Origin of the sequence: Rickettsia endosymbiont of Rhinocyllus conicus, assembly GCF_964026465.1 — a bacterium.
GTDB lineage: Bacteria > Pseudomonadota > Alphaproteobacteria > Rickettsiales > Rickettsiaceae > Rickettsia.
The window spans coordinates 980,111-1,037,781 of sequence record NZ_OZ032155.1 but is presented as its reverse complement, the minus strand read 5'-3'; the positions used below and the strand labels follow the sequence as shown (position 1 = coordinate 1,037,781).

The window sequence follows — 57,671 nt, the reverse complement described above, 5'->3', positions numbered from 1 at the left end:
ATTACCAGCTTTGGATCACCATAAAATGCTCTAGCAAGCCCAATACGTTGCCTTTGTCCTCCTGATAAATTAGAGCCGGCAGGACCTATATCTGAATCATAACCGTCAGGAAACCTTAATATCATTTCATGAGCACCAGCTAGTTTGGCTGCTTCAATAACTTTTTGTGGATTAGCATTATCTTCCATTCTAGCAATATTTTGCTTGATGCTACCACTGAAAAGCTCTATTCCTTGAGGCAAATAACCGACATGTCTGCCAAAATCTTCTCTATTCCAACGATAAATTTCAGCCTCATCTAAACGTACCGAGCCTGAGGATTCTCGCCATACACCAACTATGATTTTAGCTAAAGTTGACTTTCCGGTTGCTGATGGTCCGATAATTGCTAAAATTTCACCTGGTTGTACCGCAAAACTAACACCTTTTAAAATATATTTTGGTGTGGGTGGTTGTGGCATATGTTTTGGAACAGGGTGGGCATAGTAAATATTTTCTACAGTTAAATGCCCCTCGACGTTTGGAATTGGCATTGCTTCGTCACGAGAAGCATAAATATTAAATAGGTTGTTGATATTTTTGAATGATTTAATAGCTCCACTCATGCTTTTCCATAACTCAATAGCGTTATCAAAAGGAGCAAGTGCTCTACCAACTATAATAGAGCTCATAATCATATTACCAGGTGTCATTGATGCCCCATGAGTTTCTACAACAAGATAAGCACCAACGCCAGTAACTGCCATTTGCATTATGTTACGGATAAACCTTGAAAAGTTAGAAATGACGCCATTACGATAGCTAGCGGTTGATTGTTTATCAAGTGCTGCTAAGTTAAATTTATGCCAATTTTTTGTAACATTTTTCATCATCCCCATTGCTTCGACTACTTCGGCATTTCTATTAGCAATATCGGCTTGCGTCATACCTTTAATCGAGAATTCTGTAGCTTCACCTAAGGTTTTGTTAGTAGCAGCTGCATTAAAGAAAGCTGTTGAAACAATGAGTATAGCACCGAAAATTGTAATAAAACCAATATATGGATGTATTGAGAAAATAACAGCAATATATATGATACTCCAAGGTGCATCAAATAAGGTATTAATTCCGGTACTTGTTAGGAATGTTTTAACGGATTGAAAATCACGTAATAGCTGGCTAGAACCCATATTTACACGTGTTGCTGCTGCTGAAATTGAGGAAGCAAAAATCACCGGTGCTACTGTTCTATCAAGCCATTCTCCCACTTTTATAAGAGTAAAAGAACGAGCAATTTGCAGTAAACCGTAAACAAAATAAATATAAGCAATTATTATCGATAAATATAACAATGTGTATAAATTACCACTACCAAGCACCCTATCTAAAACTTGTAGTGAATAAAGGGGGGTAATTAACATTAATAAATTAATTACAAAGGCAAACCAAAAAACTATCCAGAAAGCTGTTCGGCACTCTCCAAGTGCTATCATCAAAGGATTTTTTTTATTTAAGACAGTGTTTTTATTATCCATATTAATTATTTTATAAATAAGTTTTAATTAATTCTTCAGCAATTTGAACGCTATTTAAAGCAGCTCCTTTACGTAAATTATCGCATGTAATCCATAAATTTATGGCGTTCTCTTTACTTGCATCATCCCTAATGCGTGAGACATATACAGCGTCTTCGCCTACTACTTCAGTAGGTGAGATATATGCTAAATCTTTAGTTTGTGAAATCGTAACAACCCCGTCAGCATCTTCTAGTATTTCCTCAACTTCTTTAGCATCCACTTTACTACTAAATTCTATATTAACGGATATAGAATGACCAACAAATACAGGTACTCGTACAGAAGTTACGCTAACTTTAAGATGATCACCAATAATTTTCTGTAGCTCTAAAGCAATTTTTGACTCTTCGCTTGTATAACCATCTTTATTTAAATCACCTATGTGAGGAAATAAATTGAATGCAATTTGTTTTGGAAATATGTTGGGGCTTTTTTCTTCAAAGATATACTTAGATTTTGTTTGATCATAAAGTTCATCCATTCCTGCTTTACCTGCTCCGGATACTGATTGATAAGTAGATATTACAACTCTTTTTATACTTATTTCATTATCTAGCGGTTTAAGTACAACTGCAAGAGGAATCGCAATGCAGTTAGGATTCGATATAATATTTTTAGTGGCAAAGTTTTTAAGTGTTGATAAATTAGCCTCAGGTACAATTAAAGGTATATCTTCACTTAGTCTAAAAAAAGAAGATTTATCAATAACCACACAATTTTTAGCAATAGCATTTGGTATATACTTTTTTGATACTTCCGAACCTGCTGAAAAAAATGCAATATCTATTTCCTCAAAATCTAGATCGTCTAAGCTACTTATTTGTAATACTTGCTCGCCAAAGCTAACTTTTTTTCCAATAGAATTATTTGAAGCAATAGCATAAATTTTGTTAATAGGAAAATTGCATTCTGCTAGAATAGTTAAGGTTTCACGACCGACATTTCCGGTAGCACCGATAACAGCAATATTATATTTCTTGGTCATTTTTATTTAATTAATCCAATAAGTTTTTCACCACCAATAATATGAAAATGGAAATGAAAAATAGTTTGTCCGGACTTCTCGCCTTTATTGGTGATTAAGCGATATCCGTCTTTATCTAGTCCTGCTTTATTTGCTATATCAGAAACCTTAGTAAAAAAATGCTTTATTTCTTCTACTGAAGCTTTAGAAATAAAATCGGCGTAATCGATATATTCATTTTTAGGTATAACAATAATATGTACTGGTGCGACCGGTGCTATATCTTTAAATGCTAAAACCTGCTCGTCTTCATAAATTACTTCTGCCGGTAAATTTTTATTGATAATTTTTGCAAAAATATTTTCTTTATTGTACATAATTATTACGCTCTAAAAATTTTAATTCAGCTTCTACTTGCGAACCCGCAACTACTATATCTTTAAGCGTAAAATCATTTCTTTTTAAATGATTTTCTCTAATATCGGCAGCAAAAAAACCGAATATTAACATGACAATTAGCTTTAATGCAAGTGTTAACTCATATATATTAATTGCCATTGCTACTATATTAAGTGCTACAGCTATAATAACAGGTAAGCACATTTTATGGTATAATGCCCAGAATACACTTAAAAGTGCTGCTGTCCATGAAAAACTTTCTTTAATGACAATAAAATTATTATTTTTTTGTGCAGGGTTAATGTATATTGCGTATATATTCATTATTTAAACCTTGAAAATTCAAAAAAAGATAATTAACTATAACTGGATTACTCAAGTAATAATTAACATTATTTAATTATTATAAATAATTGAATATATTACTTAATCAGCAAATTAATATCAATAAATTTTACATTATGTCAGATAATTTAGCCTTACATGGCACTACAATACTTTGTTTAAAAAAGAACGAAGAAATAATTATAGCAGCAGATGGACAAGTTTCACACGGCAATACAGTATTAAAATCTACTGCTCGAAAATTACGAACTATAGCTAATAATAAAATTATTGCAGGTTTTGCTGGTTCTAGTGCTGACGGGCTCGCTTTATTTGAAAAGTTAGAAGTAAAAATAGAGCAACATAAGCATAATTTGCTTAGAAGTGCGGTTGAGCTTGCAAAAGATTGGCGTAGCGACAAATATTTACGTCGTTTAGAAGCAATGATGATTGTGGCTGATCGCAATCATATACTAATTTTAACTGGTAACGGTGATGTTGTTGAGCCAGAGAATAATGTTGCAGCAATAGGCTCAGGTGGTCTATTCGCCTTATCCGCAGCACGTGCTTTAATGTCTTACGATAATCCTCTAACTGCTGAAGAAATTGCTTTAAAATCTATGAATATAGCAGCAGATCTTTGTGTATTTTCTAATCATAATATTATAACGGAAAAAGTTGTATGAAATCTACTAAAACTACTAATACTAATAAAAAAGACCCTATGGGGCTTACACCTTCTCAAATAGTTAACGAGCTTAACAGATTTATCGTAGGTCAAGAAAAGGCTAAAAAAGCCGTTGCTATTGCCCTTAGAAATCGTGGTCGTCGTAAAAGAGTAGAGGGAAACTTACGTAACGAAATAGTACCAAAAAATATCTTAATGATAGGTTCAACGGGAGTCGGTAAAACTGAAATTGCAAGAAGGCTTGCTAAACTTACTAATTCTCCTTTTTATAAAATAGAAGCAACAAAGTTCACCGAGGTTGGCTATGTAGGGCGTGACGTAGAATCAATAATTCGTGATTTAGTAGAAATAGCTGTTAATACTCAAAAAACGATAGCTAAAACGGAAGTAGATATTAATGCACGTGAGAAAGCAATCGAGAGAGTATTAGATAGTTTAGTAGGTAAGACTTCAAGTAGTGAGACGAGAGAAAAGTTTCAAGAAAAAATCTTAAGTGGCGAGCTTGATGATACAGAAATTGAAATTAGTGTAGCTGATACAGCTCCTGTAGGCGGAGGTAGCTTTGAAATACCCGGCATGCCTGGGGCATCTATGGGAGTGCTTAATCTTGGTGATATGATAGGAAGAGCTTTTGGAACGACTAAAACTAAAACAAAAAAAATGTTAGTTAAAGAAGCGATGAGTATAATTTTATCAGAAGAGTCTGAAAAATTAATTGATCAAGAAAAAATAATCCAGCAGGCAATTAATTTAGTTGAAAATGATGGAATAGTCTTTATTGATGAAATTGATAAGATTGCCTCAGTAGCTAATTCTGGAGCAAAGAATTCAGAAATAAGTAGAGAGGGCGTGCAGAGGGATTTACTACCTTTGATTGAGGGGACAACAGTTAATACAAAATATGGTCCTGTTAAAACAGATCATATATTATTTATTGCTTCAGGAGCTTTCCATATAGCAAAACCCTCAGATTTATTACCTGAATTGCAAGGAAGATTACCTATTAGAGTAGAGTTGAATTCATTAACTAAAGAGGATATGATAAAGATACTACTTGAGCCTGAAACTAGTTTAATAAAGCAATATTCGGCTTTAATAGGTACTGAGAAAGTAGAACTTGAATTTACGAATTCCGCTATAGAGAAAATTGCAGATTACGCTACTACAGTTAATCTAGAAATCGAAGATATAGGAGCAAGAAGATTGCATACTATACTTGAGAATTTACTTGAAGATATAAGCTTTAGAGCTAGTGAAATGCAAGGTGAAAAAATATCTATAGATGATAAATTTGTAGAAAATCAATTATCAAAAATACTAACTAATCTTGACTTAGCAAAGTTTGTTCTGTAGTATGCTTTTCCAACCAAAAGTATTACTATTAAAAAATGATAATTCATATAGCAAGTCTTACATTCAACGGGATTGATATCACTGATGTTGATGTGCAGGTACAAATATCGCCTGGTATACCTGCCTTTACCATAGTAGGACTTGCTGACAAAACTATTGCTGAGTCAAAAGAGCGAGTTAAAGCAGCTTTATCTTCTATAGGGCTTGCATTACCCACCAAAAAAATTTTGATAAATTTAGCTCCAGCAGATTTAGTAAAAGAGGGTAGTCATTTCGACCTTGCAATTGCTTGTGCAATACTTACTGCTATGAATATTTTGCCAGAAACTGAAATAGCAGAATATCTAATAATAGGTGAGTTATCTTTAGATGGGTCGATATTGCCGGTAAATGGTGCATTGCCTGCGGCAATTGGTGCTACTGCTAGGAATAAGGGGCTGATTTGCTCAAATAAAAACTCATCTGAAGTTGCTTGGTCAGGTAATGATAATATACTTGTAGCAGGTAATTTAATTGAGCTAGTAAATCATTTCAAAGGATCGCAAGTTCTAAGTCCTCCAGAAGCTATCGTCCAAGACGAGCCGGTAAATTACCCTGATTTTAAAGATGTAAGAGGACAAAATATAGCTAAAAGAGCTTTAGAAATTGCTGCATCAGGTGGTCATAATTTATTAATGTTTGGTCCTCCTGGAACAGGAAAATCAAGGCTTGCAAGCTGCTTGCCTGGGATACTGCCTAAAATGTCGGTGAAAGAGATTTTAGAATGTAGCATGGTAACAAGTATTGCTGGGAAGTTTTTGGATGGTAAGCTTTTGGATGGTAAGCTTACTAGGATAAGACCATTTAGAACCCCTCATCATTCATGTTCACTTGCTGCTATGGTTGGTGGTGGTGTTGGAAAAAAGTAAGACCAGGGGAGATTACACTTGCTCATAACGGAGTATTATTTTTAGACGAACTGCCTGAATTTCCTCAGCATGTTATTGAATCTTTAAGGCAACCTATCGAAAATGGTGAGATACTAATTTCAAGATCAAATGCCCATATAAAATATCCAGCAAATTTTCAACTAATAGCAGCTATGAATCCTTGTAAATGTGGCTATTTGGGTGATTCTTACAAAGAATGTGTTAAAGCCCCAAAATGTGGTGATGATTATAAAATGAAAATTTCCGGTCCTATTATGGATAGATTTGATTTGCATATAGAAGTACCTAATATCAATATTTATAATTATGATTTAACAAATGAAAGTTCTGAAGAAAAATCAGAAGATATTGCTAAAAGGATAGAAAAGGTACGTATAATCCAAGAAAGAAGATATGAGGGTTATAATATTAAAACAAATAATAGATTGGATGGTCAATTGTTGATAGATTATGCAATGCCTGTAGATGAGGGTAAAGATTTACTAAATGAAGCTGCAAGTAAGTTTCGTTTATCGATGCAGGCTTACAACCGAATACTTAGGGTAGCACGTACTATAGCTGACCTTGAAGATGAAGATAAAGTTTTAAGAATGCATATTGCTGAAGCTTTAAGCTATCGTAAAATGGAGTATTGATAAATGCATAACTGGAATTTTATGCGGTTTATGGTATGATAATAAATAATATAGAAGGTAATAATTAATATGTCTGAAGTTAATCCTCGTGTAGATTTAGCATTTAAAAAAATCTTTGGAGTAGAAGAGAACAAGGATTTACTAATATCGCTTGTTAATTCGATAGTAGGCAAGGAAGATCAAATTGTAGAGGTGACACTGCTTAATCCGTATAATCCGAAAAATTTTAAAGCAGATAAACTTTCTGTACTTGATATTAAAGCACAAAGTGAAAGCGGTAAAATATTTAACGTTGAAATACAAGTAACGGATGAAGCGGATTATGATCAAAGAGCCTTATATTATTGGGCAAAAATGTATACGCAACAATTAAAAGAGGGAGATGATTACTCAAAGTTAAATAAAACGATAGATATTCATATTCTTAATTTTACAAGTATTACGGACACAGATAAATATCATAATATTTTTAATTTACATGAAAAAGACACCGGCTTAAAATATTTTTATGATATAGAATTACATACGATAGAGCTTAATAAGTTTGCCAAGGGTGCTAAAGAAGACATATCGGATATAGTAGAAAAAGTTAAAAATGCTTTAGATATGTGGCTAGCTTTTTTAACACGTCATGATTTGCTTAATAAGGACAACCTTCCTAAAGAGCTAGATAATAAAGATTTAAAAAAAGCGTTAACAGTACTTGAGATAATAAACTTTACTAAAGAAGAAAGAGAAGAATATGAAGACCGCTTAAAGTGGCTTAGAATTAAAACTAATACTCTTAAAAAACGCCAGTTTATAGGATAAGAGTGTAAGGAATAAAGATAATAAAGCAGGGTATTTACAAGAGAGGAGTGTTGAGTTACATAGATTTTGAATCAAAAAAATATGCACTCAACAATGAAAAGATGTATCATAACTCTATTTTGTATAATAGATAATTATTGTAAAGTTTACGAAGAATGGGAAGAAAGCAAATTAATACCCAGCGTTAGGAAGCGTAGGAGATCAGGGAGTTTAAGGCTTTCAGAACTATATAACTATAGTATTATATTTTTATATATCTCCATGCAAAGATTTTAAGAATTATTATTTATATCATCTATCATGTAAATATAGAGGATATTTTAGTCTTCCTAGTTACAGTCGGATAATCCAGTTGTGGCCAAGATTAGTATTACCTTTAACTATAATGTTACAATTATTTACAGGAGATGAGACTGGTATATATTTTGTTGATTCAACCAAATTATCGATATGTCATGCAAAACGTACAAATAATAATAAAGTGTTTAGTGGCATTGCTAAAATAGGTATGAGTAGTTACGGATGGTTTATGGGATTTAAATTACATATTGTAATTAATAATAAAGGTCAGATTATGGCAATTAAAATAACAAAGGGTAATGCTAGTGATTTATCTGCTGTAGACTCAATTACCAAAGGATTATGGGGTAAATTATTTGGAGACAAGGCTTATATTTCTAAGGAAATGTCCGCTAAATTATTTAGTCGTGGGCTACGGTTATTTACTGGGATTCGCAAGGATATGAAAAATCATTTATTAGATATAGAAGATAAAATACTCTTAAAAAGCAGATCAATAATTGAATCAGTATTTAATGTACTAAAAAACAGCATGAACCTTGAACATTCAAGACATCGCTCCCCTATTAATTTCTTAGTTCATATACTTTCTTGCGTAAATGCTTTTAATTTCAATAAATCTAAAAAATTTCTAACACTACTTGCTTATCATCAGACCTCCTTATCCTAAACTGGCGTTTAAAAAAGCTGAGGCTAGGGGTGAGGCACGAGGTGAAGCTAGAAGAAATGTTGAGATAGCAAAGAACTTACTACTTGATGGTATAAATATAAATACAATAATGAGAACTACAGGGTTAATTATAGAGGAAATTGAAAAACTAAAAATAGAAATTGAGGACCTTAAGAAATAATTTAGAACTTTTAAACAAAATGAAAAAAATTTACTTCATAGCAGGTGAGGCATCAGGGGATTTTGCTGGTGGTCGAATAATTCGGAATCTGAAAAAAGATAAAAAATTAAAGATTATCGGAATAGGAGGACGAAATATGGAAGAAGCTGGCAATTTTGAAAGCTTGTTTCCGATATCTGAAATAAATTTGATGGGCTTTTTTGAAGTAATACCTCATATTTTTAGGATAAAAAAATTAATCAATAAAACAGTTGAAGATATAATAAATAATAAACCCGATATATTAATTACCATTGATTCGCCAGGGTTTACTTATCGCGTGGCAGCTAAGGTAAGAGAGCGTTTGCCAGAACTTAAGATGATTCATATTGTTGCACCATCAGTTTGGGCTTATAAAGAGGGCAGGGCAGCAAAATATGCAAAAATCTATAATTGCTTGTTTGCCTTATTGCCTTTTGAGCCACCATATTTTACTAAAGTTGGGCTTGATTGTAGGTATATAGGTCACCCAATAATGGAGCAGGAATTTTATAGTGATAAGGCAGCTTTAAGACAAGAGCTTGAAATAGATGAGGATACAAAAGTTTTATGCGTTACTCTTGGAAGTAGAAAAGGGGAAATCTTAAGGCATCTACCAATTTTTATCCCCGCTATTGAAAAAGTTTATGATGACCATAAAAACCTTATGGTGATATTTCCGCTTGCAAATCCTGATCATGAAAGAATAATAAAGCCTTTTTTAGAAAAGGTTAGGTTTAATTATATATTCTCATATGAAAGATTGAAAAGCTATGCTGTATCTGACTTAGCATTAGCCAAATCGGGTACTAATACTTTAGAGATAGCAGCGTCCGGTACTCCTATGATTGTAGCGTACAAAGTTAATATTTTTAGTTTTATTATTATTAGGTTATTGATAAAAATCAAATATGTTACTTTGATTAATATAATAGGGAATAGAGAAATAATTCCGGAATTTATTCAATTTAATTGTGAAGCTAATCTTATTAGTGATAAATTAAAAGAATTATTGTTAAATCCTCAGGAAGTTGATAAGCAAATAACGGAAAGTCACAAGATTTTACAGGAGTTAGGTTTTAAATCAAATATATATCCGTCTTATTTAGCTACAAAAATTATTAGACAAGAATTCTTAAAATAAATTTGTTAAAAGAGAAAGGCTTTTGCTTGAACCGCTCCAAAGCATTTTTTGCGTCATGAAAAACATTAATACTAATATAACAATAAAATATATTTCTATACTTTTTTGCATAGTATTAATCTGTTTCATTAAAGCTTTTAAATCATGCGAAATTTTCTTTTGTTCTTCAATAGTGTCAGAACGCATTGTCATTAAGAAGCCTGAAATGCTTCCTAATTTATTATGCAAAGATTTTAGCTTATCGCTTTCGTTATTTTTTGGATCGTTGTCTTGATCTTGTGTCATACTATATAATGCCTATTATTAAGATCAGTATATATACCTTTTATACTTCAAGATTTGGTAAGCCAAATTTCGAGGTTCGCCTGTGCTTACGTACTTTTGTACTGCTTGTACAGGCTCACTACTTATTTGACTTCCATCTTTTTAAGTATCTACAGTATACCTTTGATATTTCAAAGGTTGGTAAGCTAAATTTGGGGGTTCATAATTTCTAAAATGGAGTGATATTTACTATATTCTTTTAATATAATCCAAATATTTCAGTGCTAAATTTTAAAACTCTTGATCTATTTTACAAGCAGTATATAATTATTAGCAAATATATGATCTTAACCAAACTTTAAGTTATTTCTACTACATGTTATTTTAAATGTCAAGAAAAAACCATATTTCATGGTAATATTATTATTTTCTAAGTTTTATAAAAAATGTTAAAAAATATACTAAAAATCAAGTTTTTTTTAGCCACATTATCTTTAATTATATTTATTACCATATTAAACTTCGGTGTATTTTATATTTTTGTACCGGGTAATTTAGCTCAAACTAAGACAATAATTATCGAACCTAAATTATCCATAAATCAAATAGTTACAAAACTTTATTCCAATAAAGTAATAAAATATCCAGAAGTTTTTAATATAATTGCTAAAATTTACTCTATAAAAAATCCTCTTAAAAGTGGTGAATATATTTTCACGCATAATATTTCGCCTCTGCAAACTTTAAGAGTTTTAGCAAGCGGCAAGTCTATAATACATAAAATAATAGTGCCTGAGGGTACTGTAGTTCAGGAAGTTGTAAAAAAAATTAACGAAGAAACACGTTTAGTAGGTGAGATAAAGGGAGTTATACCGGAAGGATTTCTAATGCCATCAACTTATTTTTTCTCATATGGTGATCAAAAAGAGCGAATAATCAATCAGATGAGAAATCTAATGTCTAATAACTTAGATAAAGTGATGATAGATCTCTCGCCTGATTCTCCATTAAAAACTAGACTTGATATATTAACGCTTGCTTCTATAGTAGAAAAAGAAGCGGGTTCTGATGCAGAGAAGCCTATTATTGCCGCAGTATTTCTTAATCGTTTAAAGAAGAATATGAAGCTGCAAGCTGATCCTACTACTATATATGCTTTAACGGAAGGGAAATTTAAGCTAGCAAGAGCTTTAACTAAAAAAGATTTATTGCAAGAATTGCCGTATAATACTTATTATATTAAAGGATTGCCGCCAGGACCAATTTCCTGTCCCTCATTAAAATCTCTAGAAGCAGTTGTAAAACCTGCTAAAACAGATGCATTATTTTTTGTAGTTGATGGAAAAGGTGGCATAATTTTTCTAATAACCTTAATGATCATAATAGATTTGTTGAGATGTATAGAAAAAGCATGATTAAAGTACCCGTAATAGATCCAGAGAAAACCAAAGAAAATTATGAATGATAGTGAATTTAGTAAAATAGCTGAAACAGTAATTGCACATATAGCAGACAGGATTGAAGAACAAGATCAGGACATAGATGTAGACCTACAAAGCGATATATTAAGTATTGATACAACTAACGGTATATATGTAATAAATAAACAAAGTGCAGTCAAGGAAATTTGGTTATCATCCCCAATTAGCGGACCTTATCATTTTTTCTATGAACAAGAAAAATGGAAAAATAGAGCAGGGCTAGAGCTAATGAGTATTTTAACTGACGAGCTTGGAATTGATTTTTAAAAAGTTATTAACCCACCAATTAAATACCTGACTTAAGAGGCATATTTAACATCATCGGCTTGGAACAATTTTTGTATATGTTTAGGATTGTTCTGTAAGCAACGTAAATAAGATTTAAGATTGTATTTTAACTCATCTTTTGTAAGAGGTATATGTTTTCTATTTACATTTCTTTTTAAGTCATTATTTAAGTATTCATCTGGATTATGTTGTGGAGTATAAGGAGGCAAAAAAAACAAAGAAATTTTATCTTTATGCTTATTTGTCCAGCTGTATACTTTTTTACTATGATGTACTTTTAAATTGTCTAATATTAAAAAGATCTTCCTTCTTGCAGATTTCACTAATCTTCTTAGAAATTCTATAAATATATCTGTTTTTAGTGTATCTTCATATAACATGAACCTTAGTTTACCATTGTTCGTAACAGTTGATATCATATTTATAGTAAATCGTTTTGATTTATGAATAACTACGGGTGTTTTGCCTTTTAAAGAATAGCTCTGTAACACCTGACATTCTGATTTTATACCCACTTCATCACACCAGTGTATTTCAGCTTGTTCCATTTGTGCTTGTTTTACTATTGCGGGATATTCTTCATCTAGCCATACTTGAACTTGTTTTGGCTGTTGCTCATAAGCTAATTTCTTTGGTTTTTGTGCAGTATATCCCCATCTTCTTAAATATTCTCCAATCGTACTTAATGGCAAAAAGAAACCACAGCATTTTTTAATCAGGGCATTAATAGCTTTTCTTGACCATAGTGCAGATTTGATATTGTGATCTTCTGGTCTAGAGTGATTTATATAATCTTGTATTTTTTTACCCAGCATTTCATTTATTATTCTTTTCTCTCCTGTCTTTCTTCCTCTAGACTTGCCAGTTATTGCATATTTATCACCTCTTCTTCTTTTGTTAACCCAGTTACTAATAGTCTGACGTGTTACTCCTATAAGATTTGATACATCTGATTGTTTTTCTCCTTTATCAATTGCTCTTAATGCAACTTTTCTTAAAGCTGCTTGTGCACTCGTTGATAATGTCCTAAAATCTTCTTTTTTTAGCATTATTTCATTCTAACATTATATTTTAGTATTTGCAACTATTATGTCAGGTATTTAATTGGTGGGTTAATATTTAGATATAATAAATGAGATTATAGATCTTACTAATAATGAAAATAATATTGATAACAGAGAAGAAAAGTTTCAAGATATCCAAATATCATTAGAGCAGATTAAAGAAAAATCAAAAGAAGATATTATAGAAGTTAAAGAAAAGTTAAGGGAACTATTAGAATATTTTGTTCAAGATTTATATACAACTAAGAACGATCTAACGAAAGCAGAAATATTTAAAATCATAGTTAATGATTATAGAATTTGTGGCGATGAAGAATATCGATTGGGTTTAGAATTTAAGGTAAGATTTGATATTGTAAACGCCAGTTTAGGATAAGAGTGTAAGGAATAAAGATAATAAAGCAGGGTATTTACAAGAGAGGAGTGTTGAGTTACATAGATTTTGAATCAAAAAAATATGCACTCAACAATGAAAAGATGTATCATAACTCTATTTTGTATAATAGATAATTATTGTAAAGTTTACGAAGAATGGGAAGAAAGCAAATTAATACCCAGCGTTAGGAAGCGTAGGAGATCAGGGAGTTTAAGGCTTTCAGAACTATATAACTATAGTATTATATTTTTATATATCTCCATGCAAAGATTTTAAGAATTATTATTTATATCATCTATCATGTAAATATAGAGGATATTTTAGTCTTCCTAGTTACAGTCGGATAATCCAGTTGTGGCCAAGATTAGTATTACCTTTAACTATAATGTTACAATTATTTACAGGAGATGAGACTGGTATATATTTTGTTGATTCAACCAAATTATCGATATGTCATGCAAAACGTACAAATAATAATAAAGTGTTTAGTGGCATTGCTAAAATAGGTATGAGTAGTTACGGATGGTTTATGGGATTTAAATTACATATTGTAATTAATAATAAAGGTCAGATTATGGCAATTAAAATAACAAAGGGTAATGCTAGTGATTTATCTGCTGTAGACTCAATTACCAAAGGATTATGGGGTAAATTATTTGGAGACAAGGCTTATATTTCTAAGGAAATGTCCGCTAAATTATTTAGTCGTGGGCTACGGTTATTTACTGGGATTCGCAAGGATATGAAAAATCATTTATTAGATATAGAAGATAAAATACTCTTAAAAAGCAGATCAATAATTGAATCAGTATTTAATGTACTAAAAAACAGCATGAACCTTGAACATTCAAGACATCGCTCCCCTATTAATTTCTTAGTTCATATACTTATCTTGCGTAAATGCTTTTAATTTCAATAAATCTAAAAAATTTCTAACACTACTTGCTTATCCTCAGACCTCCTTATCCTAAACTGGCGTTGTAAAACCTACCAAATCAGGTGAAGAGATATTTTATAAGCAGCCAGAATTAGCCTTAAGCAATAATACAAAAATACTAGAAGTCGAATTAATAAATCCATTTTCTGAATTAGAACAATTAGAGCAAGTATTAAAAACCTTAGGGGAAGTAGAAAGCAACACAGGCGTCAATAATCTAGAATAATTATTTAGTCTTTTGTAATATAACTTTTCTTGCTTAATTAGAAAAGTTATGTTACGTTAATTTATCCAAAAATAATAAAGTAATTTAGGGTAAATGTTTGTTAAGTTATTGATCTTCACAATTCCTTATATCTTCTTTTCATCAATAGCTATTGCTGATCCTGAAATAGCTGAGTCTTTAAAATGTTCTAAACTTTTCCCTTATTTTGAAAAAAAATTTAATATCCCGTCTAACACGCTTCATTCAATTGCTTTAAAAGAGTCAGGTAAAAAACATAAAACTCGCAATCTTAGAGTAGTATGGCCTTGGACTGTTAATGTTGAGGGTAAAGGTTATTACTTTAATACTAAAAGAGAGGCAGTAAATTTTGTAAGAAAAGAAATTATAAGAGGGCGTGAAAGTATTGATGTTGGATGTATGCAGATTAATTTAAGGCATCATTTAGGGGCTTTTAACTCTCTTGATCAGGCATTTGAGCCGAATAATAATATTCGTTATGGTGCAGAATTTCTACGTTCAAAGTATGATCAGCTTAAGAACTGGCATAAAGCTATAGCCCATTACCATTCAGCTACTCATTCTTTGGGTTTTAAATATAAACAGGATGTAGTAAAAATAGCAAGTAATATGGCACTTTATAAAGCATCGTTGCATGGTTACTTAAATAATAGTGAGGATATTTTAGTAAATAAGGCTGTAGTCAGTAATAATAAAGTTCAGAAAAAGCCATTTTTTACTAGTAATAAAAGATATAAAAGTAGTATTATGGTCCCGATCCCAGTTAAAATTAACTAAATTTATGAATATTAAATCAATAATATATTTTGTAATATTAGTAAGTGCAGTAAAAATTAATGCCGATTTTAACGATATTCAAGTTACAGAAACTACTCAAGATATAGTAATAGAGCAAGAAACTATAAAATTGCCATGGAGTGATTGCACCAAAATACATAATAAATTATTTGAAAGAAAATTTTCTTTTTCAGAAAAACAGGTTAAAAAAGAAAATAGAATTTATGAAGAATATAGAAAATTTTATTTAGATCATAATATTAACCCACCAATTAAATACCTGACATAATAGTTGCAAATACTAAAATATAATGTTAGAATGAAATAATGCTAAAAAAAGAAGATTTTAGGACATTATCAACGAGTGTACAAGCAGCTTTAAGAAAAGTTGCATTAAGAGCAATTGATAAAGGAGAAAAACAATCAGATGTATCAAATCTTATAGGAGTAACACGTCAGACTATTAGTAACTGGGTTAACAAAAGAAGAAGAGGTGATAAATATGCAATAACTGGCAAGTCTAGAGGAAGAAAGACAGGAGAGAAAAGAATAATAAATGAAATGCTGGGTAAAAAAATACAAGATTATATAAATCACTCTAGACCAGAAGATCACAATATCAAATCTGCACTATGGTCAAGAAAAGCTATTAATGCCCTGATTAAAAAATGCTGTGGTTTCTTTTTGCCATTAAGTACGATTGGAGAATATTTAAGAAGATGGGGATATACTGCACAAAAACCAAAGAAATTAGCTTATGAGCAACAGCCAAAACAAGTTCAAGTATGGCTAGATGAAGAATATCCCGCAATAGTAAAACAAGCACAAATGGAACAAGCTGAAATACACTGGTGTGATGAAGTGGGTATAAAATCAGAATGTCAGGTGTTACAGAGCTATTCTTTAAAAGGCAAAACACCCGTAGTTATTCATAAATCAAAACGATTTACTATAAATATGATATCAACTGTTACGAACAATGGTAAACTAAGGTTCATGTTATATGAAGATACACTAAAAACAGATATATTTATAGAATTTCTAAGAAGATTAGTGAAATCTGCAAGAAGGAAGATCTTTTTAATATTAGACAATTTAAAAGTACATCATAGTAAAAAAGTATACAGCTGGACAAATAAGCATAAAGATAAAATTTCTTTGTTTTTTTTGCCTCCTTATACTCCACAACATAATCCAGATGAATACTTAAATAATGACTTAAAAAGAAATGTAAATAGAAAACATATACCTCTTACAAAAGATGAGTTAAAATACAATCTTAAATCTTATTTACGTTGCTTACAGAACAATCCTAAACATATACAAAAATTGTTCCAAGCCGATGATGTTAAATATGCCTCTTAAGTCAGGTATTTAATTGGTGGGTTAATAATCCTAGCAATTTTTCTATGCAATTTAGTGAAAGAAAAACTGATGCTCAGAGAGTAGAGACGTTAATTTCAGGTTTTTTAAAATTTTGTGAAGACAATTTTCAAACCAGTAATATTAAGCCTAATTCCTTAAGCTATCAAATTAAAAAACAACAAGAACAGTTGTTTAATAATATAAGAAGTGAAAATTATAAAATATATTATAAACAAAGATATTATAATAATGCTGTGTTACCCTCACATAATAAATAATTAATTACTCATTAATACTTGCATTTTGTATTTATTAATTTATTTTAATAAACTCAATATAATAGGTAGGTATTATGTTTAGAAAATTTATATTGGTAGCATTATTATGTGTCAATAGTTATAAAACTTTAGCAGAAGATAAGAAATCAGAGAGCGTACCAACTAAAATTTTGATAAATATTTCTGAAAATTATAATTGTAGTGATAGCGATTTAGTAGAAAAACGAAAACAGCACATAAAAGAGAAAAAATTACAAATTTCATTACCTGATGATCAGATTAAAATTAAAGGTATTAGGGATAATTTTGAAATAGTAGAAAGAATTAGGGGTGATGATATTCATACTGCAAGAAAAAGAAAGCGTATTCAGGATCTCATAAATGGTGATCTACCACCTATCATTAATTGGATGGTAGAAGAGAAAGCAATTTTAGAAAAGAAAGTAAAAGAAAAATATAAGATAAATTGAGAGAGTTATATATTCAATAGAGTAAATATAAAAAATAACCGCAATAATGCAGTAGTTGGAATTAGTAACAGCTTGTTTATGAAGCAGGTAGCAGACGATCTAATTGATCGTTTGAAAATGATCGATAAAAATTTTTCTAATATTTTGGAAATATCAGCTAAGTGTGGTTATCTGACTAAATTATTAAAGGTTATCTACAAGGATGCTAAAATTACTGCAACTGATATGTCTAAGACGTTGCTTGATTCATTTGAGCATAATAATAAGTTATGTATTGATGAGGAGCATTTAGAACTTCCAGAAAATTCATTTGATTTAATAGTTTATTCCTTAGGCTTACACTCCATAAATGACGTACAGCGTTTTTTGCTTAATATAAGAAAGTTCCTAAAAAATGATGGTGTTTTTATCGGTAATTTTATTGGAGGTAGCAGTCTTCAAAATTTGCGTAAATCTTTAATAGAACTCGAGATAGAAAGCAGCTCTCAACATTCTCCTCATATCTCGCCTTTTATTCATTTCGATCACGTTCCAATCTTATTATCACAAGCAGGCTTCGATGAAGTAATTGTTGATTACGAAAATATAGAGCTGAAATTTGATAATCCATTAGAATTAATGAGAGAAATAAAAAATATAGGCGAGTCAAACTCGTTAATTCTACGTCAAAATTATGCTATTTCTAAAAAAATGTATTCTTTGCTACAAAACCATAAAAATAGCTTCGAAGATAACATTACCTTAATTAGTTTTATTGCTTCACCTAGTAAAAATAGTATAAGATTAAAGTTGTTATAAGATTAAAGTTGTTATAAGAACTAGAATGCTGTATTTTTAGGGTTTAATATGGGTTTGTTATTGTGAGTTGTGTATACGTCATTGCGAGGAAATGCGTAGCATTGACGCGGCAATCTTGTCATGCGTCCTGAGATTGCATCAAAGCTATGCTCCTCGCAATGACGTGTATGTTGGGATGACATAAAGGACATACAGTTATTGATAATATTTATAAGGTATATATATGCAAGAATTTGATTTAGTAGTAATAGGAAGCGGTCCTGCTGGTTATACTGGTAGTATAAGAGCCGCACAACTTGGTATGAAAGTAGCGTGCATTGAAAAAAATGATACGCTTGGTGGTACATGTCTAAATATAGGGTGTATACCTTCTAAAGCACTGCTTAATTCTTCTGAAAAATATGAAGAAGCTTTAAAGCATTTTGAGAATATTGGTATTAATGCGGAAGTAAAGCTAGATTTACAAAAAATGCTCGCTAATAAAGATAAAGTGGTTTCAGACCTTACAAAAGGTATAGAAAGTTTATTTGCTAAAAACAAAATTACCAGAATAAAAGGTGAAGCTAAAATTATATCTAATAATATTATTGAAGTAGGTGGCGAACAGATTTCGGCTAAAAATATCCTAATTGCTACCGGTTCTAGTGTAATAGAAATCCCAAATATTAAGATTGATGAAGAATTTATCGTCTCTTCGACCGGTGCTTTAAAGCTTTCAAAAGTGCCTGAAAATTTAATAGTAGTTGGCGGCGGTTATATCGGTTTAGAGCTTGGCTCTGTTTGGAGGCGTCTAGGTTCTAAGGTAACAGTGGTAGAATATGCTGAGAGTATTGTACCAATGCTTGATAAAGAAGTCGCTAGCCAATTTATGAAGCTTCAACTGAAACAGGGAATAGAATTTAAACTAAATACTAAAGTATTATCTGCGGAAGTAAAATCCGGTAAAGTTAACCTTACAATCGAGGAGGGTGGTAAAAGCTCTGTAATAACTTCGGATGTAGTACTTATGGCAGTCGGCAGAAAAGCTTACACGCAAAATTTAGGTCTTGAAGCTGTCGGCATTGCTACAGATAAACAAGGTAGAATCGAGATTAACGAACATTTCCAAACTGTTGTACCAAACATTTACGCAGTCGGTGATGCTGTAAAAGGTGCTATGCTTGCACACAAGGCTGAAGAAGAGGCGATAGCTGCCGCCGAAATTATGGCAGGGCAGGCGGGTCATGTAAATTATAACCTGATCCCAAGCGTAATATATACTTCCCCAGAAGTAGCAAGCGTTGGTGAAACTGAAGAGCAATTAAAGGAAAGAGGCGTTAGCTACAAAGTGGGTAAGTTCCCATTCTTAGCCAATAGTAGAGCAAGAGCAATAGGTAAAACTGAAGGAATGGTGAAGATTCTTGCCGATAGTAAAACAGATAAGGTTTTAGGAGCTCATATTATCGGGGCTGATGCAGGAACTCTAATAGCAGAGCTTACGGCTTATATGGAATTCGGTGCAGCTGCGGAAGATATAGCAAGAACTTGCCACGCCCATCCAACTTTAAGCGAGGCAATCAAAGAAGCAGCTCTTGGGGTAGATAAAAGAACTATAAATATTTAATTGTCATCTAGTTGCTTGTGGCTCCAATGTCATTCCCGCTTAAGGCTTGCCCTGCGTGGATCGAAAAACGCTCTCGGTGTCATCTAGTTGCTTGACCACGGCATCCAAAAAATAATAAAAAATACTAATTTTATTAGTATTTTTAACTGGCTCTAGTTCATAAATCACGGGATGACAGAGGAAAAACCGATCCACGCTGGCAATGCCTAATAAATCATGGGATGATAGAAAAACTTAATATATTTAAAAAATATGAAAATAATAAAAAAATTATCAATTATTATTTTGCTCTCATTAGCAGCAAGTTTTAAAGTATTTGCTGAGTCTGACAATAATATTGGGCAAGTTTTTTTATATGTAGATCAAAAAAATTGGTCGCAGGCAGAGCAGTTAGCTAGGGAATTAAATAACAAAGCTTTAACAAAAATTGTTGTTTCGCAAAGATTTTTAGATAGCGATTATCCGAATAATAGCTTTGAGCAAGTAATTAAGTTTTTGTGCGATAATCCAAATTGGCCTCAAAGTAAGCTATTAGAAGAAAAAGCAGAAAGATACTTAAATAGCAATACAAATAAAAAAACCATTTTTGAATGGTTTAGTAAGCATCCACCCCTTACTGGTAAAGGTTATAAATATTATGCATTGGCTGCAAGTAGCTTAGTTAATGATCAAAAAATATTATTGCCTATTATTAAAGATGCTTGGATATATGCAGATTTTAGCCCTGAAGAAGAAAGTGCATATTATAGCAGATGGAAGAAATATTTAACCACAAATGATCATTTAGAACGAATAGAAGAACATCTTTGGAAGTCTGATATTAGATCAGCTGAGCAATCACTAAAATATGTAGATCGTAATTATCAAAACTCCTTTAGAGCTCAAATTGCTATTATAAATAAATCGCCAAATGCTGAAAAGCTTTTCAGAAAAGCCCCTGAAAAATATTATACTTCTGGTCTGTTATATCGTTATTTAGATTCTAAGAAAAAGCAAAAACCAACTGGTGAAATTATTACTTTATTTAAGAAAGCAAAGAATAATCGTAAGCATTTTGCTAAATGGTGTCGCTTGCAGCTCTACTATGCTCGTGAATTTATCGATTATAAAGATTTTGCTAATAGCTATAAAATAGCATCATTGCCTTTTGCTACCTGTCCTGAAACGATAAGAGAGCAGGAGTGGATGGCTGGATGGTTGTCTCTAAGCTTTTTAAAGAAGCCTGATCAGGCATTAGCACATTTTAATAAATTTATCAAAATTGTTAAAACTCCAATTAGTTTAGCACGTGGATATTATTGGTTAGGACGAAGTTATGAAGCGAAAGGCAATAAACAAACTGCTAAACAATTTTATGAACAGGCTGCTAAATACTCTTTTACCTTTTATGGTCAGGTAGCAAATATTGAGTTAAATAAAACTAATTTAGTATTGCCTCCTGTACCTATAGTTAGTAATGAAGAAAGAAAAACTATTGAAAATAAAGATATTATTAAAGCAATAAGATTATTAGTTAAATATGATAAAAATAAATTAGCTGTTATATATTCTAAAGCTGCTATTAAAGAGACTAAAAACCCTGCTGAAATTTTAGTAATCACAAACATTATTAAGTCAACTAATAATGCTAACTATATGGTTGATGTTGCAAAAATTGCTGCTCAAAATAATATTTTCATTCCAAATTGTGCTTTCCCAACTCCTTATAATCTAGCAGGGCTTCCTATTGATCCCCATTTAGCTTATGGGATTATTAGGCAAGAATCTGTTTTCGATCATAAAGCGGTAAGTAGTGCAAATGCTAGGGGCTTAATGCAGCTTATTGATAAAACTGCTTGTGAAACCGCTAAATCTATAAGTCTTAAATGTAGTGTAGCAGATTTAACTAGAAATCCTGCATATAATATTAAACTTGGTACTCATCATTTTAAACAATTACTGGGTGATCATCGTGGATCTTACATTTTATCGATTGCTTCTTATAATGCTGGCAGTCACAATGTTGCAAAATGGATAGATAGATTTGGTGATCCAAGGAATATCAAGGATATGAGAAAAGTTATTGATTGGATGGAACTTATACCTTACCGAGAAACAAGAGATTATGTTCAAAGAGTTCTTGAAAATATTCAGATTTATCGTACAATTTTGAATAAAAATAATACATTCAAGTTTAAACAGGATTTACACGCTTGTGATATACCAAAAAGTTAATTTATGTTAATGTTTTGTTTGACATAATCATAAAATATGAGTATGGTGCGGGTATATAATTAGTAAGTTAAGGAGAAAGTTATGCCATTAGGAAAAGAACAAAAAAAATTTGGTAAAAAAGTAGAAAAAGAAGTCAAAAAATTCTCTAATGATAATGATAATAACGTACACAATATTAAGGAAATGCTTAGCAGTTTAGGTATTAATCATGAAAATAGAGAGACTTTTGACATTGGGATGCCCCACATCCTTTAAACCCTCTTAATGAACAAGAACCAGTTAAATATAGATGGATAGCAAGTACCTCTAATTCAGGAGAGGACAATCAAGAAAAGGGCGAACAAGCTAAGCTAGTATTAAAAGCTTTAATAGAAACAAAACGTAGCAATAATCTAAATGATGTAACGAATGAATTTAAAGATCATTTTTCAAAATTAAATCCTGGTAGTGTAGTAGCATATATGACTACAGCAAAAAAATTAGATATTAACCCCGACGGATGTGTTGGTACTGCTCTTAAAAATATGGGAAACTATGCTGCAAAATGGAATGGTATCTCAACAAAAGAATTATTTACAAAATACGATGTAACAAATCCATATTGTTCTTTTGACAATAAAATAGAACAGGACCGTCAAAATCAAGAGACTATACTAAATGTTGAGTTGAAAGCTCCAGAAAGTTTACCTGAACCAGAAGAACAAATTGTTAATACTAATTATACAGCTTCTTCATTAAAAATTTCGAAAGAATTACTTGGCGAGAAAGTAACGCTTATTAATGGTAAAGAAGTTGAAGTTAAGAAATTCTTAGAATTATTATATAATCAAAATACTAAAGAATTTGATTTTCTTTTAAAAATGTTACCATCTGACACTAGTGAAGTTATGAAAAAAGAAGTAACATTGAAACTAGCTTATGATTATTTTAAAGATTCTAAAAACTTTGATGAAACAAATGCAATATCCGAAAGAATAGGAACAAGTGATATATTTGAAGAGTATCTTGGTTTTAATATTGATCAATTTAAAAGTGAAGAAATGAATATTATGGGTGGTGATCAGCATTCTTATTTAGATTTTTCAGCTTAAAATTCTATCATAAGGCTTGCCTTACGTTCTCATTTTAAGGAAAAACTGGCGTTGTTGTATGGCTTGGAAAATGCCCTGTATGTCATTCTTAGCAATGGCGGTAATCCAGCATAAATCGAGCTTTTAACTTTAAAAACTTGCTTTATGTATACTTTTTTTCCTGGATTCCCGCCATTGCTAAGAATGACATAAGAGCCATGCAACGAAGCCACTCCTAGCTAGGTATGACATAATAGTAAAACTCTAATAATAAATATCATGAAACTTAAAAATTTAATTTCATTAATATTACTATTTTCTTCATTATCAGCTTTTTCGCAAGCTACAATACCTCAATTATTAAAAAATATTCCAATTAATGTCGTTGCACCGGCTTCAGGTGCTGATAGCAAAACTTTATCTGATTTAAAAAGTATCAAAACTCTTAACTTAAATATGCCGGCTAAATGTTTTAGCAAAGGTGATTTACCATTTTTAGCAAGTACTGATGAGATAAGATTTAATTGTTTGAAAGATGCCTTATATAATGAATCTAGCAATATAGTATGGAGTTTAAGAGGCGGTTATGGTTCTGCAAGATTAATTCCTGATTTATTAAAACTTCCAAAACCAAATAAGAAAAAATTTTTTATAGGATATAGTGATATAACGGCTTTGCATCTTTTCTTATCGCAAGAATGGGGATGGAAAACAATACATGGTACTAATGTAGCTGGTTTGCTAAAACCTGAACAAGATCAAGGTAACTTTATAAAACTTGCTGAAATATTGCAAGGTAAAGTAAAACAAGCGGTCATAAATGATTTAGCAGCTCTTAACAATGTAGCCAAACCAACCGAACTTGTTAGCGGCAAGCTAACCGGCGGTAACCTAACTATGGTATTAAGTAGTATAGGGACTAGATGGCAAATAAAAACCGCTGATAAAATTCTTTTTTTAGAAGATATAAATGTAGCTCCTTATCAGTTAGATCGTGCTTTAATACAATTAAAACAAGCTGGATTACTTGAAAATATTAAGGCTATAATATTTGGCACGTTTGATAAAGATTCTAAACTCACAATGTTAGTGCTGCGTAATTTTGCAAATAATTTAAAAGTACCGGTATTTAAAACTGATAGATTCGGTCATGAGAAAATTAATGATCCAATTATTTATAACACAGATAGTAAAATTATCGGTAATGGTGAAAAATTTAAGTTGATAATGGATTTGTGATAACTCCTATTGTTTTATACACACAAATATACTATAATAATTAAACCTGGTAAATTTATTCCTGATAATGAAATGTGGCTTTATAATAAAAATAACAATGAGATAATTGATAGAGCTATAAAATGGGCAGAAATAAATAAAAGGCATGAAAATTTTGATGAAATAGTAGATTTGGTACAAAATGACTAAAATATTACTAGATATGAATTATCCTGCTTTTCAAGAACAATTATTTGGCATAGAAAAGCAAGAGCAACGTGCTTTACTTACTACTTTAAAGAAAATCAAACAAACGTGTTTGTTGCATGGCTTCGGTGTCATTCTCGCTTTCGCACAGTAGTGTCCGGAGAAAATTGGAGTATTATTAAAATCGTCATTGCGAGCGGTCGTAGACCGCGTGGCAATCCAGAAAAATAGTAAAAAATAACTAATTTTAGCGTTTTTTACTGGATTGCTTCGTCGAATTACTTTGTAATTCTTCTCGCAATGACGAAAAAACCTAATAATAACAACGTTTATTTTTTTCCGGACACTAACTGCGCTTTCGCAGGAATGACAATTAATGTCCCCTCAAATGCAAATAATCATTATATTTTGACATATCCAAATCATAAACAAAGGACTTGTTTGTAACATAATATTCAAGCAGTCTTATTAATCCTTGTTTATGTTTGTCTAGGGTTTCCATGCTTAAACTTATTTCTGTTGTTTGCACATAAGGCTCGGTGCTAGTTATTTTTACATAGGCAATGGTAATGTCTTCAATTGAATTCCCGCTTTCATGGGAATGAGATAGTATATTAAAGCCGTTTTCGAGTATCATTAAACTTTCTATAATAAGCTGTGGTGAAAGTCCTAGCTCTATTTCTTTTTTAGTTGGGATAGTACCAGTTTTATAATCTAATATAGTTATGCGGTTTGATTTACTGATTTCAATTCGGTCAGCTATACCAATTATTTTTATATTCTGTCCTGCTATATTTAAGTTCAGCTCTCCCTTAATTTCAAAATAAATTTTTTGACAATTTTTTCTGCGTTCCATATCAAATAGAATAAAAGCTTTACTCAGTAGTGTTAGTTTTGTCTGCCAAGTTTTCTTTGTATATGTAGGGAGAATAGTGCTATGTAAAATATTATTGCCAATATTTAGCAAAGCTTGCTGTTTATCAAGCATATTCTGCTGGTCATAATTTTTAGAATATTCTTCTAAAACTTTATGAATAAAGTTCCCAAAATCTGATATTTTTGGCTCTTCCCATATCTTATCTTGAGTCCGTAGCTTCAGGATTTTCTTAGCATAAAAACCATATGGATTCCTGATTAAGGTTTCTATATCTGTTACAGATAATATATTTGGGAAAAAAGTACTGTGTGCTGCTTTTTTTCTATTGTCATCCCGTGGTTTGTCCACGGGATCCAGAAATATACTTTCAAAGATACCGCGATCAAGTCGCGGTATGACACTTTTATTCTGAGTGACATTTTGCAGCTTTAAAAATAAATTACAAGGAGTAGATAATTTTCCGGCATATTTTTTTGCATTTAATATGATTACTTCTTCATTTTGTAATAACAAATCAAAATAATATGAATATAGTTTGGGAGTAATTTTATCATAATCTATATTCAATATTTGCTTTGCTTCTTTACTTAAATAAGGATGAGTAGTGGTAGTAGTACTCCAATTATCGCTATTAAAATGTGGTAATATAATTAAATTGAAACGAGATAAAGCAAGTTCTTCAGATGAGCCGATAACTATCTTAGATTCAATATTTTTATAATATTTAATACTAGAAAGTAATAGAGTAAAAATTTTAGGAAAATCTTTTTTACTGGTGTTTATACTATCGCTAAACTCTATTAAATTATTTAAAAATTCTAATAGCTCAGCTCCTTCCTCTTTTTCCCAAATTTCTGGTAAAAGCTTTTCAGCTATTTCTTTAGAAACTACTAATATATCATTGATATTATAAGGTTTAGTAGCAAATAAAATATCTACTAAATTATGGCAGTAACTTCTTAGATCCTCATTATCAAATTGTAATTGTAGTAAATATTTTGGCGAAGATATAAAACGATTTTTACCTGATAATAATAACTCAAGTTTCTGAACATTCGTGCAGTTTATTAAAGGATTTTTAAGTAATAAAAATAAAAGTTTCAAATCAAAATTATTACATAATATATTAATGATAGATATTAGTAAGCTACTTACATTTGTTAGTTTTAGATCATTACCGATCAAATCTTCAAACACTAACTCATATTTATCTAAATAGTTACAATATATCCTTTTCAATTTATCGTTATTTGTAACAATAGCTATTTTTTTATCCGCATTCAGCTTACATATGTGAGCTATCTGCTCAGCTTCTTCATAAATATCCGTAGGCTCATAATAATATATATTATTGTGAGCTAGTTTTATCTCATTATATTTAATTATTTGCAGTTCTTCTTCATATTTTTTTAAGAAAGAATCAGGCTTAAATATGCCGGCTAATATTACCTTTTTACTGCTGTTTTTGGTTCTTGCTATCTCTTCCAAAAGCAATTTTAATTTATAATTATTACTGCTTTGCTTTTCGTTTTTTTGCCATTTTAAAAAACTATATTCTAAGAATTTATAAATATTCTGCCAATATTCTGAATTATTGTAAGTCTCAATTAATTTTATATCGATATTATTATTTACTAAATCAGCAAATAATTTATTTAAAATTCCGGCAGTTTTTAATGCTTCCTCAGGAGTAAAATCTAATTTTTTATATTCGGTAATTATTTTTGACAAAGTAAATAATTCTTCCATTTTAGACATATAATCTTCCGAAGAATCTTTTTTTGAAATAATAGCATTGAATGGGATAATAATAGGTAAATTCTTTATATTATAATTGCCAGTCAAAAGCTCTTTTAATTCGATGCAAGAACGACTATTCGGCAATATTATTTTGAGTTCTTTATACAAATTATCTTTACCGAATTTACTTATAATAAATTCAGCAAAATCCTGTAAAAAAGAAATATTAGAAATCATAAATATCGTTTTTTATATCGAATATAGCATATTTAAAATCCAAAACAAATTTTTTAAAAAATCATATTTTATGGTAATTAACCCTTGATTATTAATTTTTGTTAATTATTATGAGAGAGATATTAATTTAAATGGAGGAGAATCATGGAGTATAAATTTGAAAAAGTTTTATCAATGTTAAACAAAGGTGGAATTGATATTAATTCCTTGGTTGAACACAATAACAAACACGTAAGTGGTGAGATATTTTCAGGTTACAAAACCACAGCTTTACATTGTGCTGCTTTCCACAATCATTATAAAATAGTAGAATTACTAATTGAGAGGGGGGCAGAAATTAATATTGAAGACTCAAATAATTATACTGCTGCTCTACGTGCTACACAATTTGGTCATTATGAAACAGTAAAATTATTTATTGATAAAGGTTTTTCTGATCTTGAAGATTTGTTATTTATGGCTGCTACTAATAATTACCTAAAGATAGCAAAGTTATTAATCGAGCATGAAGCAGATGTAAATTATAATAATGGCAAAATATTAAATGAGTTAGCATATTATGACTACGCAGAAATGTTAGAGTTACTCATTAAGAATGGAGCAGTCGTAAACCATATTGACTCTTCCACAAATCGAATCCCATTGGTAAAATCAATAATAACAAACCATGACGATGACAGCGATGATATTAACCCATTTGCTCAATATTTACTCGAATATCCTAATACTAATATTGAAGATGAAATATTAGAACCTGTGTATAAATCATATTTAAATAATCGTATAACAGGAATAGTTGAAGATATAGCAAAATGCGAGAAATTATATAAACAATCTAATTTAGAAGAGTTATATGAATATTTTAAAGATTGTGATTCAAAAGTACAAAATATTTTTTTAAATAGGCAAAAAAACAAATTTAATCCGGAAATAAAATATTTTAAGAATAAAGATGATTTATATAACGAAGCAACAAAATTAACAAAATTTACTTCTAATGATTTTGTTGATCCTGAACTAAAATCTTTAAGTAACTCAATATCTGAATATATTACATTAAAAAGATTAGCATTATTAGAAATTAAAGAGTCGAATATTGAATATAAAAATTCATATATACCTAAATCCTTAATTGAGGATTTAGACGAAGTTATAGCATTAGGTAGCCCCTCTGCTGATTAAGTTTTAATAAGCTTTTTAAACAAGACTAAATCTATATTACAAGAAAACCACAAAGTAATTTAACAAAGCAATCTAATTAAAATTTTTTAGATTGCTACCTTGCTTGAATTGTTTGCAATATAGATTTTTAAAGACTAAGTCGCAGGTGCTACATCGCCTCCCATAGTTTCAACATTTTCTTCTTCATAAATAGTAGCTGTAGTATGTTGACGCTCAGAAGCAAGTTATTGATTAGAGCCTGCGTATTCTTTCAAATAACTTTTTATTTCTTCATTGCTGAGTAATTTCACAGCATTAGTCATGTTATATTTATCTATAAACTCTTTCGGCATAGTTTCTTTAAGAGCTTCAGAAGCGTTATCTAATAAATAAGATGATAAAAAATCTAATATTTTATTACCTTTTTTAAATGACAAAAAACTTAATATAGATTTATTAACACTTTCAGTTAATAAACAAGTAACAATAATGCCATAATCATTTAATTTTTTGCACCATTCTTGAGTTTCGTTTATACCAAGATTTGGTTCTTTTATATGTGCTTTGGCAAATTTTACAGTTTGTAAAGCATATAATATTTGATTATATGTTTCGTCCATGGAAAATTTGGTTGGAGCTATTTTATAAGCTGATTTAACTTCTGATCTAACTTTTAATTCTTCTGCCAATTCTTTTATGTCATTAATAACAGGGTTTTGAGTATAGGAATTAAGACTAAGTATACTTGCTGAAAGTTTGCTTTTCATAACACTACCTATTAATAAGTTTTTAACATATTATTAATTACACATTAATTTTTATTAATAAATAAGTATTTTGTTTGGAAGATAAAATTATTATACCAGATGTGATAAATATAACGCATTAACATACTCGTTTATCAATTTTTCATTTATTCGTGGTATATTTCTAAGTGATGACCATTAATAAATATTTCAGCTTCTTTATGATTAGCTTCATGATCAAAATTTATTAATAACTCTTTTCCTGAGTTTTCATAAATTTCACTTGCTAATAACCTTTTATCAGCTCTAACCTTGATTTCAATAGCCTTTTCTTCAATAAATTTTACTCCATTTATACCATATTGATGATGTATTATTCCTTTCTCCATTGCTTTCTCAAAACGAGGCAATAAAGAACCAATTGATTTCTTCACTTTATCATCAATAATACTATAACAATCTTGTCCTTTATAGTTACCAATATAAGTAGCTTCGGTACTTTTAACCTGACCTTTTCCTGGAATATTCCATGAAGTGGTATAATGAGTAATTTTCTGACTTAATATATGAAGCTGTTGTTCTTTTTTATCCTGATAATATTGATGAATTTTCTTAGCATCATATTGTGCAAGTAAACAATCTAAATCATCTATTTTTGTAGCTTCTTCAGAATCACCTATAAAGATTTCTTCTTGTTTTTCTTTACTTAATTGATTTGCATATTTCTTAGCTTTTTCTAGATCACTATTAAGTTGTCAACAGCGGTCGAAAAATGATACAGATTTTTAATATGCAACGGCTGAAAATTGATACAGTATCATAAAAAAATTATCTGATATTTAAGTCATAAGATTTTCCTCCTGTTTATTAATAATTCCTATTGGCACAAGACCAGCTTTCTTTTTATCCTTAAGCCTGAAACTATCACCTTTAATATTAAGTATAGTGGAGTGGTGAAGCAGACGATCTAAAATAGCAGCTGTAAGAGCACTATCCTGAGCAAGACTATTATGCCATTGTCCAAATGGAAGATTACTTGTAAGAATTATGCTACCCTTTTCGTAACGCTTTGCTATAACTTGAAATAACAGATTAGCTTGTTCTGGTTTTAACGGCAGATATCCAAATTCATCTATTATAAGTAATTTATATGATAGTATGACTCTTTTGAATATGGAGTCCAGGTTTCCCTGATTTAGCCCAGTATTAAGTACAAGCATCAAATCTATAATGGTACCCAAAAACTGGACTACTAAAATGCTAGAATGAGATATAATTTTCAGATACAAAAGAGAAATTATATGTCCAAAAAAGCAAAACAATATAGTGCAGCAGAAAAAACAAAGATAGTTTTAGAAACAATAAAAGCTGAAATGACAATAGCTCAAATTAGTAGCAAATATGGAGTTCATCCGACACAAATACAAGCATGGAAGAAAAGAGGTATAGAAAATTTAATTAGTGGTTTTCAAATTAAGCCACAATCTAAGGATCCAGATCATCAGGATTTAATAAAACAATTGTATGAACAAATAGGCCAGTTAACTGTTGAACGTGACTGGTTGAAAAAAAAATCTACATTGTTTGGACTTGGCAATTAGAAAAAATATGGTAGATAAAGAGTGTAGTAATCTAAGTATCGCTAGGCAATGTACTCTACTGTTTATTAACAAATCTAGCTATTATTACAAGCCACAAGGCTTAACCCAAAAAGACTTAAAAATAATGCAAGTGATTGATGAAATATACACACAGCATCCTTACTTTGGAGCAAGAAGAATGTCTGAGCACCTTGTACCATTGGGCATCACAATTGGTCGCAAGGCAGTAAGTCGTTATTATAGAATAATGGCTATTGAAGCTATCTATCCTAAAATGAACTTAAGTAAGCGCAATCAAGCTCATAAAATATATCCATATCTTTTAAAAGGAGTTGAAATTATTAAAGTAAATCAGGTATGGAGTACAGATATCACTTATATTAGAATGGCACAAGGATTTGTATATTTGGTAGCAATTATTGATTGGTTTAGTCGTTATATTGTGAGCTGGAAGGTGTCTATTAGTTTAGAAAGTGACTTTTGTATTGATGCACTTGAAGAAGCAATAATAAAATATGGTCAGCCTGAAATCTTTAATACAGATCAAGGTTCTCAATTTACATCAAAAGATTTTACAGATAAACTAATTAAACGTGAAATCAAAATCAGTATGGATGGTAAAGGCAGAGCCCTAGATAATGTATTTATAGAAAGATTTTGGCGTTCATTAAAACAAGAAAAAATATATTTGATGGTTTTAAATACTGTCAAGGAGGCAAAAAATGCTATAACTGATTACATAAATTTTTATAATAGAAAAAGAATGCACCAGTCATTAGAATATCTCACTCCAGAACAGGTGTATTCTACAAAAATTATTGAGTAAAATTATAATACAATTTATATCTCATAAATCTTAATTTTTAGTCTAGACAAATTGGGCCACCTCATAGCTCACTTTTATCTTCTGCCATTAAAGAAGTATTGGCAGCATTAAGAACTTCGACTTTTTCTTCTTTTTTTAATTCCTCTGCATCATAAATTATAGAATCTGGATCAAGATAGCTTCTTAAGAGCGATAAATTTAACTTCTTACACTTCTCTATTTCATTTTCTGGAACTGTGTTTAATATGTTGCGAGCTATGTCAAATTGTTCTGTGTAAATAGCTACCGAGAGGGCTAATAATTTATCAATATCAGAATTTTTTTTGATTATTGTATTTAAATCTTTTGTAAAACGTGTTTTTTTACTAATTTTTTGATCAATTGAAAGAGAATTATATTTAGCACTATATTTATAAAGATCAAACATTTGAGTATGCTGAGGTTGTAAATCAGAGCGGTTAATATTCTCTAATTGGGAAGTAGTAATATTTGTTAGATTTTTGCCTAATTTTAGTAGATCTTTAAGACCAGATTCCGGCATTTGATTTAATAATGCTTCTATACTATCATCAGCATCATAATAACTATAAATACCCCATAAATTATAATTAATAGTTTGTATAATATATTTATCTGTAGCTGGTAATTTGTCTAAAGCATTCTTATAGCACTCTACAGCATATTCTCTCTGTCCATTTCTATGATTAAGATAACCTAATTTATAGTAACACCAACCTATATCTTGGTTTTTTGGTTTATCATCTATAGTCATATTATAAAGTGCTGCTGTAAGCAATTCTTCAGCTTCATTTGAATGTTTATTATTAATTAGTATATCTGTAGATTCTGCTGTAATATTAAAATAATGCTTTAAGTGAGAGGTTAGATCTATGATAGTTTTAATTTGATGTTCAACAGACATAAACTTGTTTACTAATTCAAACAAAATAGTCGTATATTTTTTATGATTAACATATTCTTGTTGAGAGAATATCGAATCTAAATTTGTTCTTGCATTTGAAAATATATCGGTAAATAATTTTTCTGCTACTTCATAGTGATTATTCTCTATGGTACACTCTAACGCCATTTTCATTATTTCAAGCTGTGAGAAAATACTTTCTATAGAATTATCCGCTTCAGTTTTTGCACTTTTAGAAAATTTTTCAGCATAGGCAACATTATTTACTAAAAAGGTAACGTCTCCATTAGATTTTTGCTCAGGATGATATTTTCTTAACACTTCCTTTAGTGCTTTATGTTCTTGAATATTTTTATATTCATAATTATTAAATAAAATTTTTAACACAAAAAATTTCATATTCTTATTTGTATTAATAGGAATTTTTTTTACTGCTGAACTGTTACCACTTAAAAAATTCAAAATATTTATTATTATCTCTGCTCCAGCTTCTATAGAACCTTTCATATTTGAAAGTTTTGACCATGCATTATCTTGTAAAATTATAGGAAGAGCCGGTACAAATTTTAGTACCTTATCTTTATCCAGGGCTGTAAAATTAAATTTTAATTCAGTAGGAGATTTAGACTTTTTCATAATAAATACTTAATACAAATTAGGTATAAATTATAAAATAAATTTAATAAATTGTAAAGCAAATATTAATTTTTTAAATAGGAATTAATTAGATAACAGAAAAACTAGGGTGGTAATTTTTTAGTGTTATGTTGTAGCGATGATATTACGTGGATCGTTTGTTATTCCGGCTTAAGGCTTGCTTGTGTGGATCGGAAAACGCCTTGGATGTCATTCCCGCGGAGGCGGGAATTCAGGGTAAAGCGAGATACCTAAGCTTTTAGTTTTAAAAACTTGTTTTATTTATGTTTTTTTATTACTGGATTCCCGCCTACGCGGGAATGACATGACCCCGTGAACAAGCCACGGGAGGCATTGTTGCGTGGATCGAAAAACGCCCTTGGTGTCATCCCGTGGCTTGTCCACGGGATCCAGAAAATAATAAAAAATACTAATAATATTAGCATTTTTTACTGGATTGCTTCGTCGTCTATGACTAGCATTGTTGCGTGGATGCCAAGTCGTCATTGCGAGCGGTCGAAGACCGCGTGGCAATCTCAGGAAATAATGATGAGATTGCTTCGTCAAAACTTAAAGTTTTTCCTCGCAATGACAGGAAAACGATTTACGCAGACATTGACACTGAGGCGTTAGAAGTCCATGCCTCCCATTCCGCCCATGCCACCCATACCGCCACGCATTGGCATTGGGTTTTCTTTGTCTTCAGGTTCATCAACAATTAAAGTTTCCGTAGTGATAATTAACGAAGCAACAGAAGCTGCATCTTGCAGAGCAGTACGCACTACTTTAGCCGGATCAATAATTCCTGCTTTAATCATATCAACATATTGCATATCTTGAGCGTTAAAGCCGAAATTCTTATCTTTATGCTCTAATAATTTACCAACTACTACACCGCCATTCTCGCCAGCATTTTCAACGATTTGCTTTATTGGATCTTTTAAAGCTTCGATTACTAATTCAATACCTGCTTGTTGGTCTTTATTGTCTACTTTCAGATTTTTTAAAGCTTGTAAAGCATGTAGTAATGTCACACCGCCACCAGCAACAACACCTTCTTCAACAGCAGCACGTGTTGCAGCAAGTGCATCCTCAACGCGATCTTTACGCTCTTTTACTTCAACTTCAGTAGCACCGCCGACTTTAAGTACAGCAACACCGCCAGAAAGTTTAGCTAAACGCTCTTGTAATTTTTCTTTATCATAGTCAGAAGTAGTTTCAGCGATATGTGATTTAATTTGTAATACTCTCTCTTCGATATTTTTCTTATCGCCGCTACCGTCAACAATTACAGTATTTTCTTTAGAGATTGTAACTCTTTTTGCATGACCTAAACTTTTAAGGCTAACATTTTCAAGCTTCATGCCTAAATCTTCGGTTATAAGCTCACCATTAGTTAGAATGGCAATATCTTCCATCATGGCTTTTCTTCTATCACCAAAGCCTGGAGCTTTTACAGCTGCAACTTTTAAACCACCACGTAATCTATTTACTACTAAGGTTGCAAGAGCTTCTCCTTCAACATCTTCAGCAATGATTAATAAAGGACGTTGTGACTGTACCACCGCCTCAAGGATAGGTAGCATTGGTTGTAAGTTTGATAGTTTTTTCTCAAATAATAAGATGTAAGGATTTTCAAGTTCAGCAACCATTTTTTCAGAATTTGTTACAAAATATGGTGATAAATAACCTCTATCAAACATCATTCCTTTAACTACTTCAACATCAAAGCTGAAATTCTTTGCTTCTTCAACAGTTATTACGCCTTCTTTGCCAACTTCTTCCATCGCTTTAGCAATTTTCTCACCGATTTCTTTATCACCATTTGAGGATATAGTACCAACTTGAGCGATCTCTTCTTGGCTATCGATTTTTTTACTAGCTTTTTTAACTTCTTCTAATACTGTATTTACCGCTAAATCCATACCACGTTTTAAATCCATTGGATTATAACCAGCAGCAACAAGCTTGTTACCCTCACGTGCTAAAGCTCTAGCAAGAACAGTTGCGGTAGTTGTTCCATCACCTGCAACTTCAGCAGCTTTAGTAGCGGCTGACTTTAACAGCTGAGCCCCAGCATTTCTAATTTTGTCTTTTAATTCAATAGATTTTGCAACAGTAACACCATCTTTAGTAATTTTTGGTGCTCCAAATGATTGCTCGATAAGTACGTTTCTGCCTTTTGGACCTAAAGTAACTTTTACTGCATCAGCTAAAATATCGATTCCCTCTAGCATTTGCTCACGTGCTTTTGAGCCGTGCTTAATAAGTTTTGTTGCCATATTTAAATTCTCCTTAAAACAAATAATTAATTAATAATACCAAATACATCGCTTTCTTTCATTACGATGAGATCTTCACCCTTGACTTTAATTTCAGTACCAGCCCATTTACCATATAGAACTTTATCACCTACTTTTAACTCTAAAGGATGCACTTCGCCTTTTTCATTACGAACGCCTTTGCCAACTGCTACGACTTCACCTTGCATTGGTTTTTCTTTAGCAGTATCCGGAATAATAATTCCACCTTTAGTTTTTTCTTCATGTTCGATAGGCTTTATTGCAATTCTATCGTATAATGGTTTAAAAGACATTTTAACCTCCAAATTATATAAATATTTTAAATGTACATACTATATATATTTTATTTTCATTAGTTCAAGAGGTAAAAATAAAAATTTTTTAGTTACTGATTTAAGGCTAAAATTTATTTGCTTAATTACTTAAGATTTAATATTGCAAGTAATTTTTAATTAATTATAATACACTTCTCAACCTTTAGTCTTTAATTGGTTGAATTAAGCAAAAGCTTATAATCTTTATAATAAGATAAATAATAATTTTATTTTGAAATCGGGCGAGGAAATGACCTCAAACCTTGATTTCTACAACTTTTCTTTATAATAGCAATTATAAAAATTGATTTGCTACTGCTAATAAATTAAGGAGGTAGTGTTGTTTCAAAAAGTTATTAAACATTTAAGTCATAATTTATCTAAACATGATATTACCGCTAAAATAACAGGTAGAATTAAACATCCCGTATCAATTTTATATAAATTGTATCGTAAGGGGATAAAAATAGAACAATTAACTGATATCTTCGCAATTAGGATAGTGGTATTAGATGAAGAAAAATGCTATAAAACTTTAAAAATAGTACATAATTTATATGAGTATGAAAAAGATAAGCTAAAAAATTATATTGATAATCCTAAACCAAATGGTTACCAATCTTTACATACTGTTATTATAACTGAAGATCAATATAGAATAGAAATACAGATACGCGATGAAAATATGCATTATCATGCCGAAAGCGGTGGAGCAGCACATTGGAGGTATAAAAGCGATTTAATTAACGCATTAAAATTTTAACTCGTTATTTAAATTCATTTTGAGAATCTAAAATAGAGTTTTTAAAATTTGTTGTATTAAGTAAGTCATTTTGTTCACCTTTTGAAGGGAAATTTTGTTCTATAAAATTAACACACATTTAATAATTGCTGCTCTATTGTTCTTATCTCAAGATATGCAGCTATAAGTAAAAAGCTTTCTATAGTTTCTTTGACTGTTTTTAAAGCTTTGTCAGGAGACTTAGCATTTATGGTTTGTAAATTATGTAGACGATCAAATACTTTGATAAGTGCTATATCATATTTTTTTTCTTGAATTAATAAATTTAACATTTCACCGGAGCTTATTTTTCCATGCGGTTTAATTCTTGTTAAGTGTTCTACATTATCTGCAATATCTTTATCAAAAATTTTGCTAATATCCTCATGTGTTAAATGAGTATCTTCTATTGTGTCATGAAGCAGAGCAACGATTATCATATAAGATTTATAAAGCTTTGGTGTTTCATGAGCTGCAAATTCAGCTAACATTATTGCTACTTCTATTGGATGGGTATAATAAGGCTCGCCTGATTGACGCATTTGTCCCTCGTGATACTTATGAGCATAGTAAAGTCCTTTTTCGATTTCTTTAATATCTATAGGATTTTTTGCTGTGATGTTTAATTCTTGAATTTTATCAATTAGTTTCTTGCCATAATCGCAAGCTTCAAATTTATTCTGCCAAATGTCAATATCTTCCATAACTCTAATAACTTATTATAATTTTAATCTTTAATGTATACCTACTTAAATTACTATATTTTTTTAGGAAAATTAATAGTATTTTAAAAAGATATTATCTTTTGTATCAAAAAATTTTATTTTTGGGTAAAGATAGCGATATAATTTACATTTAGGCATGATTTTATTTAAATAATAACTTATCATTAAATCTTATACTGCTATTTCTTTTCTAGATTTTCTACTAAAGATATTTTTACCGGTAGGTGTGATTTTTTTACATTGCAAAATAACAATTTAATTAATTTTTATTAACGTAATAAATAGTATATATGCATTCAATATTTACTGCTAATTTCAATAAAATATAAACCTAATTAATAAATCTTAATTTTCTATAATATAATTTCTTATAATTTTTTCAATTATTTAGTTTATAATTTCTTGTTTAGCATCAAAAACTCTAGTAATCATATAATTATAAAGATAGTTTTGTTATTCAATCTATCTTTAATTTCAAATTAATAAATTATATGGAGGTTATTATGCCATTACATTATATGATTACGGCAAAATGGGGAAAAGACCAAGCTGAGTGGTTTATTCCTTTAGATATTACAATTAGAAATAATACAGATAAGGATGTAAATTCTCCTACAATAAGTTTTGATGTTAGTAAAATAGCAAATATAAGTGGTGAAGTTAGAGCGTATACGGGTTTTGCTCAACAAACATTTACCGGACCTGTAATTAAAGGAAGTTTGTCAGAGCATATGGCACTATTAAAAGCTAAAAGTTCTACAACTTTAACTTTTGGTGTTAATTTTTCTAGTACTTCTATTTATCCTACATTACCTACTGATTTTACCTTTAATGGTGAGCCTATTGTAATACCTGATGATCATACTCCTCCAACTAAAGTAGAAGATATATTAACCCACCAATTAAATACCTGACATAATAGTTGCAAATACTAAAATATAATGTTAGAATGAAATAATGCTAAAAAAAGAAGATTTTAGGACATTATCAACGAGTGCACAAGCAGCTTTAAGAAAAGTTGCATTAAGAGCAATTGATAAAGGAGAAAAACAATCAGATGTATCAAATCTTATAGGAGTAACACGTCAGACTATTAGTAACTGGGTTAACAAAAGAAGAAGAGGTGATAAATATGCAATAACTGGCAAGTCTAGAGGAAGAAAGACAGGAGAGAAAAGAATAATAAATGAAATGCTGGGTAAAAAAATACAAGATTATATAAATCACTCTAGACCAGAAGATCACAATATCAAATCTGCACTATGGTCAAGAAAAGCTATTAATGCCCTGATTAAAAAATGCTGTGGTTTCTTTTTGCCATTAAGTACGATTGGAGAATATTTAAGAAGATGGGGATATACTGCACAAAAACCAAAGAAATTAGCTTATGAGCAACAGCCAAAACAAGTTCAAGTATGGCTAGATGAAGAATATCCCGCAATAGTAAAACAAGCACAAATGGAACAAGCTGAAATACACTGGTGTGATGAAGTGGGTATAAAATCAGAATGTCAGGTGTTACAGAGCTATTCTTTAAAAGGCAAAACACCCGTAGTTATTCATAAATCAAAACGATTTACTATAAATATGATATCAACTGTTACGAACAATGGTAAACTAAGGTTCATGTTATATGAAGATACACTAAAAACAGATATATTTATAGAATTTCTAAGAAGATTAGTGAAATCTGCAAGAAGGAAGATCTTTTTAATATTAGACAATTTAAAAGTACATCATAGTAAAAAAGTATACAGCTGGACAAATAAGCATAAAGATAAAATTTCTTTGTTTTTTTTGCCTCCTTATACTCCACAACATAATCCAGATGAATACTTAAATAATGACTTAAAAAGAAATGTAAATAGAAAACATATACCTCTTACAAAAGATGAGTTAAAATACAATCTTAAATCTTATTTACGTTGCTTACAGAACAATCCTAAACATATACAAAAATTGTTCCAAGCCGATGATGTTAAATATGCCTCTTAAGTCAGGTATTTAATTGGTGGGTTAATAGTGAATATCAAGAGCAAATTAATAGACTTAAGGAGCAGAATGATGAACTAGCGAAGGCTTTGGGTAGGACTACAATTGAGAGGGATTGGGCAGTGGGAAAGCTAAGAAGCTTGGATTTATTAAATAGAAAGAGTCTTGTGCAGTCCAAGCTAGAACAATTACCAAAGACAAGACAATGTGAATTATTAGGGGTTAACCGTTCTTCAACATATTATAAAGTACAAGAGGTTAGTAGCTATAAATTAAATATATTAAATAGAATAGATGAGATATATACAGATAATCCCGAATTTGGATATAGTTATATATATCAGCAATTATTAGAAGATGGATTTAAGATAGGTCGAGACCGAGTACTAAAATATATGAGATTAATTGGCATTGAAGCGATATACCCTCATAAAAAGAAACTGACTACTATCAAAGATAGTGAGCATAAAATATATAGCTATCTACTTGATAAATACTGGATCAAAACAGATAAGCCTAAGAAAGTAGTGGTGCCTACTGTCAATGAGGTTTGGAGCGGGGATATTACATATATTCGAACTAAAGGCGGCTTTATGTATCTAGCAGCTATTATAGATTGGCATAGCAAAGCCATATTAAGCTATAAACTGTCGAATAGTATGGATGGTCTATTAGTTACTGATGTATTGAAGGAAGCATTAAGTAAGTATCAAGCTCCACAGATCTTTAACAGTGATCAGGGTAGTCAATATACCAGCAATGATCATATACGTATTCTCAAAAATCATAATATTCAGATATCAATGAATGGTAAGGGCAGAAGTATTGATAATATTGTTATTGAGCGTTTCTTTAGGACACTGAAATATAATTGTATATTTATTAATGAATATCAGAATATAGGAGAGAATATAGGAGAGCTTAAGAAGGGCATCAATGATTATATCAGTAAATATAATTATTAGAGATTTCATTCAAGTATTGGGTATAAAAAACCCATGAATGTCTATCTCGATAGTATACAACATCATACACAAATGGCAGCTTAATTTTAAACATAATTACCAAGCAAATTGCTCGAAATTTTGTCTTGATTTTTCAGTCCATTATAAATTAAGTGTTTTGCCTGTACCACCATTACATTGTAATAAATTTAAATTATTAATAGTTCCGGTAATAGTACCACCTACAGCATTTAATGTACCTTTTATCCCACCGGTACTATTTATACTACCGGTAATTTTCATACCGTCAGCTAAAGTAAATGTCCCAGCTTGGTTTTTAAAATCTATATTACCTACTATACCTGCATTAACCGTAAAATTACCTCCTTGCGTATAATTTAGTGGACCAGTAACTAAACCTGTTGCAGTAACATTTGCTCCTGCGTTTGCTAAATTAATAGCATTTGCTTTAACAATCCCACCAAAATTTATGTTACCACTGCCGTTAATACTTACCAAACTTAAAGAGTTAGTCCCTCCGATATCTTTAGTAATAGTTACGCCATTTCCTAAATTTAATGTGCCGTTTGTGCTACCTGTACTGTCTATAGTAGTATTAATAGTTAAGTTATCATTAATCTGTAAAGTAGAATTTTTACCGGCAAAATCCATGGTGGTAAATGTTTGGTTACCAACACCGGTAATAGTAGCCGTTGCATTATCAGCGATAAATTTAAGAGGACCAAAATTAGGATTAAGACCTATCGTTGCATTAAGTGGACCTATTTGTGTATTCTGGCTCACTTCTACACCACCAAAAATAAGACCGCTAACTAGTGTATTTATTCCGCCAATTTGAGCATTCGCTTTATCTGCTGATATTTTAGGGGTTAATCCTGGTAAATTTGCTACTATTTGAATAGTAGCTCCATTAGTAAATAATCCTCCTATTAGACCTGCAACGCTACTTAAACTTACGTTATTTCCAGTAGTTAAAATTGATGTAGCTTCTACATTAAAGCTTGAAATCAGAGATCCATATAATGATGCTGTTGCTAAAAATCCTTTTAATATTTTAAACTTATTCTTCATATCTCAAATCTTACCCAATTAATTTTTTAATAAAACTCTTCATAGAATGTAATTAATACTAAAATGTAAAAATTTATTAAGAATTCTATATCTTAATTACTTAAATTTATTAACTTTTATTTACAAATATTAAATATTATTAATGAAATGAGGTTTTTTTACAACACAGATTTTAAGGTAATTTAAGATTTAAAATATCAGATAAGACAGTAATTTTTATTTGTAGTAAATTCAGATGGATCTAAGGATAGATTTAAGGGTAGAGAATATAATAATAAGGTTAGAAGTATGTAATAATATCTTGGGTTTGTAAGGATTGACTATTTTTTAAAAAAGATGCTTTAAATTATAATTTTTTAAGAAATTATCTATGATCATTTTATCCTTTTCATCTATTTTTGAAGTTTCAAATGTTATTTGATTATTAGGTAGTTTATTTAATTGTATTAGTAGGTTAACTAATTTATTTAATATTTCTGCAATATTTTTGGTATCAGCTAGATTATTTTCACTTTTATTTAAAGTAAGGGACTCTAGCTCATCTTCAAGCAAAAGAATAAGCTTAGTAGTGAAATTATATAAATTATTTAAAGTATCTGTAGTATCTTTGATCATAAACTATCCCCATCTTTTATTTTAGGAAGCCCAACAAATGCTCTTTTTTCGTTTAGAGTCATGAAATTAGCATTAGCAATTTTAGCCCAAAGATTTTCACGTTTTTCGGTTAAGGCGGATATACTATCAGAATCAAAATCAATGGTAATTTCTTCATTAAACAGATAAGAAAACCAATTACTTATATTATCAGCAATTTTATCAAGTAACGGAATTAAGGTTTCTTCCCATAAAGCAAGACGTGCTTCTTGCATATTGCTATAGGTATTATCGCCGTTAATACCAAGTAATTGAGGCGGCACTCCAAATGCTAGGGCTATCTCTCTTGCGGCAGCATTCTTAGACTGAATAAAATCCATATCTTTTGGGTTGATACTCATTTCCTGCCAACCAAGCCCACCCTCAAGCAATAAAGGCTTACCGGCATTATTGTTACCGGTAAATTTTTCTGATAATTGTGCTTGTAATCTTTCAAATTGTTCATCGCTAAGGTAGCCATTACTATCTTTAACTATTAACGCTCCAGATGGTCTAGCACCATTTTGTAATAATGAATGATTCCAGTAAGAAGATTGTTGATGTAAATCAATAGGAAGTGAAGCGGCCTCTAAAGATGATAAGCCGTAATGGTAATTGGTAGGGTGATAATTTTTTAAATGCAAAACCCTGCTTATTTTAGAAATAGGATCTATTCTATATAATTTATTACCGCTTGCACTTTGATATTTATATGCAACCAAAATATTTTTGTCTAATACTGCTTCAGTTGCACTAGCCGGTAGTAAATAAATCTCTTTAGGTCTAAAGTCTGATGTCGATAAAATATAACTATTACCAAACAATAACATACTAGATATTAATTCACTGAAAAAATCAGCTCCAGCTTTTTCAGGATTTGGTCTTTTGAGTAAATTATTTAAGGGATGATTTGTGATTACTTCACCACTTTTACTTTTTAGTACTTTCCAAGGAACATGTCCAGCTGATTGAGCAATTAGGTTGACACATCTATAGACTATAACATTTTCACGATATAGCTAACGCGACTAGCATTATTCCTTAGAATCATATAAGATAAAGCTTTTAATTATGGTAGAGATGAAAGCATACAGTCAGGATTTAAGAGATAGGGTAATCAGTCTGCACAATACTTCTAAATATAGAATAAAAGCAATATCAGACTTATTGGGTATAGAGCGTCATACGATATCAAATTGGATTAGACGTTATAAAGAAAATGGAGACTACAGCTCAAGACAACATATGCAAAGTGGACGTGATGCTAGGTTTACTAATAAGGAGCATATAATTGAATTTTTAGCAAAGAATCCTGATAGCCGAGCTATAGATATAAGAGATGCAGTAGCACCCGAGCTACCAATGAGCACATTTTATGACACGCTTCATAGAATGAAGATTACATATAAAAAAAAGAGCCAAAATACAAAGGCAGGAATGAAGAAGCCAGAAAACAATTTGTAGAATATATTGATAAAATAGCATCTGACAAACTTGTGTATTGTGATGAAATGGGGGTAAGTAATAATATAACCATGTTGTACGGATGGTCAGAGAGAGGAGCCAGATCTTACGCAGAGCAAGGAGGTTTTGCTACTGAGAGAGTAAATATAGTTGCTGGTTATAATGAGGGCACCAAAGAATTAATTGCTCCATTAGAGCATTCCGGTTATATTGATAAGCAATTATTTAATCAGTGGGTAGGTGAGCTATTATGCCCATCACTCAAACCTGGACAATTTGTAATAATGGATAATGCGAGTATTCATAAGTCACTGTTGGTAAAGGAATTAATAGAAAAAGCGGGTTGTACTCTTATTTATCTACCGGTCTATTCTCCAGATTTAAATTCTATCGAACACTGTTGGGCTAATTTTAAAAATTACCTGAGAAAAATTATTAAAAACTTTAAAGATTTTCGTGATGCAATAACAGCAGCAATGGTACAAACCTTCCCGTGTTAGCTATAAGCATTGATCCCCACTCTAACTTTCTTTATATTACCATAAGCAAGGTCATTTAGCTCAATAAAATGCTGGGATTTAGTAACATTACTACCCCAAAACTTTTTCCAATAATTTTTTACCATATATTCCCTATATCGGTTATTTGCAGAGAGTATATAATAGTTTGCTTAAGCAACTAATAGGGGATTAATAAAAAGGATGACTTGACATAAATTGTATTACAAATTATATTATATTAATGTAACTATAATTGTAATACTTAAAGCATATCATATGTCCGCACTTACTGTAAGATTACCCGATGACTTAGCAGAAGAAGTAACTAAGAGGGCTAGAAAACTTCATATTTCACGTAGTCAGTATATTAGAAAATCTATTGAAAACATGAATAAAAGCTTATATGAGCAAGAACGGCAAGAGAAGTTATTTGCAGCTAGTATGCGTACTCGCACAGAAAGTATAAAAATAAATTCTGAATTTTCTAATATTGAACATGACCCTGAAAATTAATCTCGGAGAAATTTGGCTTGCCGATTTGAATCCTAAAGTTGGTAGTGAGCCTGGCAAAACGAGACCTGTACTAATTATTCAAGATCAAGTATTATTAGATGCGAGTCATCCGTCTACTTTAATCATCCCCTTGACAACTAATTTGATAGATGATGCTTTTCCTTTACGAATCCGTATTAAAGCTCATAATAAATTAGAAAAAGATTCGGACCTGTTAATAGACCAAATACGTAGCATAGATAATAAACGTTTAATTTTAGGACCTCTAACTAGTTGTAATCCTACCACTATGCAAATAATTTATAAAGCAGTATTAGAAGTTATAGGAGTTAAAATATAAGAGTCTGTGGGGGAAAGCGCTTATTTGACTTCCAAATTTTAAAGTATTTGTGATACACAGTGCCACGATATTTTTGAGAGAATCTAAAAGAGTATATATTATTACATTTTGAGGTTGTTTTTGAGGTAATTAATTCCCATCTTATTTCTTTAAAATAATTAATAATACAATAAACTTATTCCTCAAAATCTTCTAAACTAACGCCATGTTTTGTTTTGTTCCATTTAAACGGACAGAAGATAATTTCAAAAACTGCTTTATATGAGGCTATAGTATGTAATATGAAATAGCCAGCCCACAAAACTAACGCTATTAAATCCTGAAACTTTATTTTTCCAAATTTTAAAGAATTTTTTAATATATAAATAACAGTTCCGTATAAATATAAGAGGGAAAAAATACTATTAACCAGCCATACATAATCAATTATAGGGTTTTTATTTATAATAATGGAAAATATTATAAAAGGTAAGCACCAGAAATTATAAGTTGATAGCCCAATGAAAATATAAATAGTTATCATTTGTAACAAAGTAAGTTTTTTATACTTATCTTTTTGTGCTATAAACACAAAAAATGTTTGCAAAAAACCTTTGATCCAACGTGATCTTTGATTTAACCAATTACCTAAACTATTTGGTGCTTCTTCTAAAGTATATGATATATGAGTCAAGAATGGCTACCTTATAATTTTGCGAGTAAATTCTTAACCCAATTTCAGCATCTTCGGTTACGTTATGAGCATCCCAGCCACCCAACCTACGTAATATATCTGCTTTAAAATGATTGCTCGTACCGCCAAGTGGGGTAGGGAGCTTGAGCAAACTTAACCCTTTTAAAATATATTCAAACCATAAGCTATATTCTAGATTAAACATTTTAGTTAAAACATTTTCGTTTTTATTATAAAAATTGAGCTTGGCTTGCAGACAAATAAAATCGGGTGCTAAACTCTTAAACATTGCTAAAGCCTTAAGTAGTTGATCTGGTTCAGGTTTATCTTCAGCATCGTAAACAACTACATATTCACCTCGTGAATATTCTAAAGCATAATTAAGGGCTTTTGGTTTAGTTTTGGGGAAGCTTTGGGGTACTAGTATCACGTGAAAATATGCAGGTAAATTATATAATGCCATTTCTTTAATCATTAAATAATCATCATCTTCGATAATTATTTTGACATCTAGTTTACTATCAGGGTAATTAATTAATGAAATATTTTTGATTATTGATCTTAATTTGCTTAACTCTTTATATAATGGCACTAAAATTGTATAAATCGGTAGCTCTTCTATACTGTTTCGCGTCTGTTTTATTTCTAATGGCTTATAGTCTCTGGTTGCTTTTACAAATAAGAGCGATTTTAAAACATTTTGTACAAAGTAGCTTATATTATTAGTAATATGAAATAAAACCGGCAAATAAATTAATATTACTATAAACACAACAAAAAATATTATTACCTTATTTGCATAATTAATATTTTTAGCAGTAATTGTTCCAACTTTAAATTCAAGATCATATTTAGCTTTAATACTATTTAAGTGAGCAAAGTTCTGCTCTAATGACTTATAAAAATAATATTTCTTGATTAGGGCTATAGAAGAAAAGTTATTCTTTTCATCAAATAATAATTTTAAATTATTTATGGCAGTAATTTTATTTCCTGCTTTATCTTCATAAACAAAATATCCCTGCATTACATATTCTTGAGCATTAGAATAATTATAAATTTTAATAGAAGAAATATTATTTATTATTGGTAGTATCTTATTTTCATAAAGCATATCAATTATTAATTCATTGTCGATTACATCCTTTTTGATAATAGTATTTAAGTCAGCTAACTGCTTTCTATCTTTAATTAGTTGCAAAATTTTATCTTCATCTATACATCTAACCATGCTGAAAAGCTTATACCTGATATTTTATATTTTTTGTTTGAAAGGCTGCGATCCCAAAAATAACCTATTTGAGTTGTTAATGAACTTTTGTTTTCTTTTCCAAAGTTAATTATTTTTGCAACCCCTAATTGCTCATAAACAGAGTTATCATATATAGAGCCGTAATTTTTTCTAGTGTGATATTTTGTAAAACTTGTAAGCATTATTCCGTTGCTAAATTTAATGCCCTCACAAATAGAGAAATTATAATACATCTTCTTATAACCAGTATTATTTATAGAATGTCCAAAGCTAATTGCATTTTGGCTAAATATAGTAACGGAATGGATATTTTTAGACATTCCTGTTAATAAAGATATTTCTCCTAAAAAACTCTCTTTCTGCTTTTTATTACTAACCATCAGGATTTTAGGTTGAGCTGAAATAACAAAATCATGATCACCAAATAATTTAAACTTGTAATAAATAGCAGCTTCTAGGCTTGTATTTTTTTTATTTATAAATTTATCGTTTTTATGTAAGAAATTCATACCTATATTTTGGTTATCGGTTATGCCATACTCTATACAGATATTTGCAAACTGCTCATCCTGATAGGATAATAACTTCAGTATTTTCTGCTCTAATTTTTTTATTTGCCGTAGAATTTTTGCTTGAAGATTAGGTTGATTTTTTACTTCTTCAAGATGTTGCCTAAGATATATTATTCTATTGTTTATATGTAAAACAGTTTCCTCTCTTTGCTTTTTTTCTGTTTTTGAGATTTTATTAGTTTTATTTCCTCCTACAATATATCTATATCTACCTTGCTCTAACAGCCATGCGAAAGCATGTGCCGTGTTAATATCAAAAACAATTATAATAAATATGAGGCAGCAATATAGCCTTAATATCATAGCCGCTTAAATTTAAAAAATGCATTATAATAACAATTATAAGTTGAGTAAAGTGTTAAATGAAAAATTTAATAAAATTTTTTGATTGAAATATTATATAACTTATTGTAGTAATAATTTATATAAGACTAAATTAACTTAAAGAGGAAAATATGCGTGATCAAAAAATTGAAAGTACAAAACTTAATTCCGGCACAACAAATTATTTTGAAAGTAATTTTTCAGAAACGTTTAGTGGAATGATAACAATTGCATCTGATACAAAAGTTGTATTTAAAAGTCTAAATAAAGTCAATAAATTAGTATTAGGAGCACGCAGCAGTGCTGAAATAACTGATCTTAATAAAGTATTTAAAAATGATGAAGATATAGAAGTTGTATTATCAGGTGATGAGATTAGTTCAGATAATGAATCTATTTAAATATGATCGTAGAAGTTTAATATTTTAAAAATACGCTATCTGAGTAATAAAAACTTATTTTATAACTCAAAATATGCTATAATATAGATTATAAAATAAATATTTATAGCTCATGATATGGAATTGGCAGCATAAAGATTGGTCTAATTTTAAATATGATCAGAAAAATATTTCTGATTTGGAAAAACGTTTTATCAATAATAGCGGTGTTCTTTTAGGGGCAACTAAACATCTTTCGAAATCGGATAAAGATAATTTAGTTGTTATGCTTGCAAGTGATGAAGCGTTAAATAGTTCTGAAATTGAGGGTGAATATTTAAATAGAGACAGCTTGCAATCCTCTATAAAGCGTTATTTTAATATAGCAAGGGATAATAGAAAAGCTTCGCCTGCGGAAAATGGTATCTCAGAATTGCTTGCCGATATGTATTATTCATATGATCAGCCTTTAAACCATGACTGTTTATTTCGTTGGCATGAAATGTTAATGAACGGTAGAAAAGATTTAGATGCTATAGGAAAATATCGCATCCACCTAGAGCCAATGCAGGTAGTTTCAGGCAAATATTATGAGCCAATAGTACATTTTGAAGCACCGCCATCTGATATTGTACCAAAAGAAATGGATAGATTTATAGAATGGTATAATAATATTACGGATTCTATTACTCCACTTACTAAAGCTGCTATTGCCCATCTTTATTTTGAGTCTATACATCCGTTTGAAGATGGTAATGGAAGAATAGGTAGAGTTATCACTATAAAAATGCTATGTCAAAATATAGGAAAACCAATATTAATAGCTTTGTCTCACGTAATAAATCAGGAAAAAAAGTTATATTATAATGCTCTAGAAAATAACAATAAAAGTTTAGAAATTACTGACTGGATATTATACTTTGTTAAAACGATAATTAAAGCTCAGGATTATACTTTACTTAATATTGAGTTTTTAATAAATAAAACAAAATTTTATGATAAATTTAAGAATGCATTAAACACAAGACAGGAAAAAGTAATTAAAAGAATTTTTGAAGAGGGGGTAGAGGGCTTTAAAGGTGGTTTGAGTGCTAAAAATTATCTAAACATCACCAAAACCTCTAAAGCCACTGCTACAAGAGATCTACAAGAATTGGTAGAGATGCAGGCATTTATTAAAACCGGCGAACTTAAAGCTACAAGGTATTATATTAATTTAGAAAATTAGAGTAAGATTAACTTTATTGTGTGCCTAAATTAAGAAGAAGTATCTTCATCTATATATTATTCTTTATTTGTATTATTCAAAAACTTTTCTTTTTAATCTTTACTAAGAAAAGATAATAAGTTATCCTTTCTTAAGGTATATCTCTTAAGAAAGGATAGAATATGAATAAACGCATAGGTAAATACATCATTCAAAAAGTATCAGGTGAGTCATATAAGGCTTATATACCACCTGAACTGCCACCTGAACCTCCTATAGATTTAGTATAATTATATACTCACCTTGAAAAAGCTACCTTAGCACTTGCAGAGTTAAACATAACCTGTAAATCTATCCCTAATACTTCGTTATTTATTTATATGTATGTCCGCAAGGAAGCATTGCTCTCAAGCCAAATTGAAGGTACACAAAGCTCTTTTTCAGACTTAATGTTATTTGAGCATAATCAAAAACCTGAAATATCCATAGAAGATGTGGAAGAAGTATCTAATTATGTAAAAGCTATAATGTATGGTTTAGAAAGGTTAAAAGATGGTTTTCCTTTTTCCTTAAGATTATTGCGGGAAATCCATAATATATTACTTTCTGGAGGGCGTGGCTCTAAAAAATTGCCAGGAGAATTTAGGCGTTCTCAGAACTGGATTGGTGGCACAAGACCAGGCAATGCGTTATTTGTTCCTCCTCCTGTAAATTATTTAAATGATTGCCTGTCTCATTTTGAAAATTTTTTGCATGATAATAGCCTGCCGGTTCTTATTAAAGCCGGTATTGCTCATGTTCAATTTGAAACAATTCATCCATTTTTAGATGGTAATGGACGTTTAGGACGATTACTAATTACATTGTTGCTTTGTCATAATGAAATACTTAATGCCCCAATTCTATATTTGAGCCTTTACTTAAAACAAAATCGTCATATTTATTATGAGCTACTTCAAGAAGTCAGGATCCATGGTAATTGGGAAACTTGGCTGGAGTTTTTTTAGAAGGCATTCATAAATCTGCAATGCAGGCAATCCAAACAACCAATCTTATTAATCAATTATTTGAAGAAGATATTACCCAGATAGAAAAAGCAGGGCGAGCAAGATTTGTTTGTAAGCAAGTTTTAGAATATATGAAATTATTGCCGCAAGTAAATGTATCTATGCTTGCTAAGGGGCTAGATATAACTGCACCTACGGCAAGGCATGCTCTTGAATTAATGAGAAAACTTAATATTTTAGAAGAAATAAGCGGTAAAAAACGCGACAAAATATACGTGTATCGTAAATATTTAAATATTCTTGAAGAGGGTGCTGAGCCTTTTACTATTACCTCCTATTAATCTTATTTGTCACTATACTGTCATTGTCAAATAAAAAGGGACCACTAAATTACGTAAAAAAGGGACCACTTTATTTAAAATTTTTTATGTCATATTACCTCCAGATTTATAGTTATTAATACGATAACTTTTACCTGTGATGTTTAGTATATGTGCATGATGTACTACTCGATCAATAATTGCATGAGTTAATAACTCATCAGCAAATATTTCATTCCATCTTTCAAAATCCTTGTTTGTGGTGATAATGGTAGATTTATTTTCATATCGTTTAGCAATAATATTAAAAAAATCATCTACTGAATGTTTTGGTAATTGCTTAAAACCTAACTCATCAAGAATTAATAAGTCAAATGATAAGAGTAATTTAACTTTTTTGTGATAGCTATTATCTGCTCTTGCAATATGTAAATTATAAAGCATATCCGATACCGTAGTAAAATATACAGAGTATTCTCGTGTTAAAGCTTTTAATGCTAATCCAATAGCAAGATGAGTTTTGCCAGTTCCAGAATTACCTATGAATATGACATTGCCCTTAGTATTAATATAATCACAAGTAGATAAATCACTTATTACTTTGGTATCAATACTTGGTTGGAACTGAAAATCAAAGTCTTCTAAATTTTTAGTTACCGGTAATTTAGCAGCATTTTTACGACGACGGTAATTATTATCCTTACGGTGAGATTTTTCATCTTCACATAATAGTGAGAGAAATTCTTTAAATCCTAGTTTATTATTTTGAGCATAAATAATCCTTTCATTTAAGCTATTGACTATACCTGATAATCTAAAACTACGTAGGTCATTAAGCAAGTTCTGCATTCTGACCTCCAAACTCTGGCAATGGTAAGTTTACTGCATTACTATTTAAGATATTCTTAATTTTAGAGTAAGAACTTATACCGTAATGTAATGCTCTATGACAGGCTTTATCTATTAACTCATCATTGTAAACCTTACGTAAAGAAATAATACCTCTGGCACAACGTTGCCAATCATTTACTCGTGTTTGTTGTAATAACTCTAATAATAAACTGCAATTATTGCCTATCTGCTGCATTTGTTGTTGATAATGTTCGCTATATTCTATAAAACCTGGGCATAGACGTTTATATTTGGCATAATGAGACGGATTAGTGGTAAATATTCCTTTGCCATCTACTCTAACGTGCCTTGCTATTAAATCATTTTGTATAGAAAATATTTGAACAAGGTTTGGTGATAATTGTACCAATACTTCACTGTATATATATTTTGCTGGTACGGAATAATAATTATTATCTATGGTGATATGACAATCTTTTGCTACTTTTCGATTATGCCACGATGATAAATCAAACGTTTCTAATGGTAAGGGCATTAAATTATTACTTTCTTCTTGCTCAAATAGTTCCTGAGGAATTTTTTTAGTAGTACCATGTATTCGGTTATTTGCTTTATTTAACCAGTTTGCAAGATCGTGTATTAATTCTTCATATCTATGAAATTTACGTCCAGCAAAAAAATTATTTTTGACATACTTTATGCCTGATTCTACTTTGCCTTTTTCTTGAGGTTGATATATACGACAAGGAGAAAGTAAAATCCCATAATGATCAGCTAAACGTTTGTATTCCTTCTGATATACAGGCTCATAGAAATTGCTATCTACCACCCCAGCTTTAAGATTATCAAGTTTTATTACTTTTGGACTACCAGCAAAATAATTAAATGCATTGATATGACATTGTATCCATGTTTTACAACTTTGATCAAACACTACTTCATAATAATCAAGGCGACTATAGCTTAAACGCATATTAAACACATATGCTTTAACTCTACGCCCTTGGGCATTATACTGTAAGCCTATGTCACCAAAATCTACTTGTGCTTCCTCTCCTGCTAAAGTATGAAAACGAATGCAACTGTTATTCTGAATCTTATATTTTTTGATATAACGGGTTAGCGAACCATAACTTTTTGTATAACCTTGAATTTTTAACTCTTCAAAAATTCTTATGTAACTTAGATTCTTTTCTAATAACTCAATTATTTGTTCGTGCCAAGAATCCAGTGCTGAAGATCGTTCATAGGGTGCAGGATATTCTGTACCAGACTCTACGTAACGATTTATTATTTTTCTTACTGTTTTACGGTCTATCCTTGTTAGTTTGGCAATATTTCTTTGACTGTTGCCTTGCTTATAAAGGGTGATAATTGTTGTGTACATATTTATTCTTATCATTGTATCACTAGATATTTATTTTAATTAATTATCTAGTGAATATTGCACATTATAACCTTATTAGGTTACACCAAATTCTCTGGTCCCTTTTTCGTGCAATTTAGTGGTCCCCTTTACTTTAGCAATGACAGCATTACGCTCAAATTTATCAAGCTGATTTAGGTCAGCTCCTTTATCCTGCAATAATTTAATGGTTTCTACTATTTGCTGATTTTTAGGCGGTGAAACTAATCCTAGCTGCATTGTTAATACAGTTAATGCTGTAAAACCATATTGATCTGTACCATTAGGATCAGCTCCCTCATTTAATAACTTTTGTACTAATTCATATTGTTCATGTTTTGCTGCTAAAGTTAATGAAGTATTTATATAACAATTTGTTCTAACTGAATTTTTAGTTGGGTCATTATATCTATAATTAATAAATTCTAAGAATTCTTCATTAGTAAGCTTTTCACGTGCATCCTCAATTAATAACTCAGCTATTTTATATTTTTTTGCTGCTATAGCGATAAGTAAACAATTATTGCCAGGAGGATCTTGAAAATCATGATTTATTGAGTTAAAGTCATCCGAATAAATTTCTTTATAACATTCTCCTTTTTTATCTTTTGACAAAACTTTTTTTATTTCTTCGATTCCTGATGGATCATTAGATGAGAGGCTAATTTGTTCTCTAAGCTTAGACATATGGGTGTTTTTTTTAATTAATCCTAACTGTCAAATTAGCGGATAAATAAATTTTGTCAATTTAAATGAAAGAATATTAACTAAGTAGTTATATTACATGGTTTTTATTTTCAGGGAATTCGGTATTTTCCGATAGCCAATCTCTATTATAAGTATTCTCATTACAAACTAGCATAATAAAGATACCATCGTTTTTTAGAACTCGTACAATTTCTTTAGCAATCTTTGTTAGCTCCTCTTTGCTTGCTACCTCCATCATAACCCAGCTAGAAAAAACTAAATTGAATGTATTATCTTCTGCCGGAATATTACCGCTTTTTATTAGATTATATGTTCCTACAGGGTCATTAGAGCTTGCTATTTTTATCATCTCTTCATTAATATCGACTCCGGTAACATCTAACCCTAAAGACTTCAAAAAAATAGTAGACTTACCTGCACCGCAACCATAATCTAATACTTTATTACCTGTAATATGATTTTTTATTATATTTGGAATATCACGAAATGCTAAATATCCTGTTCCGCTTAGGTCTAATTTAGAATAAGCTTGAGCATATAAAGTGGCTTGATGCCGATAATCTATAAGGGTCATAATAATATATTAATAAGTTTAACACATTATATCTTGTAGTTTATCATTATCAACTATTTCTATTGTTGGTTATGAATTTGGATACATCTTTTGTAATTAATAACTATCTAGAGTTAGTACCTAGTAATAATTGAGCCATTTCATGAGCCGTAAATTCTTGTTGTTTATGGCTTTCAAGTGTTTTTATAACTTTAAATTTATCAAATATTTTATCAGTATTATCAATATAACAATATTTAGTCCAACATCCATTTTCTATTATTTTGATTTTTGGCTCTATTTTTTGTATGGTCATACATAATGAATCTACTTCTTTATGTAAAAGTATAGCTATTTCTTCCTTTGATAGTTTATAATCGCTTATTTGCACTTTTTGCTCTGATTCTTCAGTGTAGGTGTTGACTAGCCATGCCGTTATTTGAAAACTGGCAAATTCTTTGCCTACGTTATCTTTGAGAAATTTAATAATATTAAACTCAAGGTCAAAATTATTATTATCATTGTTAACTATTTTATCATAGTTATTAACATAACAATATTTAAACCGACTTCCTTTTTTTATTAATTGAATTTTTGGCTCTATTTTTTGTATAGCTGAACTTAACCTATTTAATTCATTTCTATAGATCATAGTAATAATTTTTGTTCTTTGAAATTTACTTGTGGCATTAAGTAACCTTTTATCATTACTTGCTTGTGCTTTTTGCTCTGCTTCTTCAGGGTACATATTAATAATTGAAGTTGCAATCTGTGAATTAGTAAATTCTTTGTTTAAATTATCTCTAAGGAATTTGATAACTATAGATTTAAGGTCAAATTCTTTATGTATTGTAGATTCATAGTTAGCAATTTTATCAATATAATAATATTTAGGTTGGTACTCATCGGTTATTTTAATTTTCGGTTCTTTCTTTTGTAAAGCCGTACGAAAATTTGAATTAAATTCATTTTGTATAAGTTTAATAACAAATTTCTTTCTAATTGCTTTATCGGTAATACCAAGTAATATTTTATTTTTACTCATTTGCTCTTTTCGTATAATCTCTTCAGGATATGTGTTTCCAAGCCATGCTGCAATTTCATGACCGGTAAATTTTTTCCCTGGATTATCTCTAAGAAGTTTAACAATCGCATTTGTACGATTAAAATTAAGCATATTTGTAATTATGTTTATTTAAATAAAAGTTTATTTTGTTATTATAGTTTTTTGGTTATTTTAACTGATATATGCAAATTCTTATTTGATTTACTTTTTTTCTTTTTTGTTTTGTTAGCCTTGTTTTTTGAATTAGGTTTAAGAGGCTCAATAAACGCAGTTTTAAGGTTAAAAGAAAACATATTTAATAATTTTATTTAAATGGATTAAATTTTTTGTAAAATAATTAATACTCAATATACTTTTTAAAGTCAAGTAGAAAAAAATAAATATATTTTGTGTTAATTTAGAAAAAAGTAAAAAAGTAGAAGTATATGCAAAATCTTCTTCTTAAAAGCTATATACACTCCATAAATATCGGATATTTAAGTAGTATATTTCTAATATATCTAAATGTAAATTACTTCTTGGTAGCTATAGTTATATGCAAGCTTACTTTATAACCTTTAAAGCTTAGTTGTGGGGGTAATTGATATTTTTTTCTTAGAGAAATCAAGGAGGGTGAACTAACTTTTAAAACGTAATATTGTTTATTTCCTGTTTGCGTTTTTGCTAATTCTTCTATTTCAAAGGAGTGTATTACATTAATGTCTTGGTCATTTATGACTACTTCTTCATTAGGATAAATTATAGTAATATGAGTACCTATATCACATTGTTCACTGAAATAATCAGGTTTTTGCAAATCTTCATGCTCTGCAATTAAAGGATATAATTTATGAATAAAATCATTACTGGTTTTCAAATAAGTATAGTTTTTTTCTTGCAAAACTACCCCTTCATTTTTTAAAGTTTTAGCAACTTTTATCAATTCCGGATTATCTATCTTTTGAAAAATTAACTCATTTTTATGCATATTATAATTCTAATAAATGAAGAGTAAAAGGCATTGTTGGATAATTCTTATCTCATTCCCGCTTAAGGCTTGCTTGCGTGGATCGAGAGTCGTCATTGCGAGCGAATGAAATGAGCGTGGCAATCTAGAAAAAATAATAAAAAATGCTATAAATTAGCATTTTTTAGCTGGATTGCTTCGTCAATTACTTCGTAATTTCCTCGCAATGACGGAAAAATCGATCTACGCAAACAAGCCTTAAGCAGGAATGACATACAAGGCATTTTCCAAGTTATCACTGATTACGCCAAGCCGATCAAGCAATAAGGTTTAAATATATCTCATCATTTAACTCTTTTGTAGAAGATAATTCTATGTTTAATGCAGCAAATATCTGCACTAAGGCGGTAGATAAGTCGTTGATCATTTCATCGGTATGTGCGGGAGTTGGGATAATTCGGAGGCGTTCGGTTCCTCTTGGTACTGTTGGAAAATTGATGTGTTGAACGTAAATACCATACTCATTAAGCAGCATATTAGAAGCTTTGGCAGCCTTAATAGGATCACCAATAATTATCGGCACTATATGGCTTTCATTTTTAAGATAAGGGATGTTAAAGCGGTCAAAAGAGCTTTTAAGCTTGCTAACCACCTGCTGATGTGTTTTTCGTTCTTGATTAGATTCTTTTAAATGTCTAATACTATGTGTTGCAGCGGTAGAAATTACCGGTGGCAGTGAGGTAGTAAAAATGAAGCCGGAAGCTGTTAATCTGATAGCATCAATTAGGCTATGGTTTGCGGTGATATAACCACCGATAGTACCGTATGCTTTGGCAAGCGTTCCTTGGATAATGTCGATTTTATCGCTACAATCAAGAAGCTCAGCAATACCAGCACCGGTTTTGCCATATAAACCTACTGTGTGGACTTCATCAATAAAGGTTAAAGCATTATATTTTTTAGCTAAATTGATTATATCTTTAACAGGAGAAAAGAAGCCGTCCATGGAATAAGCCGACTCAAAAACGATTATTTTCGGTCTATTAACATCAACTGATTGGAGCAGCTCTTCTAAATGCTTAACGTCTAAATGTCTGTATATGTGCTTTTCGGCTTTAGAACCGGTAATGCCGGCAATGATCGAGGCGTGATTTAGCTCATCGGAAAAAAAGACAAGATCAGGCATAATTTTAGCAAGTGTTGCAAGGGTTGTGTCATTTGCAACAAAGCCGGAAGTAAAGACTAAGGAGGCTTCTTTGTTATGCAAGCTTGCCAGCTCCTGCTCAAGCTCAAGAATAGCTACATTATTACCGCCGATATTTCTTGTTCCGCCTGAACCAACGCCATATTTTAGCAATGCATCTATGGAAGCTTGCACTACTTTTGGATGCTTGCTCATACCCAAATAGTCATTGATACACCACATGACTATTT

Annotated in this window: 58 protein-coding genes and 8 pseudogenes (2 of these 66 running past the window's edge); 38 read left to right on the top strand and 28 right to left on the bottom strand. The window is 30.5% G+C overall.

Translation table 11 applies throughout. The features are described 5' to 3' along the window. The 4 genes in view from AAGD54_RS05540 to AAGD54_RS05525 are tightly spaced (at most 10 nt apart) and all read right to left on the bottom strand, a layout consistent with a single transcriptional unit that may run on beyond the window. Positions 1-1,514, bottom strand: partial view of a type I secretion system permease/ATPase gene (locus AAGD54_RS05540; protein ID WP_341794330.1) — the 5' portion only. The gene continues 244 nt to the left of window position 1, outside the view; the window shows 1,514 of its 1,758 coding nt (coding positions 1-1,514); it begins with the start codon at positions 1,512-1,514; the stop codon falls past the left edge of the window. A gap of 10 nt (positions 1,515-1,524) precedes the next feature. Beyond that, the gene (asd, locus tag AAGD54_RS05535; RefSeq protein ID WP_341794329.1) at positions 1,525-2,541 is read right to left on the bottom strand and encodes an aspartate-semialdehyde dehydrogenase; all 1,017 of its coding nucleotides are present in this window, start codon (positions 2,539-2,541) and stop codon (positions 1,525-1,527) included. A 2-nt stretch (positions 2,542-2,543) separates the two neighbouring features. Further along, on the bottom strand, positions 2,544-2,897 hold the full coding sequence (locus tag AAGD54_RS05530) for an HIT domain-containing protein (RefSeq protein ID WP_341794328.1): 354 nt from the start codon (positions 2,895-2,897) through the stop codon (positions 2,544-2,546). Beyond that, positions 2,887-3,243 carry a DUF2628 domain-containing protein gene (locus AAGD54_RS05525; RefSeq protein ID WP_341794327.1) on the bottom strand — a complete coding sequence of 119 codons (357 nt, stop codon included), beginning with the start codon at positions 3,241-3,243 and terminating at the stop codon, positions 2,887-2,889. Before AAGD54_RS05525 ends, AAGD54_RS05530 begins: the two co-directional genes overlap by 11 nt. Before the next feature lie 137 nt (positions 3,244-3,380). Between AAGD54_RS05525 and hslV the strand changes: the two genes are divergently transcribed. The 7 genes and pseudogenes from hslV to lpxB all read left to right on the top strand — a co-directional run bounded on the left by hslV (position 3,381) and on the right by lpxB (position 9,971). Then, positions 3,381-3,929 carry an ATP-dependent protease subunit HslV gene (gene hslV, locus AAGD54_RS05520; RefSeq protein ID WP_341794326.1) on the top strand — a complete coding sequence of 183 codons (549 nt, stop codon included), beginning with the start codon at positions 3,381-3,383 and terminating at the stop codon, positions 3,927-3,929. Further along, complete coding sequence (gene hslU, locus AAGD54_RS05515) at positions 3,926-5,284, top strand: ATP-dependent protease ATPase subunit HslU (protein WP_341794325.1); 1,359 nt, start codon at positions 3,926-3,928, stop codon at positions 5,282-5,284. The genes hslV and hslU overlap by 4 nt, the downstream gene beginning before the upstream one ends. A gap of 35 nt (positions 5,285-5,319) precedes the next feature. Continuing rightward, a pseudogene (locus AAGD54_RS05510) lies at positions 5,320-6,848 on the top strand (YifB family Mg chelatase-like AAA ATPase). Positions 6,849-6,917: 69 nt separating this feature from the next. Beyond that, positions 6,918-7,658 (top strand): Rpn family recombination-promoting nuclease/putative transposase, encoded by a 741-nt coding sequence (locus AAGD54_RS05505; protein WP_341794324.1) that lies wholly within the window; start codon positions 6,918-6,920, stop codon positions 7,656-7,658. A 229-nt stretch (positions 7,659-7,887) separates the two neighbouring features. Continuing rightward, positions 7,888-8,628, top strand: a complete 741-nt coding sequence (locus AAGD54_RS05500) for an IS982 family transposase (protein ID WP_341795189.1) — start codon at positions 7,888-7,890, stop codon at positions 8,626-8,628. After that, positions 8,600-8,809 (top strand): hypothetical protein, encoded by a 210-nt coding sequence (locus AAGD54_RS05495; RefSeq protein WP_341794323.1) that lies wholly within the window; start codon positions 8,600-8,602, stop codon positions 8,807-8,809. The genes AAGD54_RS05500 and AAGD54_RS05495 overlap by 29 nt, the downstream gene beginning before the upstream one ends. Before the next feature lie 19 nt (positions 8,810-8,828). Beyond that, positions 8,829-9,971: a lipid-A-disaccharide synthase gene (lpxB, locus tag AAGD54_RS05490; protein ID WP_341794322.1), complete on the top strand. Its 1,143-nt coding sequence runs from the start codon at positions 8,829-8,831 to the stop codon at positions 9,969-9,971. Here lpxB and AAGD54_RS05485 read toward each other — a convergent pair. Continuing rightward, positions 9,963-10,256 carry a hypothetical protein gene (locus AAGD54_RS05485; RefSeq protein WP_341794321.1) on the bottom strand — a complete coding sequence of 98 codons (294 nt, stop codon included), beginning with the start codon at positions 10,254-10,256 and terminating at the stop codon, positions 9,963-9,965. The genes lpxB and AAGD54_RS05485 overlap by 9 nt on opposite strands. A gap of 425 nt (positions 10,257-10,681) precedes the next feature. Between AAGD54_RS05485 and mltG the strand changes: the two are divergent. Together mltG and cyaY are read left to right on the top strand one after the other, a co-directional pair. After that, positions 10,682-11,700: pseudogene (gene mltG, locus AAGD54_RS05480) on the top strand (endolytic transglycosylase MltG). Continuing rightward, complete coding sequence (cyaY, locus tag AAGD54_RS05475) at positions 11,693-11,983, top strand: iron donor protein CyaY (protein WP_341788174.1); 291 nt, start codon at positions 11,693-11,695, stop codon at positions 11,981-11,983. The pseudogene mltG and the gene cyaY overlap by 8 nt, the downstream one beginning before the upstream one ends. 32 nt (positions 11,984-12,015) lie before the next feature. On the opposite strand, the gene AAGD54_RS05470 is transcribed toward cyaY, so the two are convergent. After that, positions 12,016-13,053, bottom strand: coding sequence for an IS630 family transposase (locus AAGD54_RS05470; protein WP_341794233.1), 1,038 nt, complete (start codon positions 13,051-13,053; stop codon positions 12,016-12,018). 620 nt (positions 13,054-13,673) lie between these two features. On the opposite strand from AAGD54_RS05470, the gene AAGD54_RS05465 reads away from it, so the two are divergent. The 14 genes and pseudogenes from AAGD54_RS05465 to AAGD54_RS05400 all read left to right on the top strand — a co-directional run bounded on the left by AAGD54_RS05465 (position 13,674) and on the right by AAGD54_RS05400 (position 24,779). Next, entirely contained in the window at positions 13,674-14,354 is a 681-nt protein-coding gene (locus tag AAGD54_RS05465) for an IS982 family transposase (protein WP_341795188.1), read from the top strand. Between the two features lie 346 nt (positions 14,355-14,700). Then, positions 14,701-15,402, top strand: a complete 702-nt coding sequence (locus AAGD54_RS05460; protein ID WP_011477242.1) for a lytic transglycosylase domain-containing protein — start codon at positions 14,701-14,703, stop codon at positions 15,400-15,402. A 4-nt stretch (positions 15,403-15,406) separates the two neighbouring features. Continuing rightward, positions 15,407-15,670, top strand: a pseudogene (locus AAGD54_RS05455) (DUF2532 domain-containing protein); the annotation flags it as partial. A 59-nt stretch (positions 15,671-15,729) separates the two neighbouring features. After that, positions 15,730-16,767 carry an IS630 family transposase gene (locus tag AAGD54_RS05450; protein ID WP_341794320.1) on the top strand — a complete coding sequence of 346 codons (1,038 nt, stop codon included), beginning with the start codon at positions 15,730-15,732 and terminating at the stop codon, positions 16,765-16,767. 23 nt (positions 16,768-16,790) lie between these two features. Beyond that, positions 16,791-17,045: pseudogene (locus tag AAGD54_RS05445) on the top strand (DUF2532 domain-containing protein); the annotation flags it as partial. A 74-nt stretch (positions 17,046-17,119) separates the two neighbouring features. Continuing rightward, positions 17,120-17,515, top strand: a complete 396-nt coding sequence (locus AAGD54_RS05440; protein WP_341789089.1) for a hypothetical protein — start codon at positions 17,120-17,122, stop codon at positions 17,513-17,515. A 60-nt stretch (positions 17,516-17,575) separates the two neighbouring features. After that, the gene (locus AAGD54_RS05435) at positions 17,576-18,313 is read left to right on the top strand and encodes a methyltransferase domain-containing protein (RefSeq protein WP_341789216.1); all 738 of its coding nucleotides are present in this window, start codon (positions 17,576-17,578) and stop codon (positions 18,311-18,313) included. Between the two features lie 223 nt (positions 18,314-18,536). Further along, complete coding sequence (gene lpdA / locus AAGD54_RS05430) at positions 18,537-19,916, top strand: dihydrolipoyl dehydrogenase (RefSeq protein WP_341794319.1); 1,380 nt, start codon at positions 18,537-18,539, stop codon at positions 19,914-19,916. Between the two features lie 252 nt (positions 19,917-20,168). Continuing rightward, complete coding sequence (locus AAGD54_RS05425) at positions 20,169-22,130, top strand: transglycosylase SLT domain-containing protein (RefSeq protein WP_341794318.1); 1,962 nt, start codon at positions 20,169-20,171, stop codon at positions 22,128-22,130. Positions 22,131-22,211: 81 nt separating this feature from the next. Further along, on the top strand, positions 22,212-22,385 hold the full coding sequence (locus tag AAGD54_RS05420) for a hypothetical protein (RefSeq protein WP_341794317.1): 174 nt from the start codon (positions 22,212-22,214) through the stop codon (positions 22,383-22,385). A 206-nt stretch (positions 22,386-22,591) separates the two neighbouring features. Further along, positions 22,592-23,221, top strand: coding sequence for a hypothetical protein (locus AAGD54_RS05415; protein WP_341789093.1), 630 nt, complete (start codon positions 22,592-22,594; stop codon positions 23,219-23,221). A 258-nt stretch (positions 23,222-23,479) separates the two neighbouring features. Continuing rightward, complete coding sequence (locus AAGD54_RS05410) at positions 23,480-24,439, top strand: LD-carboxypeptidase (RefSeq protein ID WP_341794316.1); 960 nt, start codon at positions 23,480-23,482, stop codon at positions 24,437-24,439. Positions 24,440-24,448: 9 nt separating this feature from the next. Further along, a complete protein-coding gene (locus AAGD54_RS05405; RefSeq protein ID WP_341789270.1) occupies positions 24,449-24,628 on the top strand; it encodes a hypothetical protein in 180 nt (59 codons plus the stop codon). Further along, positions 24,621-24,779: a hypothetical protein gene (locus tag AAGD54_RS05400; protein WP_341789095.1), complete on the top strand. Its 159-nt coding sequence runs from the start codon at positions 24,621-24,623 to the stop codon at positions 24,777-24,779. Before AAGD54_RS05405 ends, AAGD54_RS05400 begins: the two co-directional genes overlap by 8 nt. 219 nt (positions 24,780-24,998) lie before the next feature. Here the strand turns inward: AAGD54_RS05400 and AAGD54_RS05395 are convergent, their stop codons facing one another. After that, positions 24,999-27,479 (bottom strand): PD-(D/E)XK nuclease family protein, encoded by a 2,481-nt coding sequence (locus AAGD54_RS05395; RefSeq protein WP_341794315.1) that lies wholly within the window; start codon positions 27,477-27,479, stop codon positions 24,999-25,001. 144 nt (positions 27,480-27,623) lie between these two features. Here AAGD54_RS05395 and AAGD54_RS05390 point away from each other — a divergent pair, with 144 nt between their 5' ends. After that, positions 27,624-28,661 (top strand): ankyrin repeat domain-containing protein, encoded by a 1,038-nt coding sequence (locus AAGD54_RS05390; protein WP_341794314.1) that lies wholly within the window; start codon positions 27,624-27,626, stop codon positions 28,659-28,661. 224 nt (positions 28,662-28,885) lie between these two features. Here the strand turns inward: AAGD54_RS05390 and AAGD54_RS05385 are convergent, their stop codons facing one another. From AAGD54_RS05385 to AAGD54_RS05375, 3 genes and pseudogenes are all read right to left on the bottom strand, one after another. Beyond that, positions 28,886-29,407 (bottom strand): hypothetical protein, encoded by a 522-nt coding sequence (locus AAGD54_RS05385; RefSeq protein ID WP_341794313.1) that lies wholly within the window; start codon positions 29,405-29,407, stop codon positions 28,886-28,888. A gap of 146 nt (positions 29,408-29,553) precedes the next feature. Continuing rightward, positions 29,554-29,820, bottom strand: coding sequence for a hypothetical protein (locus tag AAGD54_RS05380; protein WP_341794312.1), 267 nt, complete (start codon positions 29,818-29,820; stop codon positions 29,554-29,556). A 405-nt stretch (positions 29,821-30,225) separates the two neighbouring features. Beyond that, positions 30,226-30,612 (bottom strand): annotated as a pseudogene (locus AAGD54_RS05375) (ATP-binding protein); the annotation flags it as partial. Positions 30,613-30,687: 75 nt separating this feature from the next. Between AAGD54_RS05375 and AAGD54_RS05370 the strand changes: the two are divergent. Together AAGD54_RS05370 and AAGD54_RS05365 are read left to right on the top strand one after the other, a co-directional pair. Then, entirely contained in the window at positions 30,688-30,987 is a 300-nt protein-coding gene (locus tag AAGD54_RS05370) for a transposase (RefSeq protein WP_341794311.1), read from the top strand. Between the two features lie 7 nt (positions 30,988-30,994). After that, complete coding sequence (locus AAGD54_RS05365; RefSeq protein ID WP_341794310.1) at positions 30,995-31,813, top strand: IS3 family transposase; 819 nt, start codon at positions 30,995-30,997, stop codon at positions 31,811-31,813. Positions 31,814-31,874: 61 nt separating this feature from the next. On the opposite strand, the gene AAGD54_RS05360 is transcribed toward AAGD54_RS05365, so the two are convergent. The 3 genes from AAGD54_RS05360 to AAGD54_RS05345 form a co-directional block, all read right to left on the bottom strand. Continuing rightward, on the bottom strand, positions 31,875-33,371 hold the full coding sequence (locus AAGD54_RS05360; RefSeq protein ID WP_341794309.1) for a hypothetical protein: 1,497 nt from the start codon (positions 33,369-33,371) through the stop codon (positions 31,875-31,877). A 629-nt stretch (positions 33,372-34,000) separates the two neighbouring features. Next, on the bottom strand, positions 34,001-35,653 hold the full coding sequence (gene groL / locus AAGD54_RS05350; RefSeq protein ID WP_341794308.1) for a chaperonin GroEL: 1,653 nt from the start codon (positions 35,651-35,653) through the stop codon (positions 34,001-34,003). A gap of 26 nt (positions 35,654-35,679) precedes the next feature. Continuing rightward, positions 35,680-35,967: a co-chaperone GroES gene (locus AAGD54_RS05345; RefSeq protein ID WP_011477260.1), complete on the bottom strand. Its 288-nt coding sequence runs from the start codon at positions 35,965-35,967 to the stop codon at positions 35,680-35,682. Positions 35,968-36,328: 361 nt separating this feature from the next. Here AAGD54_RS05345 and AAGD54_RS05340 point away from each other — a divergent pair, with 361 nt between their 5' ends. Then, positions 36,329-36,751: a bifunctional (p)ppGpp synthetase/guanosine-3',5'-bis(diphosphate) 3'-pyrophosphohydrolase gene (locus AAGD54_RS05340; protein ID WP_341794307.1), complete on the top strand. Its 423-nt coding sequence runs from the start codon at positions 36,329-36,331 to the stop codon at positions 36,749-36,751. 4 nt (positions 36,752-36,755) lie between these two features. Here the strand turns inward: AAGD54_RS05340 and AAGD54_RS05335 are convergent. Beyond that, positions 36,756-37,473, bottom strand: a pseudogene (locus AAGD54_RS05335) (HD domain-containing protein). Between the two features lie 524 nt (positions 37,474-37,997). On the opposite strand from AAGD54_RS05335, the gene AAGD54_RS05330 reads away from it, so the two are divergent. From AAGD54_RS05330 to AAGD54_RS05320, 3 genes and pseudogenes are all read left to right on the top strand, one after another. Continuing rightward, a complete protein-coding gene (locus tag AAGD54_RS05330; protein ID WP_341794306.1) occupies positions 37,998-38,408 on the top strand; it encodes a hypothetical protein in 411 nt (136 codons plus the stop codon). A 43-nt stretch (positions 38,409-38,451) separates the two neighbouring features. Beyond that, entirely contained in the window at positions 38,452-39,489 is a 1,038-nt protein-coding gene (locus tag AAGD54_RS05325; RefSeq protein WP_341794233.1) for an IS630 family transposase, read from the top strand. A 32-nt stretch (positions 39,490-39,521) separates the two neighbouring features. Then, a pseudogene (locus AAGD54_RS05320) lies at positions 39,522-40,535 on the top strand (IS3 family transposase); the annotation flags it as partial. A gap of 57 nt (positions 40,536-40,592) precedes the next feature. Here AAGD54_RS05320 and AAGD54_RS05315 read toward each other — a convergent pair. The 3 genes from AAGD54_RS05315 to AAGD54_RS05305 form a co-directional block, all read right to left on the bottom strand. After that, positions 40,593-41,522 (bottom strand): hypothetical protein, encoded by a 930-nt coding sequence (locus AAGD54_RS05315; RefSeq protein WP_341794305.1) that lies wholly within the window; start codon positions 41,520-41,522, stop codon positions 40,593-40,595. Positions 41,523-41,849: 327 nt separating this feature from the next. After that, on the bottom strand, positions 41,850-42,137 hold the full coding sequence (locus AAGD54_RS05310) for a hypothetical protein (RefSeq protein WP_341788119.1): 288 nt from the start codon (positions 42,135-42,137) through the stop codon (positions 41,850-41,852). Continuing rightward, positions 42,134-43,156, bottom strand: a complete 1,023-nt coding sequence (locus AAGD54_RS05305) for a phage portal protein (RefSeq protein WP_410526059.1) — start codon at positions 43,154-43,156, stop codon at positions 42,134-42,136. The genes AAGD54_RS05310 and AAGD54_RS05305 overlap by 4 nt, the downstream gene beginning before the upstream one ends. A 70-nt stretch (positions 43,157-43,226) precedes the next feature. On the opposite strand from AAGD54_RS05305, the gene AAGD54_RS05300 reads away from it, so the two are divergent. Continuing rightward, entirely contained in the window at positions 43,227-43,619 is a 393-nt protein-coding gene (locus AAGD54_RS05300; protein ID WP_341794304.1) for an IS630 transposase-related protein, read from the top strand. Positions 43,620-43,624: 5 nt separating this feature from the next. After that, on the top strand, positions 43,625-44,119 hold the full coding sequence (locus tag AAGD54_RS05295) for an IS630 family transposase (protein ID WP_341795144.1): 495 nt from the start codon (positions 43,625-43,627) through the stop codon (positions 44,117-44,119). Positions 44,120-44,121: 2 nt separating this feature from the next. Here the strand turns inward: AAGD54_RS05295 and AAGD54_RS05290 are convergent. Then, positions 44,122-44,244: pseudogene (locus AAGD54_RS05290) on the bottom strand (phage portal protein); the annotation flags it as partial. 151 nt (positions 44,245-44,395) lie between these two features. Here AAGD54_RS05290 and AAGD54_RS05285 point away from each other — a divergent pair. After that, a complete protein-coding gene (locus AAGD54_RS05285; RefSeq protein WP_341788118.1) occupies positions 44,396-44,632 on the top strand; it encodes a ribbon-helix-helix protein, CopG family in 237 nt (78 codons plus the stop codon). Next, positions 44,616-44,972, top strand: a complete 357-nt coding sequence (locus tag AAGD54_RS05280) for a type II toxin-antitoxin system PemK/MazF family toxin (RefSeq protein WP_341788117.1) — start codon at positions 44,616-44,618, stop codon at positions 44,970-44,972. Before AAGD54_RS05285 ends, AAGD54_RS05280 begins: the two co-directional genes overlap by 17 nt. Before the next feature lie 175 nt (positions 44,973-45,147). On the opposite strand, the gene AAGD54_RS05275 is transcribed toward AAGD54_RS05280, so the two are convergent. The 3 genes from AAGD54_RS05275 to AAGD54_RS05265 are packed head-to-tail and all read right to left on the bottom strand — an operon-like array spanning position 45,148 to position 47,406. Beyond that, entirely contained in the window at positions 45,148-45,645 is a 498-nt protein-coding gene (locus tag AAGD54_RS05275) for a hypothetical protein (RefSeq protein WP_341794303.1), read from the bottom strand. Next, a complete protein-coding gene (locus AAGD54_RS05270) occupies positions 45,605-46,876 on the bottom strand; it encodes a glycosyltransferase (RefSeq protein WP_341794302.1) in 1,272 nt (423 codons plus the stop codon). Before AAGD54_RS05270 ends, AAGD54_RS05275 begins: the two co-directional genes overlap by 41 nt. Then, complete coding sequence (locus AAGD54_RS05265; RefSeq protein WP_341789227.1) at positions 46,861-47,406, bottom strand: hypothetical protein; 546 nt, start codon at positions 47,404-47,406, stop codon at positions 46,861-46,863. The genes AAGD54_RS05270 and AAGD54_RS05265 overlap by 16 nt, the downstream gene beginning before the upstream one ends. A 518-nt stretch (positions 47,407-47,924) precedes the next feature. On the opposite strand from AAGD54_RS05265, the gene AAGD54_RS05260 reads away from it, so the two are divergent. From AAGD54_RS05260 to AAGD54_RS05245, 4 genes are all read left to right on the top strand, one after another. Continuing rightward, positions 47,925-48,194, top strand: coding sequence for a hypothetical protein (locus AAGD54_RS05260; RefSeq protein ID WP_341788114.1), 270 nt, complete (start codon positions 47,925-47,927; stop codon positions 48,192-48,194). A 112-nt stretch (positions 48,195-48,306) separates the two neighbouring features. After that, entirely contained in the window at positions 48,307-49,401 is a 1,095-nt protein-coding gene (locus AAGD54_RS05255; protein WP_341794301.1) for a Fic family protein, read from the top strand. Positions 49,402-49,718: 317 nt separating this feature from the next. Beyond that, positions 49,719-50,387: a Fic family protein gene (locus AAGD54_RS05250; RefSeq protein WP_341795187.1), complete on the top strand. Its 669-nt coding sequence runs from the start codon at positions 49,719-49,721 to the stop codon at positions 50,385-50,387. Between the two features lie 20 nt (positions 50,388-50,407). After that, the gene (locus AAGD54_RS05245) at positions 50,408-50,728 is read left to right on the top strand and encodes a hypothetical protein (protein WP_341794300.1); all 321 of its coding nucleotides are present in this window, start codon (positions 50,408-50,410) and stop codon (positions 50,726-50,728) included. 84 nt (positions 50,729-50,812) lie between these two features. On the opposite strand, the gene istB is transcribed toward AAGD54_RS05245, so the two are convergent. The 7 genes from istB to hemA all read right to left on the bottom strand — a co-directional run. Then, positions 50,813-51,556 (bottom strand): IS21-like element helper ATPase IstB, encoded by a 744-nt coding sequence (istB, locus tag AAGD54_RS05240; RefSeq protein ID WP_341794290.1) that lies wholly within the window; start codon positions 51,554-51,556, stop codon positions 50,813-50,815. Next, positions 51,540-52,946: an IS21 family transposase gene (gene istA / locus AAGD54_RS05235; RefSeq protein WP_341794291.1), complete on the bottom strand. Its 1,407-nt coding sequence runs from the start codon at positions 52,944-52,946 to the stop codon at positions 51,540-51,542. The genes istB and istA overlap by 17 nt, the downstream gene beginning before the upstream one ends. A gap of 75 nt (positions 52,947-53,021) precedes the next feature. After that, positions 53,022-53,651, bottom strand: coding sequence for an ankyrin repeat domain-containing protein (locus AAGD54_RS05230; RefSeq protein WP_341794299.1), 630 nt, complete (start codon positions 53,649-53,651; stop codon positions 53,022-53,024). An 88-nt stretch (positions 53,652-53,739) separates the two neighbouring features. Then, the gene (locus AAGD54_RS05225) at positions 53,740-54,246 is read right to left on the bottom strand and encodes a class I SAM-dependent methyltransferase (protein WP_341794298.1); all 507 of its coding nucleotides are present in this window, start codon (positions 54,244-54,246) and stop codon (positions 53,740-53,742) included. 103 nt (positions 54,247-54,349) lie between these two features. Next, positions 54,350-55,402: a hypothetical protein gene (locus AAGD54_RS05220; RefSeq protein ID WP_341794297.1), complete on the bottom strand. Its 1,053-nt coding sequence runs from the start codon at positions 55,400-55,402 to the stop codon at positions 54,350-54,352. A 400-nt stretch (positions 55,403-55,802) separates the two neighbouring features. Beyond that, positions 55,803-56,258, bottom strand: coding sequence for a hypothetical protein (locus AAGD54_RS05215; RefSeq protein ID WP_341788041.1), 456 nt, complete (start codon positions 56,256-56,258; stop codon positions 55,803-55,805). A gap of 295 nt (positions 56,259-56,553) precedes the next feature. Beyond that, a protein-coding gene (gene hemA, locus AAGD54_RS05210) for a 5-aminolevulinate synthase (RefSeq protein WP_341794296.1) crosses the window boundary here: on the bottom strand, positions 56,554-57,671 show its 3' portion. It continues 127 nt past the right edge of the window; the window shows 1,118 of its 1,245 coding nt (coding positions 128-1,245); its start codon lies beyond the right edge, outside the window — the gene reads right to left on this strand; it ends in the stop codon at positions 56,554-56,556.

Excerpts from the sequence above, each read along its gene's own strand:
- AAGD54_RS05280 (WP_341788117.1), top strand. The coding sequence starts at position 44,616 with ATGACCCTGAAAATTAATCTCGGAGAAATTTGGCTTGCCGATTTGAAT.
- AAGD54_RS05230 (WP_341794299.1), bottom strand. The coding sequence starts at position 53,651 with ATGTCTAAGCTTAGAGAACAAATTAGCCTCTCATCTAATGATCCATCA.
- AAGD54_RS05245 (WP_341794300.1), top strand. The coding sequence starts at position 50,408 with ATGCAGGCAATCCAAACAACCAATCTTATTAATCAATTATTTGAAGAA.
- AAGD54_RS05425 (WP_341794318.1), top strand. The coding sequence starts at position 20,169 with ATGAAAATAATAAAAAAATTATCAATTATTATTTTGCTCTCATTAGCA.
- AAGD54_RS05265 (WP_341789227.1), bottom strand. The coding sequence starts at position 47,406 with ATGAATTTCTTACATAAAAACGATAAATTTATAAATAAAAAAAATACA.
- istA (WP_341794291.1), bottom strand. The coding sequence starts at position 52,946 with ATGTACACAACAATTATCACCCTTTATAAGCAAGGCAACAGTCAAAGA.
- AAGD54_RS05385 (WP_341794313.1), bottom strand. The coding sequence starts at position 29,407 with ATGAAAAGCAAACTTTCAGCAAGTATACTTAGTCTTAATTCCTATACT.
- AAGD54_RS05410 (WP_341794316.1), top strand. The coding sequence starts at position 23,480 with ATGAAACTTAAAAATTTAATTTCATTAATATTACTATTTTCTTCATTA.
- istB (WP_341794290.1), bottom strand. The coding sequence starts at position 51,556 with ATGCAGAACTTGCTTAATGACCTACGTAGTTTTAGATTATCAGGTATA.
- AAGD54_RS05470 (WP_341794233.1), bottom strand. The coding sequence starts at position 13,053 with ATGCTAAAAAAAGAAGATTTTAGGACATTATCAACGAGTGCACAAGCA.
- hslU (WP_341794325.1), top strand. The coding sequence starts at position 3,926 with ATGAAATCTACTAAAACTACTAATACTAATAAAAAAGACCCTATGGGG.
- AAGD54_RS05365 (WP_341794310.1), top strand. The coding sequence starts at position 30,995 with ATGGTAGATAAAGAGTGTAGTAATCTAAGTATCGCTAGGCAATGTACT.
- lpdA (WP_341794319.1), top strand. The coding sequence starts at position 18,537 with ATGCAAGAATTTGATTTAGTAGTAATAGGAAGCGGTCCTGCTGGTTAT.
- AAGD54_RS05415 (WP_341789093.1), top strand. The coding sequence starts at position 22,592 with ATGACTACAGCAAAAAAATTAGATATTAACCCCGACGGATGTGTTGGT.
- AAGD54_RS05530 (WP_341794328.1), bottom strand. The coding sequence starts at position 2,897 with ATGTACAATAAAGAAAATATTTTTGCAAAAATTATCAATAAAAATTTA.
- AAGD54_RS05220 (WP_341794297.1), bottom strand. The coding sequence starts at position 55,402 with ATGCTTAATTTTAATCGTACAAATGCGATTGTTAAACTTCTTAGAGAT.
- AAGD54_RS05525 (WP_341794327.1), bottom strand. The coding sequence starts at position 3,243 with ATGAATATATACGCAATATACATTAACCCTGCACAAAAAAATAATAAT.
- AAGD54_RS05390 (WP_341794314.1), top strand. The coding sequence starts at position 27,624 with ATGGAGTATAAATTTGAAAAAGTTTTATCAATGTTAAACAAAGGTGGA.
- AAGD54_RS05215 (WP_341788041.1), bottom strand. The coding sequence starts at position 56,258 with ATGCATAAAAATGAGTTAATTTTTCAAAAGATAGATAATCCGGAATTG.
- AAGD54_RS05285 (WP_341788118.1), top strand. The coding sequence starts at position 44,396 with ATGTCCGCACTTACTGTAAGATTACCCGATGACTTAGCAGAAGAAGTA.
- cyaY (WP_341788174.1), top strand. The coding sequence starts at position 11,693 with ATGAATGATAGTGAATTTAGTAAAATAGCTGAAACAGTAATTGCACAT.
- AAGD54_RS05330 (WP_341794306.1), top strand. The coding sequence starts at position 37,998 with ATGCCATTACATTATATGATTACGGCAAAATGGGGAAAAGACCAAGCT.
- AAGD54_RS05345 (WP_011477260.1), bottom strand. The coding sequence starts at position 35,967 with ATGTCTTTTAAACCATTATACGATAGAATTGCAATAAAGCCTATCGAA.
- AAGD54_RS05460 (WP_011477242.1), top strand. The coding sequence starts at position 14,701 with ATGTTTGTTAAGTTATTGATCTTCACAATTCCTTATATCTTCTTTTCA.
- AAGD54_RS05310 (WP_341788119.1), bottom strand. The coding sequence starts at position 42,137 with ATGATCAAAGATACTACAGATACTTTAAATAATTTATATAATTTCACT.
- AAGD54_RS05255 (WP_341794301.1), top strand. The coding sequence starts at position 48,307 with ATGATATGGAATTGGCAGCATAAAGATTGGTCTAATTTTAAATATGAT.
- AAGD54_RS05270 (WP_341794302.1), bottom strand. The coding sequence starts at position 46,876 with ATGGTTAGATGTATAGATGAAGATAAAATTTTGCAACTAATTAAAGAT.
- AAGD54_RS05395 (WP_341794315.1), bottom strand. The coding sequence starts at position 27,479 with ATGATTTCTAATATTTCTTTTTTACAGGATTTTGCTGAATTTATTATA.
- AAGD54_RS05420 (WP_341794317.1), top strand. The coding sequence starts at position 22,212 with ATGCCATTAGGAAAAGAACAAAAAAAATTTGGTAAAAAAGTAGAAAAA.
- AAGD54_RS05440 (WP_341789089.1), top strand. The coding sequence starts at position 17,120 with ATGTTTAGAAAATTTATATTGGTAGCATTATTATGTGTCAATAGTTAT.
- asd (WP_341794329.1), bottom strand. The coding sequence starts at position 2,541 with ATGACCAAGAAATATAATATTGCTGTTATCGGTGCTACCGGAAATGTC.
- AAGD54_RS05370 (WP_341794311.1), top strand. The coding sequence starts at position 30,688 with ATGTCCAAAAAAGCAAAACAATATAGTGCAGCAGAAAAAACAAAGATA.
- AAGD54_RS05360 (WP_341794309.1), bottom strand. The coding sequence starts at position 33,371 with ATGAAAAAGTCTAAATCTCCTACTGAATTAAAATTTAATTTTACAGCC.
- AAGD54_RS05260 (WP_341788114.1), top strand. The coding sequence starts at position 47,925 with ATGCGTGATCAAAAAATTGAAAGTACAAAACTTAATTCCGGCACAACA.
- AAGD54_RS05300 (WP_341794304.1), top strand. The coding sequence starts at position 43,227 with ATGGTAGAGATGAAAGCATACAGTCAGGATTTAAGAGATAGGGTAATC.
- AAGD54_RS05225 (WP_341794298.1), bottom strand. The coding sequence starts at position 54,246 with ATGACCCTTATAGATTATCGGCATCAAGCCACTTTATATGCTCAAGCT.
- AAGD54_RS05400 (WP_341789095.1), top strand. The coding sequence starts at position 24,621 with ATGACTAAAATATTACTAGATATGAATTATCCTGCTTTTCAAGAACAA.
- AAGD54_RS05505 (WP_341794324.1), top strand. The coding sequence starts at position 6,918 with ATGTCTGAAGTTAATCCTCGTGTAGATTTAGCATTTAAAAAAATCTTT.
- hslV (WP_341794326.1), top strand. The coding sequence starts at position 3,381 with ATGTCAGATAATTTAGCCTTACATGGCACTACAATACTTTGTTTAAAA.
- groL (WP_341794308.1), bottom strand. The coding sequence starts at position 35,653 with ATGGCAACAAAACTTATTAAGCACGGCTCAAAAGCACGTGAGCAAATG.
- AAGD54_RS05485 (WP_341794321.1), bottom strand. The coding sequence starts at position 10,256 with ATGACACAAGATCAAGACAACGATCCAAAAAATAACGAAAGCGATAAG.
- AAGD54_RS05315 (WP_341794305.1), bottom strand. The coding sequence starts at position 41,522 with ATGAAGAATAAGTTTAAAATATTAAAAGGATTTTTAGCAACAGCATCA.
- AAGD54_RS05325 (WP_341794233.1), top strand. The coding sequence starts at position 38,452 with ATGCTAAAAAAAGAAGATTTTAGGACATTATCAACGAGTGCACAAGCA.
- lpxB (WP_341794322.1), top strand. The coding sequence starts at position 8,829 with ATGAAAAAAATTTACTTCATAGCAGGTGAGGCATCAGGGGATTTTGCT.
- AAGD54_RS05450 (WP_341794320.1), top strand. The coding sequence starts at position 15,730 with ATGCTAAAAAAAGAAGATTTTAGGACATTATCAACGAGTGTACAAGCA.